Source organism: Kitasatospora sp. NPDC051853 (assembly GCF_044452665.1).
GTDB lineage: Bacteria > Actinomycetota > Actinomycetes > Streptomycetales > Streptomycetaceae > Kitasatospora.
The window spans coordinates 425,015-478,977 of record NZ_JBITBY010000009.1 but is presented as its reverse complement, the minus strand read 5'-3'; the positions used below and the strand labels follow the sequence as shown (position 1 = coordinate 478,977).

General features: G+C 73.8%; 60 protein-coding genes and 3 pseudogenes (1 of these 63 cut by a window edge). 30 read left to right on the top strand and 33 right to left on the bottom strand.

What is annotated here, in order from left to right; genetic code table 11:
• The 3 genes from ACIA8O_RS27050 to ACIA8O_RS27040 form a co-directional block, all read right to left on the bottom strand.
• The coding region (locus ACIA8O_RS27050; protein ID WP_396296586.1) for a transglycosylase family protein at positions 1-135 on the bottom strand (135 nt) is incomplete at its 3' end.
• A gap of 788 nt (positions 136-923) precedes the next feature.
• Positions 924-2,018 carry a hypothetical protein gene (locus ACIA8O_RS27045; RefSeq protein ID WP_396296577.1) on the bottom strand — a complete coding sequence of 365 codons (1,095 nt, stop codon included), beginning with the start codon at positions 2,016-2,018 and terminating at the stop codon, positions 924-926.
• 32 nt (positions 2,019-2,050) lie between these two features.
• Positions 2,051-3,727 carry a M48 family metalloprotease gene (locus tag ACIA8O_RS27040; RefSeq protein WP_396296576.1) on the bottom strand — a complete coding sequence of 559 codons (1,677 nt, stop codon included), beginning with the start codon at positions 3,725-3,727 and terminating at the stop codon, positions 2,051-2,053.
• A 323-nt stretch (positions 3,728-4,050) separates the two neighbouring features.
• On the opposite strand from ACIA8O_RS27040, the gene ACIA8O_RS27035 reads away from it, so the two are divergent.
• Positions 4,051-5,502, top strand: a complete 1,452-nt coding sequence (locus ACIA8O_RS27035) for a hypothetical protein (RefSeq protein ID WP_396296575.1) — start codon at positions 4,051-4,053, stop codon at positions 5,500-5,502.
• Positions 5,503-5,595: 93 nt separating this feature from the next.
• On the opposite strand, the gene ACIA8O_RS27030 is transcribed toward ACIA8O_RS27035, so the two are convergent.
• A complete protein-coding gene (locus ACIA8O_RS27030; protein WP_396296574.1) occupies positions 5,596-6,039 on the bottom strand; it encodes an AbfB domain-containing protein in 444 nt (147 codons plus the stop codon).
• A 258-nt stretch (positions 6,040-6,297) separates the two neighbouring features.
• Positions 6,298-8,262: a hypothetical protein gene (locus ACIA8O_RS27025; protein ID WP_396296573.1), complete on the bottom strand. Its 1,965-nt coding sequence runs from the start codon at positions 8,260-8,262 to the stop codon at positions 6,298-6,300.
• A 225-nt stretch (positions 8,263-8,487) separates the two neighbouring features.
• Here ACIA8O_RS27025 and ACIA8O_RS27020 point away from each other — a divergent pair, with 225 nt between their 5' ends.
• Complete coding sequence (locus ACIA8O_RS27020) at positions 8,488-8,838, top strand: hypothetical protein (protein WP_396296572.1); 351 nt, start codon at positions 8,488-8,490, stop codon at positions 8,836-8,838.
• 214 nt (positions 8,839-9,052) lie between these two features.
• On the opposite strand, the gene ACIA8O_RS27015 is transcribed toward ACIA8O_RS27020, so the two are convergent.
• Both ACIA8O_RS27015 and ACIA8O_RS27010 read right to left on the bottom strand, forming a co-directional pair.
• Positions 9,053-10,000: a hypothetical protein gene (locus tag ACIA8O_RS27015; RefSeq protein ID WP_396296571.1), complete on the bottom strand. Its 948-nt coding sequence runs from the start codon at positions 9,998-10,000 to the stop codon at positions 9,053-9,055.
• A 151-nt stretch (positions 10,001-10,151) separates the two neighbouring features.
• Positions 10,152-10,709 (bottom strand): hypothetical protein, encoded by a 558-nt coding sequence (locus ACIA8O_RS27010; protein WP_396296570.1) that lies wholly within the window; start codon positions 10,707-10,709, stop codon positions 10,152-10,154.
• Between the two features lie 197 nt (positions 10,710-10,906).
• On the opposite strand from ACIA8O_RS27010, the gene ACIA8O_RS27005 reads away from it, so the two are divergent.
• From ACIA8O_RS27005 to ACIA8O_RS26990, 4 genes are all read left to right on the top strand, one after another.
• Positions 10,907-11,494: an SMI1/KNR4 family protein gene (locus ACIA8O_RS27005; protein ID WP_396296569.1), complete on the top strand. Its 588-nt coding sequence runs from the start codon at positions 10,907-10,909 to the stop codon at positions 11,492-11,494.
• A gap of 252 nt (positions 11,495-11,746) precedes the next feature.
• Positions 11,747-12,199 carry a hypothetical protein gene (locus ACIA8O_RS27000; protein ID WP_396296568.1) on the top strand — a complete coding sequence of 151 codons (453 nt, stop codon included), beginning with the start codon at positions 11,747-11,749 and terminating at the stop codon, positions 12,197-12,199.
• A gap of 450 nt (positions 12,200-12,649) precedes the next feature.
• Positions 12,650-13,231, top strand: a complete 582-nt coding sequence (locus ACIA8O_RS26995; protein ID WP_396296567.1) for a dihydrofolate reductase family protein — start codon at positions 12,650-12,652, stop codon at positions 13,229-13,231.
• 117 nt (positions 13,232-13,348) lie between these two features.
• Positions 13,349-13,660, top strand: a complete 312-nt coding sequence (locus tag ACIA8O_RS26990) for a DUF1232 domain-containing protein (RefSeq protein WP_396296566.1) — start codon at positions 13,349-13,351, stop codon at positions 13,658-13,660.
• Positions 13,661-13,742: 82 nt separating this feature from the next.
• On the opposite strand, the gene ACIA8O_RS26985 is transcribed toward ACIA8O_RS26990, so the two are convergent.
• From ACIA8O_RS26985 to tap, 3 genes are all read right to left on the bottom strand, one after another.
• Positions 13,743-14,180 carry an NUDIX domain-containing protein gene (locus ACIA8O_RS26985; RefSeq protein WP_396296565.1) on the bottom strand — a complete coding sequence of 146 codons (438 nt, stop codon included), beginning with the start codon at positions 14,178-14,180 and terminating at the stop codon, positions 13,743-13,745.
• A gap of 114 nt (positions 14,181-14,294) precedes the next feature.
• Entirely contained in the window at positions 14,295-14,840 is a 546-nt protein-coding gene (gene tpg / locus ACIA8O_RS26980; protein WP_396296564.1) for a telomere-protecting terminal protein Tpg, read from the bottom strand.
• Positions 14,841-14,906: 66 nt separating this feature from the next.
• Entirely contained in the window at positions 14,907-17,234 is a 2,328-nt protein-coding gene (gene tap, locus ACIA8O_RS26975; protein ID WP_396296563.1) for a telomere-associated protein Tap, read from the bottom strand.
• Positions 17,235-17,454: 220 nt separating this feature from the next.
• Here tap and ACIA8O_RS26970 point away from each other — a divergent pair, with 220 nt between their 5' ends.
• A complete protein-coding gene (locus ACIA8O_RS26970) occupies positions 17,455-18,006 on the top strand; it encodes a YrhB domain-containing protein (protein ID WP_396296562.1) in 552 nt (183 codons plus the stop codon).
• Between the two features lie 150 nt (positions 18,007-18,156).
• Here ACIA8O_RS26970 and ACIA8O_RS26965 read toward each other — a convergent pair whose 3' ends face one another.
• From ACIA8O_RS26965 to ACIA8O_RS26940, 6 genes are all read right to left on the bottom strand, one after another.
• Entirely contained in the window at positions 18,157-18,417 is a 261-nt protein-coding gene (locus ACIA8O_RS26965; protein WP_345284639.1) for a hypothetical protein, read from the bottom strand.
• Positions 18,418-18,620: 203 nt separating this feature from the next.
• Complete coding sequence (locus ACIA8O_RS26960; protein WP_396296561.1) at positions 18,621-19,238, bottom strand: DUF402 domain-containing protein; 618 nt, start codon at positions 19,236-19,238, stop codon at positions 18,621-18,623.
• A 430-nt stretch (positions 19,239-19,668) separates the two neighbouring features.
• Entirely contained in the window at positions 19,669-20,535 is an 867-nt protein-coding gene (locus ACIA8O_RS26955; protein WP_396296560.1) for an NmrA family NAD(P)-binding protein, read from the bottom strand.
• The gene (locus tag ACIA8O_RS26950) at positions 20,532-21,038 is read right to left on the bottom strand and encodes a hypothetical protein (protein WP_396296559.1); all 507 of its coding nucleotides are present in this window, start codon (positions 21,036-21,038) and stop codon (positions 20,532-20,534) included. Before ACIA8O_RS26950 ends, ACIA8O_RS26955 begins: the two co-directional genes overlap by 4 nt.
• Before the next feature lie 108 nt (positions 21,039-21,146).
• Positions 21,147-21,668: a MarR family winged helix-turn-helix transcriptional regulator gene (locus ACIA8O_RS26945; RefSeq protein ID WP_396296558.1), complete on the bottom strand. Its 522-nt coding sequence runs from the start codon at positions 21,666-21,668 to the stop codon at positions 21,147-21,149.
• Positions 21,669-21,817: 149 nt separating this feature from the next.
• Positions 21,818-22,729 carry an O-methyltransferase gene (locus ACIA8O_RS26940; protein ID WP_396296557.1) on the bottom strand — a complete coding sequence of 304 codons (912 nt, stop codon included), beginning with the start codon at positions 22,727-22,729 and terminating at the stop codon, positions 21,818-21,820.
• A 118-nt stretch (positions 22,730-22,847) separates the two neighbouring features.
• Here ACIA8O_RS26940 and ACIA8O_RS26935 point away from each other — a divergent pair, with 118 nt between their 5' ends.
• The 4 genes from ACIA8O_RS26935 (at position 22,848) to ACIA8O_RS26920 (ending at position 25,458) form a co-directional block, all read left to right on the top strand.
• The gene (locus tag ACIA8O_RS26935; RefSeq protein WP_396296556.1) at positions 22,848-23,384 is read left to right on the top strand and encodes an ArsR/SmtB family transcription factor; all 537 of its coding nucleotides are present in this window, start codon (positions 22,848-22,850) and stop codon (positions 23,382-23,384) included.
• A 111-nt stretch (positions 23,385-23,495) separates the two neighbouring features.
• Positions 23,496-24,200, top strand: coding sequence for a hypothetical protein (locus ACIA8O_RS26930; protein WP_396296555.1), 705 nt, complete (start codon positions 23,496-23,498; stop codon positions 24,198-24,200).
• Positions 24,201-24,422: 222 nt separating this feature from the next.
• Positions 24,423-24,608 carry a hypothetical protein gene (locus ACIA8O_RS26925; RefSeq protein ID WP_396296554.1) on the top strand — a complete coding sequence of 62 codons (186 nt, stop codon included), beginning with the start codon at positions 24,423-24,425 and terminating at the stop codon, positions 24,606-24,608.
• Positions 24,609-24,654: 46 nt separating this feature from the next.
• Positions 24,655-25,458, top strand: a complete 804-nt coding sequence (locus ACIA8O_RS26920) for a GNAT family N-acetyltransferase (RefSeq protein WP_396296553.1) — start codon at positions 24,655-24,657, stop codon at positions 25,456-25,458.
• 4 nt (positions 25,459-25,462) lie between these two features.
• Here the strand turns inward: ACIA8O_RS26920 and yidD are convergent, their stop codons facing one another.
• Positions 25,463-26,032, bottom strand: a complete 570-nt coding sequence (gene yidD, locus ACIA8O_RS26915) for a membrane protein insertion efficiency factor YidD (RefSeq protein WP_396296552.1) — start codon at positions 26,030-26,032, stop codon at positions 25,463-25,465.
• 144 nt (positions 26,033-26,176) lie between these two features.
• On the opposite strand from yidD, the gene ACIA8O_RS26910 reads away from it, so the two are divergent.
• On the top strand, positions 26,177-26,791 hold the full coding sequence (locus ACIA8O_RS26910; protein WP_396296551.1) for a DUF4865 family protein: 615 nt from the start codon (positions 26,177-26,179) through the stop codon (positions 26,789-26,791).
• 53 nt (positions 26,792-26,844) lie between these two features.
• Here the strand turns inward: ACIA8O_RS26910 and ACIA8O_RS26905 are convergent, their stop codons facing one another.
• Positions 26,845-27,432, bottom strand: coding sequence for an HAD family hydrolase (locus tag ACIA8O_RS26905; RefSeq protein ID WP_396296550.1), 588 nt, complete (start codon positions 27,430-27,432; stop codon positions 26,845-26,847).
• Between the two features lie 50 nt (positions 27,433-27,482).
• On the opposite strand from ACIA8O_RS26905, the gene ACIA8O_RS26900 reads away from it, so the two are divergent.
• The 8 genes and pseudogenes from ACIA8O_RS26900 (at position 27,483) to ACIA8O_RS26865 (ending at position 35,426) form a co-directional block, all read left to right on the top strand.
• Positions 27,483-28,601: a hypothetical protein gene (locus ACIA8O_RS26900; RefSeq protein ID WP_396296549.1), complete on the top strand. Its 1,119-nt coding sequence runs from the start codon at positions 27,483-27,485 to the stop codon at positions 28,599-28,601.
• Positions 28,602-28,697: 96 nt separating this feature from the next.
• Positions 28,698-30,203, top strand: coding sequence for a M1 family metallopeptidase (locus ACIA8O_RS26895; RefSeq protein WP_396296548.1), 1,506 nt, complete (start codon positions 28,698-28,700; stop codon positions 30,201-30,203).
• A gap of 114 nt (positions 30,204-30,317) precedes the next feature.
• The gene (locus ACIA8O_RS26890) at positions 30,318-31,430 is read left to right on the top strand and encodes a calcium:proton antiporter (protein WP_396296547.1); all 1,113 of its coding nucleotides are present in this window, start codon (positions 30,318-30,320) and stop codon (positions 31,428-31,430) included.
• 142 nt (positions 31,431-31,572) lie between these two features.
• Positions 31,573-32,013 (top strand): GNAT family N-acetyltransferase, encoded by a 441-nt coding sequence (locus ACIA8O_RS26885; RefSeq protein ID WP_396296546.1) that lies wholly within the window; start codon positions 31,573-31,575, stop codon positions 32,011-32,013.
• Positions 32,014-32,189: 176 nt separating this feature from the next.
• Positions 32,190-32,579: a hypothetical protein gene (locus ACIA8O_RS26880; RefSeq protein WP_396296545.1), complete on the top strand. Its 390-nt coding sequence runs from the start codon at positions 32,190-32,192 to the stop codon at positions 32,577-32,579.
• Positions 32,580-32,708: 129 nt separating this feature from the next.
• Positions 32,709-33,689, top strand: coding sequence for a helix-turn-helix domain-containing protein (locus tag ACIA8O_RS26875; RefSeq protein ID WP_396296544.1), 981 nt, complete (start codon positions 32,709-32,711; stop codon positions 33,687-33,689).
• 131 nt (positions 33,690-33,820) lie between these two features.
• Positions 33,821-34,594, top strand: a pseudogene (locus ACIA8O_RS26870) (IS982 family transposase).
• Positions 34,595-34,991: 397 nt separating this feature from the next.
• Entirely contained in the window at positions 34,992-35,426 is a 435-nt protein-coding gene (locus ACIA8O_RS26865; RefSeq protein WP_396296543.1) for a hypothetical protein, read from the top strand.
• Between the two features lie 714 nt (positions 35,427-36,140).
• Here the strand turns inward: ACIA8O_RS26865 and ACIA8O_RS26860 are convergent.
• Positions 36,141-36,719 (bottom strand): hypothetical protein, encoded by a 579-nt coding sequence (locus tag ACIA8O_RS26860; RefSeq protein ID WP_396296542.1) that lies wholly within the window; start codon positions 36,717-36,719, stop codon positions 36,141-36,143.
• A 223-nt stretch (positions 36,720-36,942) separates the two neighbouring features.
• Here ACIA8O_RS26860 and ACIA8O_RS26855 point away from each other — a divergent pair, with 223 nt between their 5' ends.
• Both ACIA8O_RS26855 and ACIA8O_RS26850 read left to right on the top strand, forming a co-directional pair.
• Positions 36,943-37,122 (top strand): hypothetical protein, encoded by a 180-nt coding sequence (locus ACIA8O_RS26855; protein ID WP_396296541.1) that lies wholly within the window; start codon positions 36,943-36,945, stop codon positions 37,120-37,122.
• Positions 37,123-37,338: 216 nt separating this feature from the next.
• On the top strand, positions 37,339-38,061 hold the full coding sequence (locus tag ACIA8O_RS26850) for a hypothetical protein (protein ID WP_396296540.1): 723 nt from the start codon (positions 37,339-37,341) through the stop codon (positions 38,059-38,061).
• A gap of 229 nt (positions 38,062-38,290) precedes the next feature.
• On the opposite strand, the gene ACIA8O_RS26845 is transcribed toward ACIA8O_RS26850, so the two are convergent.
• Entirely contained in the window at positions 38,291-38,866 is a 576-nt protein-coding gene (locus tag ACIA8O_RS26845; RefSeq protein ID WP_396296539.1) for a hypothetical protein, read from the bottom strand.
• A gap of 188 nt (positions 38,867-39,054) precedes the next feature.
• On the opposite strand from ACIA8O_RS26845, the gene ACIA8O_RS26840 reads away from it, so the two are divergent.
• On the top strand, positions 39,055-39,297 hold the full coding sequence (locus ACIA8O_RS26840; protein WP_396296538.1) for a hypothetical protein: 243 nt from the start codon (positions 39,055-39,057) through the stop codon (positions 39,295-39,297).
• Positions 39,294-39,665: a fic family toxin-antitoxin system, toxin component gene (locus ACIA8O_RS26835; RefSeq protein ID WP_396296537.1), complete on the top strand. Its 372-nt coding sequence runs from the start codon at positions 39,294-39,296 to the stop codon at positions 39,663-39,665. Before ACIA8O_RS26840 ends, ACIA8O_RS26835 begins: the two co-directional genes overlap by 4 nt.
• A 46-nt stretch (positions 39,666-39,711) precedes the next feature.
• Here the strand turns inward: ACIA8O_RS26835 and ACIA8O_RS26830 are convergent, their stop codons facing one another.
• Positions 39,712-40,215: a PH domain-containing protein gene (locus tag ACIA8O_RS26830; RefSeq protein ID WP_396296536.1), complete on the bottom strand. Its 504-nt coding sequence runs from the start codon at positions 40,213-40,215 to the stop codon at positions 39,712-39,714.
• Positions 40,216-40,843: 628 nt separating this feature from the next.
• Positions 40,844-41,119, bottom strand: a complete 276-nt coding sequence (locus tag ACIA8O_RS26825) for a winged helix-turn-helix transcriptional regulator (RefSeq protein WP_396296535.1) — start codon at positions 41,117-41,119, stop codon at positions 40,844-40,846.
• A gap of 115 nt (positions 41,120-41,234) precedes the next feature.
• On the opposite strand from ACIA8O_RS26825, the gene ACIA8O_RS26820 reads away from it, so the two are divergent.
• A complete protein-coding gene (locus tag ACIA8O_RS26820; RefSeq protein WP_396296534.1) occupies positions 41,235-41,798 on the top strand; it encodes a carboxymuconolactone decarboxylase family protein in 564 nt (187 codons plus the stop codon).
• 240 nt (positions 41,799-42,038) lie between these two features.
• On the opposite strand, the gene ACIA8O_RS26815 is transcribed toward ACIA8O_RS26820, so the two are convergent.
• The 3 genes from ACIA8O_RS26815 to ACIA8O_RS26805 all read right to left on the bottom strand — a co-directional run bounded on the left by ACIA8O_RS26815 (position 42,039) and on the right by ACIA8O_RS26805 (position 43,528).
• Positions 42,039-42,926 (bottom strand): patatin-like phospholipase family protein, encoded by an 888-nt coding sequence (locus ACIA8O_RS26815; protein ID WP_396296533.1) that lies wholly within the window; start codon positions 42,924-42,926, stop codon positions 42,039-42,041.
• A 94-nt stretch (positions 42,927-43,020) separates the two neighbouring features.
• Positions 43,021-43,329 carry a hypothetical protein gene (locus ACIA8O_RS26810; RefSeq protein ID WP_396296532.1) on the bottom strand — a complete coding sequence of 103 codons (309 nt, stop codon included), beginning with the start codon at positions 43,327-43,329 and terminating at the stop codon, positions 43,021-43,023.
• A 67-nt stretch (positions 43,330-43,396) separates the two neighbouring features.
• Positions 43,397-43,528 carry a hypothetical protein gene (locus ACIA8O_RS26805; RefSeq protein ID WP_396296531.1) on the bottom strand — a complete coding sequence of 44 codons (132 nt, stop codon included), beginning with the start codon at positions 43,526-43,528 and terminating at the stop codon, positions 43,397-43,399.
• A gap of 240 nt (positions 43,529-43,768) precedes the next feature.
• On the opposite strand from ACIA8O_RS26805, the gene ACIA8O_RS26800 reads away from it, so the two are divergent.
• The 3 genes and pseudogenes from ACIA8O_RS26800 to ACIA8O_RS26790 form a co-directional block, all read left to right on the top strand.
• Positions 43,769-43,981: a hypothetical protein gene (locus tag ACIA8O_RS26800; RefSeq protein ID WP_396296530.1), complete on the top strand. Its 213-nt coding sequence runs from the start codon at positions 43,769-43,771 to the stop codon at positions 43,979-43,981.
• A gap of 176 nt (positions 43,982-44,157) precedes the next feature.
• Complete coding sequence (locus tag ACIA8O_RS26795) at positions 44,158-44,769, top strand: hypothetical protein (protein ID WP_396296587.1); 612 nt, start codon at positions 44,158-44,160, stop codon at positions 44,767-44,769.
• Positions 44,717-44,908, top strand: a pseudogene (locus ACIA8O_RS26790) (IS110 family transposase); the annotation flags it as partial. The gene ACIA8O_RS26795 and the pseudogene ACIA8O_RS26790, both read left to right, overlap by 53 nt.
• Positions 44,909-44,932: 24 nt before the next feature.
• On the opposite strand, the gene ACIA8O_RS26785 reads toward ACIA8O_RS26790, so the two are convergent.
• Entirely contained in the window at positions 44,933-45,574 is a 642-nt protein-coding gene (locus tag ACIA8O_RS26785) for a hypothetical protein (RefSeq protein WP_396296529.1), read from the bottom strand.
• A gap of 126 nt (positions 45,575-45,700) precedes the next feature.
• Here ACIA8O_RS26785 and ACIA8O_RS26780 point away from each other — a divergent pair.
• Positions 45,701-46,156: pseudogene (locus ACIA8O_RS26780) on the top strand (transposase); the annotation flags it as partial.
• Positions 46,157-46,164: 8 nt separating this feature from the next.
• On the opposite strand, the gene ACIA8O_RS26775 reads toward ACIA8O_RS26780, so the two are convergent.
• The 7 genes from ACIA8O_RS26775 to ACIA8O_RS26745 all read right to left on the bottom strand — a co-directional run bounded on the left by ACIA8O_RS26775 (position 46,165) and on the right by ACIA8O_RS26745 (position 52,489).
• Positions 46,165-46,554 (bottom strand): hypothetical protein, encoded by a 390-nt coding sequence (locus ACIA8O_RS26775; protein ID WP_396296528.1) that lies wholly within the window; start codon positions 46,552-46,554, stop codon positions 46,165-46,167.
• 121 nt (positions 46,555-46,675) lie between these two features.
• The gene (locus tag ACIA8O_RS26770; protein ID WP_396296527.1) at positions 46,676-48,319 is read right to left on the bottom strand and encodes a hypothetical protein; all 1,644 of its coding nucleotides are present in this window, start codon (positions 48,317-48,319) and stop codon (positions 46,676-46,678) included.
• A gap of 84 nt (positions 48,320-48,403) precedes the next feature.
• Positions 48,404-48,997: an NADPH-dependent F420 reductase gene (locus ACIA8O_RS26765; RefSeq protein ID WP_396296526.1), complete on the bottom strand. Its 594-nt coding sequence runs from the start codon at positions 48,995-48,997 to the stop codon at positions 48,404-48,406.
• A gap of 142 nt (positions 48,998-49,139) precedes the next feature.
• Positions 49,140-50,441 (bottom strand): NAD(P)/FAD-dependent oxidoreductase, encoded by a 1,302-nt coding sequence (locus ACIA8O_RS26760; RefSeq protein WP_396296525.1) that lies wholly within the window; start codon positions 50,439-50,441, stop codon positions 49,140-49,142.
• Positions 50,442-50,524: 83 nt separating this feature from the next.
• Positions 50,525-51,292 carry a class I SAM-dependent methyltransferase gene (locus tag ACIA8O_RS26755; RefSeq protein WP_396296524.1) on the bottom strand — a complete coding sequence of 256 codons (768 nt, stop codon included), beginning with the start codon at positions 51,290-51,292 and terminating at the stop codon, positions 50,525-50,527.
• Between the two features lie 53 nt (positions 51,293-51,345).
• On the bottom strand, positions 51,346-51,756 hold the full coding sequence (locus ACIA8O_RS26750; protein ID WP_396296523.1) for a DUF4267 domain-containing protein: 411 nt from the start codon (positions 51,754-51,756) through the stop codon (positions 51,346-51,348).
• Positions 51,757-51,796: 40 nt separating this feature from the next.
• The gene (locus tag ACIA8O_RS26745) at positions 51,797-52,489 is read right to left on the bottom strand and encodes a hemerythrin domain-containing protein (RefSeq protein WP_396296522.1); all 693 of its coding nucleotides are present in this window, start codon (positions 52,487-52,489) and stop codon (positions 51,797-51,799) included.
• A 121-nt stretch (positions 52,490-52,610) separates the two neighbouring features.
• On the opposite strand from ACIA8O_RS26745, the gene ACIA8O_RS26740 reads away from it, so the two are divergent.
• Positions 52,611-53,963, top strand: the start of a protein-coding gene (locus tag ACIA8O_RS26740; RefSeq protein WP_396296521.1) for a BTAD domain-containing putative transcriptional regulator. 2,010 nt of this gene lie beyond the right edge of the window; the window shows 1,353 of its 3,363 coding nt (coding positions 1-1,353); it begins with the start codon at positions 52,611-52,613; its stop codon lies beyond the right edge, outside the window.

Below are 53,963 nucleotides of genomic sequence, written 5' to 3'. Positions count from 1 at the left end.
GTTGATGTTCCAGTTGCCGGTGCTCTCGCACTGGGCGACGGAGTCCCAGGTGGAGCTGGAGGCGGCGGAGGCCGAGGTGGCCGTGACGAGGCCCGTCACCGGGAGAGCGGCCACAGCGCCGCCCACAAGGACCATCCGCAGGCGGTTGCGCTTGGCGGCGGTGGAGGTGGTGGTGGCGGTGGTCTCGTTACGGAAGGTCATGCAGATCCTCTCGGAAGCCCCGGGGCTGACAGCACGAAGCAGGCCCCGAACAGTGGGCTGTACTCCGAGATGCCGCACGCGGCGGGCGGCCGCTCACGTGTTGGACGTGGTGGGCCGCCCCGGTCACCTTCACCGCGTGTGCCCGGCCGCCTGGTGGGGCGGGGGCCGCGGGTGGTGGACCCGGGAAGTGCGCTGTGCACTGGTTACGAAGCTACGAGCCACCGGACGCGCGGACAAGCATTTCGGCGAAATCCCAGCTCAGAGCGGTGTTACCGAAGGTACGGGCGAGGCCGGGCCCCCGATTCCAAGGGCCGGACGAGCCCTCCGGAAGATCGCTAAGGGCCCCGGTGTGCCCGCCGTCACCCCTGCGGGGCGGTGACGGCGGCCACATCGTCGACCCAGCGCCAGGACACGGACACGCAAGGTCGGATCCGGCACCACCCGCAGGTGGCCGCGGTCACAACCGCCTCACCTGAGCCGGCCGGCACGGCAGGAACGAGAAGAAGAACAGCGCGAGCTCGCCGCCAGGCCCGGCGGCCACCCAAAGATCGGCGGCCCCGTCCCGCACCGCCCACGGGCACCGGCCCAGCCCGTCAGCGGGCAGCCGCACCGCCACCCGACCGGCACACGGTCCTCCGTCTTGTTCGGTCCCCCCACGAACCCGACGCGCACGGCCGCCCCCGGGAGCGGGGGCGGCCGTGCGGTGGAGCGGTGGGTGCGGGTCAGGAAGCCTGCTGCTCCTGCGCGGCGTAGCGGGCGGCGATGGCCCGGATACGGCAGTAGACCGCCGCCGGCTCCTCGGTGTAGCGCCAGGGCAGCGCGTCGACGTAGCCGTCGACCAGCTTGAACTGGGCCAGCGCCTCGGCCGGCCGGTCGGTCATGGTGTAGCACCAGGCGAGCAGGTGGCGGATCTCCGCGGCCCGGGGGTGGTCGGCCGGGGCCGCGTCGACGGCGCGGCGGGCCGCGTCCACGGCCGACCGCGCGTACGGGGTGGACCAGTACGCGCTCTCGTTGTCGTCGGGCTCGTGCTCGAAGAGTGCGATCAGCCGCATGCCGGCGAGCAGGCTCGCCTCCGGGGCGTCGGTGGCGGCGCGGTCGGCGAAGGCGTTGGCCTCCTCCTCGGAGCCGTGCCACTTGGCGGACTTGTACTGCACGGCGGCGTAGTGCGCCGGGTAGAGGTGCGGGTCGCGGGCGGTGAGCCCGGCCCAGACCCGGTCGAACTCCGCCGGCGGGTAGGTGAGGCCGAGGGCGATCCACAGCTCGGTGGCCCACGGCAGCGGGTCCTCCGGGGCGAGCTCCTGCGCCTCGTGGGCGGCGGCGCGGGCCTCGGTGAGCGTGCGGTGGAAGCCGTTGGCCTGCTCGTCGCTGGTGTACTCGGCGTACGCGGCGCCGCGCAGGCGCCAGGCCAGCTTCACCAGGGCTTCGGCGTGGACGAGCGCGGCGTCCGGGTCGCCCGGGCGTTCGGCCCGCCAGGCCCGGAGCCAGTCGTCCTCCTCGGCGGCGACGTCGGCCAGTTCCTCGACGATGCGGTAGCGCCGGTCCCAGTCGCGGCCGGCTTCGGCGAGCCGGTCGGCGCAGGCCTGCCAGTCGCCGCGGGTGGCGGTGGCGCGCAGGGCTTCGAGCTCGGGCGAGGCGCAGGCCCGCTCGGTGTTCTGCCGGTCCTCGGGCAGCATGCCGTGCTCGGTGACGACGAGTTCGTACCAGGTGTCGAGTTCGGCCTGCTTCCTGGCCGTGTAGCGGTTGAGGACCCAGGTGAACAGCTTGAGCGCGCCGACGACGACGGCGCTGACGAGGAGGACGATGACGGGGGCTGGCATGGGGGAACCTTGTGGATCTCGGAGGGGGTGGGTCAGGGGGAGGTGACGGTGGCCGTGGTGACGGGGAGTCCGGCCTCGGCGAGCAGGGCGCGGACGGCGGCGGTGTCCGGGGTGTCGGCGCAGGCCGCGTCGAGGGAGGTGGTGAGACGGTCGCCCAGGCCGTCGGGCAGCCGCAGGTGGGCCGGGCCGGACCAGGACAGCTCCCACTGGGTCAGGCCGGCGTCGACGAGAGCGAGGACGGCCTGCCGGGAGAGGACGCCGCGCAGGACCGGGCGGGCCAGTTCGCGGGCGGCCCGGCCGGTCGCGGCGCGGGCCTCGTCGCTGAGGGGCAGCCGCTCGACGAGCTCCCGGGTGCGGCCGGCGTCGATCGCGTCCAGCGCCCCACCGATGGTGGGCGGCAGTCCGAGGGCGGTCAGGGCCGCGGTCAGCGGGCGGGTGGACTCGCGGCAGTCGGCGAGCAGCGAGCGGTGCACCAGCTCCGGCCAGTCGACGCGCTCCTTGCCCGCCGCCTCGGGGACGAGGCTGACGACCTCCAGCGCGGCGAGGACCTGCTCGGCGTCGCGCAGCAGGCCGAGGGCGGAGGCGGTGCTGCCGGCGCCGCGGCCGTCGTCGGGCAGCGCTTCGACGGCGGCGACCCGGCGCTCGATCGGCGGGTGCGAGTCGTACGGGTCGTGCTCGGTCTCGGGCAGTTCGAGGGCCAGCGCGTCGAGCTCCTTGCGGCGCTCGGGGTCGGCCAGCAGGTGGGCGAGGCCGCCGTACAGCTGCCCGGGCGGCGGCAGGAGGCCGGCCTCCCAGCCGAGGGTGGCGTAGTTGCCGAGGTAGAAGTCCTGCGCGGCGTCGAGCGCGGGGATGCGTCGCAGCGCGGACGCGGTGGCGTCGCGGCCGGCCAGCCGGGCGGCGACCAGGTCGGCGGCGTACTCCTGGCGGCGGCCGACCGCCTCGGAGACGCGGAGGTAGAGCTTGCCGTACTGGGTGAAGACCTTGGCGAGCACGCGGTCGACACCGCCGGTGGCCTCCGCGGAGGAGGGCTTGCGACCCTTGGCGAGCCGCTTGTCGGCCTTGGCCCGGAGCTTGGCGGCCTCCTTGGCCTTGTGGGCGTCGGCGCGCTCGTGCAGGCCGCCGACGGTGCGCAGGATGGCGGTACGGCCGGCCATGGTGACGCTGCCCAGGCGGACGTCCTGGTTGCTGTAGTGCCCGAACTCGTGGGCCAGGACGGACTCCAGCTCGGCCTCGGTGAGGCCGATCAGCAGGGGGACGCCGATGACCAGGTGCCGCTTGCCGGGCAGCAGGCCGAGGAGCCGGGTCTCCTCCCACACGCCGGCGTTGACCTCGGGGATCAGCCGGATCTCGGCCGGGCCGCGGACGCCGGTGCGCTCGGAGATGCGGTCGACGACGGCCCACAGTGCGGGCTGCTCCTCGCGGGTGACCGGCAGTCCGGGCAACTCGCCGTCCTCCTCCCGGTGGCGGGTGAGGAAGACCACCCGGACCACGGGGTAGGCGATGACGGCGCTGACGCCCCAGATCTTCGCCAGCGCCGGGCGCAGCTCACCGGAGCTCAGGTAGAGGCTGATGTCGACGGCGATCAGGGCGGCGACGATGCCGAGGGCGAGCAGGTAGAAGCCGGCGAGCATGGCGACGGCCGTCAGGGCCCTGACGGATGTGCTCAGGCCGGAGGAGGGCCTGCCGACGGCAGGCTGGGACGCGCCCATGCGGGTTCCTTCGTCGTGGGAGCGCCGCGGAGGGGGCGCCGGGGAAACGGGGAGTGTGGCTGAACGTGTGTTCGGCGTGAGCATGGTAGCTGCCGAGGGGCGACGCTCCCTCATCCGTTTCACGCCCGTGACCTGCGGCTTTCTTCCCGCAGCGCCGTCGCGGACGGAGCGCGGACGGCCGGGACGGCGGCGTGCAACGACGCCGTCCCGGTGTCAGGTGGGAGGCGTCAGCGCTGCGGGCCCGGCGGATCGGCACGGGCTCGGATGCTGACGGGGCGTCAGGAGTCGGTGCCGGTCTCGGTGTCGGTGCCGTCGAAGGAGAGGTGGTCGTCGACGACGGCCGCGCGGAGGTGGGGGCCTTCCGCTCTCCCGGGGCGGGTTGGTCCTTTCGGCTCAGTGGCTGGTGGCCTTCCGGTGCTCGTCGCGGTCGTACGGATACGATCGGGCGGAGCCGGCAGCCTGGCCGAAGGGCAGCGACTGTGAACGATTTCCGCCGTGGCGCCACCCGCAGCTCCTGGCGCGGGCTGATCCTGACGAGGCTGCAGTTGGTGAGGTCTGCCGTGCAGGCCGCGGCTGCGGAGCATGGGTTCAAGATCGACAAGCAACGGAGGCTGCTGGACCGGCCCGACCGGCCTGACGGGCCCGAGCAGGAGCGTTTCCGGACCCTGTACGACTCGGTGGACAAGGGCATCGAGGACGCCAAGGACTACACGAGGCGTTGGTGGTCGTCGGCCGATGTGGCGTTCCTCAGCTACCACCGCGCCGATGTCGAGTCGGTCGAGCTCCTGACCGACCGACAGCTGCTCGGCAGGGTGCCGGAGTTGCTCTGGCTCGGGAACGCCTACCTGTACCCCGACGACCCGCGGCGCGTTGCCTTCGAGCAGCGATGGGCCCCGGGCGCGGCGGTCGGCGGGGATGCCGCCGGCGACACGACCGTCGCCGGGGGTGCCACCGGCGACACGACGGCCGGCGGGAACGGCACCGGCGACACGACGAGGGAGGCGGACCGGCAGACCGCGAGCTCGGCATCGCTGTCGGCTGAGACACGCAGCCTGTTCGCCTCGACGCTGCGGGCCGCGTACCTGTTCCAGGACCTGGCGCTGCGCCGCGTGCGGCAGTTGAGGGACTTGATGGCGATCGCCGTGTTCGGCGGCATGGTGCTGCTCGGGGGGCTCAGCACGGTGGGGGTCCTCAGCCCCTCCGCCGTCCCGATGTGCGTACCGCAGCAGAGTCCCTCTCCCGTGCCGTCACCAAGCGCCAGCACCAGTGCCAGTGCGAGCACCAGCGCCAGCGCCGGCGCGGGCTCCGGTGCCACGACCCAGGCGGCGGCGCTCCCACCGGGCGCCACCGTCGCCGGGCGGTGCGCGACCGGCCGCGACCGGCCGACCCGGCCGGACGTGGCTCTGATCGAGCTGTTCGGCGCAGCGGGCGGCGCCCTCGCCGCGAGCCATGCCCTGGCGACGCAACGGATCGAGGCCGGCACCTACAAGCTCTGGGCGTGGCAGGCGGCCATCAAGATCGTCTTCGGTGGGATCACCGCGACGCTCGGCGTCCTCTTCCTGCAGACCGCCCTGGCGCCGGAGATCCTGCGGGACAGCGATCACACCCTGCTGCTCGCCTACGCGGTGGCCTTCGGCTACGCCCAGCAGCTGCTCACCCGCCTGATCGACAAGGTCGCCGTCACCGCGTCACAGGAGGCCTCGCCCGTCACCTCGGTCCATCCGCCGAGGCCGGACGACCGGCGTGCCGACGCCGGGTCCGGCGAGGCCGGCTGACGGCGAATCAGCAGGCCGTACGGCCTGCCGCCGGCTCGGCCCGGGCACCCGCACCTGCTCGGCGCGCGCGTCCGGGCCACGACTGACGGCGGGTCAGTCGATCGGAACGGTCGTGCGGAAGGTCGCGTCGGCTGCCAGGTTGGCGTCCTTGGGGTCCAGCCAGAGCTCGAAGTTCTTGTGGCGGAGGTACCGGTCCGGGAAGTTGCTGGAGCGGAAGGAGATCAGGCCGGGGTCCGATCCGTCCGCGAGGCCGCCCTCCTGGTGGAACGTGGCGTCCTTCAGGAAGAGCTCGTCCAGCGGGCCCGGGGGCGCTTCGAGGACGATCCTGAAGTTCTTGTGCCGCAGGAAGTGGTTGGGGAAGTTGACGGAGCGCAGGGCCACCAGGGGGCCGCCCTTCCCGTCCTGGCCGACGTGCTCCACCTCGAAGGAGAAGTCACCCTCCTCGCCGACTGCCTGCTCGGTCAGGAAGCCCTCGAAGCTCTTGTGGCGGATGTAGCGGTCGGGGAAATTGAACGACTGGAACTGGAAGACGGGCATAGTGGACCTCCGATCACCGCAGGGCACACCGCGATTACCTGACGGTCACTCACGGTGCATGCGCCGGTGAATCTACGTACACGACCGGTGGTGCCACAACCGCCGTTCGAGCGAAGTCGAGGCCGGCGCCCGGACATGCGAAGAACCCCGAAGACCTGCCGGCAGACCTCGAACGTCGGCCGGTGACAGCGCAGGTGAAGGACCGTCATGGCGATGGAGGTGGTGGTCTTCCTGCCGCTCCTCGGGTCGCCGGGCACCTCAGCCTGTCTCGCCGGACTCGGTGGTCACACACATGAGGGCCTGCTCCGCCAGGTCGAGGAGTTCCTCGTCGTGGAGAACCATCGGGTATCCCCCGTCGGTGGGAAGTCGGCGGTCCGACTGGCGGAACGCCACCAGTGCGGCACGGATCGCCGGGCTGATCTCGCCCATTCGGATCAGGGCCTGGAGAGCGTCCCGGTGGAACTGGAATCCGATACCGCCGTCGGCGAGCGGCAGCACGAACTCCTCGATGACCGGCATGCTCGGTTCGGCCCGGCCCGTGATCGACCAGAGGGTGACCGCCGCGGTGAGGCGCGGCCAGTGCGTGGTGTGCTCCATCACGAACCGGACCCGCTCCGCGTAGGGCGCGGCTTCGGGGCCGAAGCCGGCCAGGTCACCGATCGGCCCGAACCAGGGTGCCTCGGCCGCCATGACCGCATCGCCGAAGAACGCGAGCGCCGCCGTACGGTCGTGCCCGATGCGCATGGCGGCCGCGTCGGCCGCCCAGTGGGCGCGGGGGCTGTCGAGGACCACGCCTGCGCGCAGGGCCGGCACGGCCGGGGCAGCGGCCGGGCCGATCGCCTCCAGGACCCGGACCACGTCCCACGAGGTCCGGGTGTCGGCCAGCAACGGCAGGAGGTCCGGCAGCGCCGGCCCCGCGTTCTCGCCCCATGCTTTCAGCACCTCCAGAAAGCTCTGGGTTGCGCCACCACGGGCTCCGCCCTGCCGGATCGCCTCCGCGATGCCGGGGAGCAGGACGTCCGCGTGCGCCCGCAGTGGGACCAGCACGTCCATGATGTCCGGCCGCCTCGGATCGCCGGTGCCGTAGCTGCGGCCCTGCTCCTCGCCTTGCGCACGGAGTTGCTCGACCAGGCCCGGCCAGGCACGCGGGTCACCGATCCGGGCCAGTGCCCACCGGGCGACTTCCCGCACCGTCCCGTCGAGGTCTGCATCCGCCCCGTCGTCGTCGAGCAGTTCCGCCAGCCGGTCGGCGTAGGGGGCCGCCGCCGGGCCCAGCGCTGCGAGGATGTTCACGGCTCGCAGCCGCACGGCACCGTCCGGATGGTCCAGCAGTCCTCCCGCGAGCGGCAGCAGGGCGGCGCCGACGGAGCGGTACTCGGTGAGGAGCTGCCACGCGAGGTCCAGTGCCTTCCGGCACAGCGCGCTGTCCCCGGTACGGTGCGCCCGCCCGGCCAGCCGGAGGGCGAAGGAGAGGGCGGCATCGGCGTCGTGCTCGAACCGGCCCGCGATCCAGTCGACCACGTCCTCGCGGGTGGAGGGGGTGTCGAAGAGCGGCTGGTACCAGACTTCCTCGAACCGCGGGCGCAGCGCGGGGTCGGAGAACACCTCCACCAGCCGGTCGACCTGACGGACCGCCGGCTCCCGGTCGAGGCCCGCCGAAGCGTGGACGGCCGCCACCCACAGCACCGGATCGTCCTCGCCCAGCGCGGCCGCCAGCACCGCCCGCGCGTCGGCGACCGCCGATCCGCCCTCCCCGGCCACGGCCGTGGCCTCACCGAGGGCGATCAGCACCGGCAGGCGAACTGCGGGGTCCGTCTCCACCCGCCACCGCTCCAGCAGTCGGGGCACACCGCCCGAGAGACCGATCGCCGCCCGGCGTACTTCCGGGTCCGGGTCGGCGAGCAGCGTCCGGGCGTCGGCCCACTGCTCGTCCGCCGGGCCCTCCTCGTACATCGCCGTCAGGGCCGCGACGAGATGGATCCGCGCACCCATCGTCGGGTCGGTTGCGAGACCTATGACGAACGGCAGCGCGGCCGCCGCCCCGGAGGACATCCGCCCGCTCCTCGTGGCGAGGCGCCAGAGCGGGTGGCAGTCGGACTCCGTCGCCTCCGCGCCCTTTCGGGCGAGCAGGCGAAGCATCCCGGGGATGTCCTCGGCCCGGTCTGCCGGGTGTTCCATGTCGAGCTGGTCCCACGCCACGGCGTCCAGTCCGTCCAGCGACATCCCCGCCACTGTCATCTCCGGCAACCACCCCATCGTCCGGCCTGCCACTGGCCGTCATCGTTCCCGAAACCCGTCGTCATGTCGCCCGAATTCGCTCGGCACGCGGTGCCCCACAACCGTGTCCCGCCCACAATGAAGAAGGATCCGCGCCGTCGACAGGCAGGCGGCGTGTCGCGACGTGCACCCATGGGGTCGCCCTGGGCTGCTCGGGATGGCAGGTGCCCCGTGGCTGACTTGTTGGGCACGGCCGAGCTGCCCGATGGATTCGTCTACCCGTCGGAGTTCCTCCGGGTGGTCGAGCTGGGACTGACGGATCTCGAACCGTGGTGGATCTTCGACGGAGATCTGCTGCGCCGGCGGTCCACCGTCCTGGCCCGAAGGTATCCACAGCGGAGACTGGTCCCGTTCGCGCGGCGCCAGGACAACGACGACGTGGCGTGCTGGGACCTCGGCACGGGAAAGGTCGTCGTGATCCATGGCATGGCCGGCCCCGGCTGGGAACAGCGGGCGGAGCACCTGGACTTCGTGGCCTGGTTCCGGAGCGCAGTCGACGACATGTTCGAGCACGGAGGCTGACGGCAGGCAGGTGGGGTGATTCCGGGAGGTCGCCCCGGAGCGTGCGGGCCGACCTTCGTCCTCAGGAGCGGTCCCGTCCGTCGGGCCCTGGCGCGCTCCCACATCAACAGCCTCCCGCCACAACCGACAAGACGACCCGTCACACAGGCGGGGGTCGCGGGCCCGGCTGCCGAGGCGTCGGTCGGGGGCGTGGCGGAGGCGGCCGCCCCGGTGGTCAGCCGCCGAAGAGGGTGGTGCCGAGTGAGATGGCGCCCTCGAGGGCCTGTTGCGTTCCCGGGGCGGCTCCGGCCGCCAGGGCGGTGGGCAGCATCCGCCGGATCGCCCGCCAGGAGCGGCCGGCCGCGGGTTGGTCGGTGCCGGTGCGCTCCAGTGTGCCGACCTCGTGGTCGAAGTCGTCGGCCGTGTCCGGGTCGAGGTCGAGGCCGGGCCGCAGGGCGCGCAGCAGTCCGACCAGGTGGGCCACGTCGGTGCCGGTGCGGTTCCCGGTCGCGGTGGCCGTGTTGCGGGTGCCGACCGCCACCGCCGAGGCGGTCACCGGTCCGCTGAAGATGGCCGCGTTCTCGATGGTCATGCTGCTCGCTCCCGGGGGTTGACGGGCCGTCAGGAAGTCGTCCAGGGAGCGGTCGGAGAACGCGAAGTCCCGGCCGGTCGCCGTCAGAGTGAGTTCCACGCGGTCGGTTTCGAGGGCCGTGCCGGTGCGTGGAGGAGCCACCGTGAGCAGCTCGCGCTCGGCCAGGTCGAGGTAGGCCATCTCCACCACCGCCCAGTCCACCTTCGGGCCGAAGGGCCGCCTGCTCGTGCCCTTGGGGCCGCCCTCCACCCACAGGCGGCCGACGGCGACGGCGCCCGCCCGGTCCTGGTCGGCCAGCCAGCGCAGCAGCACCTCCCGGAACTCCCAGGCCCGGCGGCTCCTCGGCTTCGCGGCCTCCTCCAACCGCAGCGCCCGCAACCGGCCGCCGCGCGTCAGCGCCACGGTGCCGGGCCCGCGCCCGTTCACCGGCGCCACGTGGCGACGCTCGTGGCAGCGTGCCAAGGCCGAGGCGAACCGCTCGTCGGACATGCCCAGCCCTCCCCTGACCTCGGAGAGCACGACGACCGGTGAACCGGAACCGGCGGCTCGCGACGCCACGGCACGCAGCAGTTGGTCGGCGCCCTTGGACATGGCGGCAGGCTAGCAGCGGCGCCCACCGGCCCGTGCCCGATCGCACAACCCCGGCACCGGACGGGGCACGGCCGCCGGGCGGAGGCAGTTGAGGGGACGTCAGGACTCCGGAGCGGCCGGCACACGGCCCCACACCGGGCCCGCACCGGCCTCAGCCGGTGCCCGCTCCCCCGTCCTCCACCTGCCACGGCCGGGGCCAGTTGCCGGAGGGCGGGGGCGGCCCCGCGATCCCGAGGTCGCGCCGCGCCCGTGCGTAGAACGCGTCCCGCGCCCGGCTCATCGCCTGCTCCGCCGCCGCCCAGCCGTCCGGGTCGGTCCGCAACCCCCGTGCGTACAACTCGACGTTCCACACCGCCTCGTGCCACGTCCGGGCGGCCGCGACGGTCTCCGCGTCCCCCACCAGCAGCACCGACTCCCACTCCGCCGCCCGCCGCGACTCCGCCTCGGCCAGCAGCACCAGCCCTTGCACCGGCTCCAACGGGTCGACCACGTTGGCGAACCCGCGGGCCGCCCCGATCCGCTGCGCGATCCGGATCTGCGCCTTCAGCGCGTTCGCGTACCCCACGTAGATCTGGAACCGCTTCTCGTCCCACCGCTCCGCCCGCGCCCGCCGCCACCGGCTCTTCTCCGCCGCACCCGCCGCGGCGATCGACCCCACGGCCCCCACCACCACCCCGACCAAGGCCGGCACCTGCTCCCACAGCCCCACCGCTCCCCCTTCCACCCCGGACACTCCCCGGCACACTGCCACGTACCGGCACCACGTGGCACCCGCCGGACGGCCTCCGGAGCGCCCCGCACCGGCGACGGCGGCAGGTCCCGAACGGCCGTCAGGCCGCGCTCCCGCCCGGTGGCCTGGAGAAACCCCGCTGCGGTGTGACGGGCCGTCGGCTAACCTCGGCCCCCATGAACGGTCCCGCTGTGCCGCCTCCCCTGACCGAGGCCGAGGCCGGCCTCGGTGTCACCTTCCCCGAGGAGTACCGCCGTTACCTGCTCGAAGTGAGTTCGGGCGGAGCCGTCGCACGGCTGGAGAGGACGGAGGACGGCTGGTGGTGGGCGGACAACGAGGTGTGGCGCCGCGCCCTGCTGACCGTGCCCTTCCCGCACCCGGACTCCTACCTGGAGGCCGAGGAGGAGCTGGACCGGCGCGAGCCCACGGCCGGGGCCTTCTCCACCGAGGACGCGTTCGCGCGGGCTTGGAAGGCCTGGGACGCCGAGTACGAGGACTTCCAGGACCGCAAGACGGCGGGGTCTGTCGTCGTGCAGGAGCACGGCTGCGGATTCGCCACGCTCCTGGCCGTCACGGGCCCGCTCGCCGGCACGGTGTGGTGGGACGGACGGGCGACCTGCGAGCTGATCGTGCCGCTCTCCCCCGACCATGCCGGCGGCGCCCGGCCCGCGACCTTCGGCGAATGGCTCGGCCGCGGCTCCCAAGACCTGCTTCCGCCCGGCTGGGGCCGACGCCCGGCTTCCCCGGACCCCGCCACCGCGTGAAAGTCCTTCGCGGCGCCCAGGACGGACACGTGGACGCCTGCTGTCCCGAGCGCGCCGGGCGCCGGAGCAGGCGGCGGCCCGGTGCCGGACAGAGGTGGGTACGCCTCGGCCGAGGTCACGTGACCGCCGGCTCGGCGATCTTCGACCCGTGCCGGTCGCCCTGACGGCCCGTCCACCCACGACGCGGGTCCTCTTCGGTGGCGGAGGAGGAAGAACGAGGCACAAGGTGGCCGGGACAGAGGGGAGTTCAGCGTGAAGCTCAGCGGACGGGCCGCCGTGGTGGCCGTACTGGTGGTGGCGGTCGCGGCCGTCGTGGCGGTCGCGGGCGTGGTCATCGCCGCGGTGTCCGGCCAGGACGGGCCGCCCGACCCGAGGGGTCGGTGGGCGGGCGGGGGCGAGGTGGTGGAGCTGCTCGGTGACGGGACGCTGGGCGAGGTCGCCGTCAGTCCGTCCATCTGCTCGTCGTCGGCCGGCCCCGCCGACGGCCCCCCGCGCAGCGTCCGCGGGACCTGGCGCGCGGGAAGCTTCAGCGACGCCGGCACCGGGGTCTACGTCACCTTCGACGATCTCCGCGGTGACGGGCGCTCCTGCACGACCTACCTGCAGTTCGTGAAGGTGGGGGCCGCGTACCGCCTCGGCGCCAACGCCCGGGACGAGCCCGCCCGGTTCGTGCGGTCCACCCCTGCCGGTGTGCCGGCCGGGTAGAGGTGGGTGTCGGGCGGGATCGTCGTGGCGTGGGCCCAGGCGTCGAAGAAGCCCTTGAGGTCCTTGCCGGAGACCTTCGCGGCCAGGGTCTCGAACTGCGGAAAGGAGGCGTTGCGGTGGACGTGCTCGGCGGTACAGCGCTTGAGAGTGGCGAAGAAGGCGTCGTCCCCTCCGACGGCGCCCCGACGGCGTCGCTGCTGGCGGAGGCCCTACTGCCCCACCACCTGATCGACGACCTGCAGGACCTCGCGGTCGCCGACGCTGGTGAAATCGCCCTGCACCGTCGGCCCTGGCCCCGCCGGGCCCGCGTCCCGCCAAGAGGTGCTCGCCGACCCGGTACGGCTGCGCCGGCTGGTGGACAACCACGCACCGGCCCCGCCCGGACTGGCACCCATCGCCGCAGGCGTCCGCGCGCTACTTTGGGGTGACCCCGAAGCAGAGGAGAGCCCCGTGGGCAAGGTGGTCATGAACAGCACGGTGTCGCTGGACGGCTTCGTTGCGGACGAGGACGACCGACCCGGGGCGCTGTTCGAGTGGCTGACCAACGGTGACGTCCCGTTGGACGGGAGCGGTGCGCTGAAGGTGTCGCGGACCTCCTACGACCACACCCGGCCGTACTGGGACCGGATCGGGGTGACGATCGTCGGCCGCCGCGTCTTCGACCTGACGGACGGCTGGGGCGGGCAGCCGCCGGGCGGGATCCCGCACATGGTCGTGGTGACGCACCGGCCGGCGCCCGAGGGCTGGGACCCCGGGGCGCCGTTCCACTTCGTGGAGGGCGTCGAGGCGGCCGTGGCCAAGGCGCAGGAGCTCGCGGGTGGCCGTGTGGTCGAGGTCGCCGCCGGCGACGTCGGGGGCCAGGTGTTCGCCGCGGGTCTGGTCGACGAGGTGCGCATGGACGTCGCGCCCGTCGTCCTCGGGTCCGGCAGGCGCTACTTCGGATCGGTCCGGGCGCAGCACCTGCTGGAGGACCCCGACGTGGTGATCCAGGGCGACCGGGTGCTCCACCTGCTGTACCGGGTACGCCGCTGACCGGGCCGTCCGACGACGACAACGACGCCGGCCGATGTGTACGGTCTACGGAGGGCCGGGAAGGAACCCGGACGTCGGCCGGAACGGACGCAGGACACAGGGCGGAGGGCAGGGGACGTGGACCGAGGCAGCGGTGTGTTCTGGTGGCTGGCCGGTGCGGTGGTGGTGGCCAGTATGGTGGCGGCGGCCGTCCTGGTGGTGAAGCTGGTCCGGGCGCGCAAGCTCCTGACGGCCTCCGGCATCCCCATGTCGAACAAGGTCCTCTTCTGGGCGTCGATCGCCTACCTGATCAGCCCCGTCGACCTGCTCCCCGACCCGATCCTCCTCGACGACATCGGCCTCCTCCTGATCGCCCTGCGCTCACTGACCAAGGCCGCGACCCACCTGGGCCCGGGCCGCCCGCTCGGCAGCGACCGCGACGCGGCCTGAGAGCCCGTGCCCCGGCACCGGGGATCACCGCCGCCCCCGCGCTCCGTCGTGCACGGTCAGCGCCTCTCCTCCACCGGCCCGGCTAGGCCGTGGCGACCGACAGGTCACCGGCCGCGACCGCGGCGACCAGCCGGTCCTTGACCTGGGGCGGCATCAGGTTGAGGGCGCCGACGGCCTCGACCGTGAGGGGGACCTCCTCGAGGAGGTACTCGCCGCGGTCGTCGTGGGAGAACTCGGGACCGGTGCGGTCGGCGAAGTTCCAGTCCTCGATGCCGACGACGTAGAAGTGCTCGACCTCGCCCTTGTCGTTGGTCAGCTCGGCGAACGGCCGCTCGATCCGGCCGACGCCGGCGATCTCCTCGCGGATCTCGCGGAGGAGGGCTTCTTCGAGGGTGGCATCGGTGTCCTCCACGCCGCCGCCGACGAGGACCGCGTACGGGTTGACGCCGGGCCGGATGCGCTTGATCAGGAGCATCGTGCCGGCCGGCGTGACGAGCACGGCGCGAACCCGCTGCTTCATGGTGGACTCCAAAGTGGTCGACAAGGCGGTCAGTTGGGCATCCAGCCGGCATTGATGTGCACCGACTGGGCGCGGAATGAGGGATGCGTTCGGATTGGCGAGGACCGGGTGACGCTACAGGCGTTCGATGTCGATCCACTCGAGGTCGGTCAGCTCCACGCCGAGGCTGGCGGCGCGGTGGCCGCCGTCCTTGAAGTAGTGCTCCCCGAGCGCGTCGGCGAGGATCTGCTCCTGTTCGGCCGCCCCGGCCCCGGCGTCGCGGGCGGCGTAGAGACGGGTGGCGACCTCGCCGGGCATCAGCTGGGTGAGGGTGCGCGGCCGGGGGTCGTCGGTGGAGCCGGCGGAGGAGGTGAAGCCGAAGCGGGCCTGGAGGTGGAGCATGAAGCCGCGTTTCTCCGCGTCCCGCCGCACCCGCTGACGGACCCTCGGCTGCCACTTCGCCCGCACCCGCTGCTCGACCTGGGCCGCCGCCGCGGGCTTGGGGGTGGAGGTGCCCTTGAGCCAGCGTTGGACCGTGCGCTGGGAGACGCCGAGTTCGGCGGCCAGGGCCTTGGTCGAGCCCTTGTGGCCCTTGAGCAGGAACCGCAGCCGCGCGGGCAGGGACTGCGGGATCGGCCGGGTGCGTTCCACGCGGTCCAGGCCTTCGTCGATCTCCCCCACGGCTCGGGCTCCTCCTTGTCAGGGTGCTGACGGTGTGTGGGGCGGGTGGTGCCCCGGGGATGCCGGTTACTCGTCGGCGGAGACCGCGCCGCCGGTCTTGATGTACCGGGCCGGGTTGGCGCCGTCGGCCATCAGCGCCGTGATCTCGGCCATCGGCCGGGTGCCCTCGTGCTTGACGTGGCCGGGGCTGATCCCGAGGCGCAGCGCGGTGCCGAGGGTCCCGTCGGGCCGGGTGAGGACGTCGAGCGCGCCCGGGCCGGCCGAGGCGAAGACGGCGCAGTCGGAGAGCACCGCGAAGGCGTGGCGGCCCTCGGCGGCGGCCTTGCGGAGTTTGCGGTGCAGGTTGACGGTGGCGGTGTCGATGACCAGGGCGCGCATCAGCGGGTCCCAGGTGGGCCGTTCCAGTGCGGGCCAGCGCTCGCCGGGGCGGTAGCCGTGGCCGCGCGGGCGTTCGCGGAACTTGCCGATGGTGCCCTTGGCGGTCTGCTTGATGGCGGTCAGCACGGCGAGTTCGGCCGGGTCGCCGGTGTCCCGCAGTCCCGCCATGGCGTCCAGGAACGCGACGGGGTCGGTGTCGGCCAGGTCGAGCGGGACGCCGAGCGCGGCCATGGTGTCGACGTAGGCCTGCCGCAGGTGCTTGTGCCACGGGTCGAGGTAGGGGCCGGACTCGTGCCGCAGCCAGCCCTCGGCGGGCTGGACGGGGTGGCCGAGTTCGGCGGCGTAGGCGAGCTTGGCGGTGCTGTACCAGGCCGGCCCGGTGGGGCGACTGCCGTCCGGGGTGAAGGGGTTGGGCAGCAGCGGGTCGACGGGGACCTGGGAGAGGTCGGCCAGCCAGCTGCCCGGGATGCGCTTGTCGAAGGCCGGGGCGATCTCGTGCACCGGCTCGGAGAGGGGGAGGGTGAGGCGGCCGGCGGCGGCGAGGAAGGCCATGTTGACGTCGAGTCCGACCGCGAACGGCGCGGCGCTCTCGGCCGGGGTGAGCGGGCGGTGCCAGTCCCAGGCCTCGGTGACCAACTCGCCGTGCTCGTCCCGTTCCCGGGCGAGCGGGTGCACGTCGGGGACCTCCGGCGGCGCGGCGTCGAAGGCGTGCGTCCGGGAGCCCTCCACCGGGCCCGAGGTCCAGCCGCTCTCGGTGCGCACCGCGCGGGTCGGCGGGCGCAGGGAGGTGACCAGTTCGAGACCGCTGACGGCCGTCGAACCGCGCGGGGTCAGCACCCGGGTGGCGTACGTGCCGAGCAGGCGCGCGAGGCCGGGGGCGTCGACGCCGTCGGGCCCGTCCGGTACGGCCCAGCCGCCGGAGGCGAGGGCGCCCCACGCGGGCACGCAGAGCTGGACGCACTGACGGCGGCCGTCCTCCGGCGTGCGGTAGATCCGGGCCCACGGGCCGAGACCGCGCTGGGTGAGCAGCCAGCCGGCCTTCTCCAGTGCCTTCACCGCCCGGTGGTTCTTGGGGAGTTGGCCCAGACGGGGGACGAAGTCCTGCTTCTCGTCCCGGCCCGCGCGGGGCAGGCCGAGCTCCGCGAGCGCGGTGTCGGTGAGGACCAGCAGCGGATCGCCGTCGCGGCCGTGGCGGTGCAGCCGCCCCTGGCCGAACCCGGCCTCCAGCGCCCACTCGACGGCGGCGGCCAACGTACGGGCGGACGGCGCGGTCGCGGCCGGGGTCCCGTCGGCGAGGTACGCCACCAGGCTCCGGCCGTCGGCGGCGACGTCGAGCACCGCGAGCGGGCCGGCGGGGAAGCGGGCGGCCGCCGCCTGCTCCCAATCCGCTTGCGCCGCAGCCGACTTGGCGGGCGCCTTCTTGGGAGCGGAGGCACGGGACGGCGTGCGGGGACGTACGGGAGCAGGAGCGGGGGCGGTGGCAGTGGCGACGGGAGCCGCCGGGGCCTGGGGAGCGCCGTCCGGGGCCGGGGTGCACCAACCGCCCATGTGCACCGGACGCCCCTGGGCGCGGTACGGGGTCGGACGGCCGCAACGCACGCACGCCTGGGGCTCCGCGACCACCAACTCCCCTGCCGCCGTGCGGTCCAACTCCACCACGACCTCACCGGCCGCAGCCGGAACGGGACTTGCCGGAGCGACGGGCGGAGCGGGAACCGGCACGGGCGGAGCCGGAGCCGGGGCGAGGCGGGCCGCCATGCCCTCCAGCAGACGGGCGTACGCCGCCCGCCCCTCCCCCTGCGGTTCGCGCTGTCCCGACTCCCAGGCGGTGAGCGTGCCGGCGCTGACGTCCAGGGCCGCGGCGGTCTCGGCCTTGGTCAGCCCGTACTCGGTGCGCAGGCGCTTGCGTTCGGCCGGTTCGGGCAGCGGGACGGCGCGGCGCGGACCGGCGCCGAGCAGCGCGTCGATCGCGTCCGGTGTCTGCTGTGGGGTCTGCTGCGGCGAGGCACCGGTCATGTCCGTCTCCTGATCCCTCTCTGATGCCGTCTCAGACCGCACGGGACCGACCTCCCGAGCGCTTCCCGTCCTCCCCTCCGGTCCCTTGACCGGCGGGAAGTCAGGATCAGACCCTAGCAAGCGATCTCCCGCCTTCCCCCGAAGCGTCAGCCCCGGAGGACCGTCTCCTCGGGCCGCGCCCGGAAATCCGGTTGTGCCGCGGTGAAGGATGGGGGACGTGGTGACCAAAGAACGCGCGGTGGAGTTGGTCGAGGCGTTGTTGTCGAGGCAGCGGCAGGAGTCGCCGTGGATGGCGCTGTCGCCCGCGCCGGCCGTGGCCGACGCCTACGAGCACGCCTTCGGGTGGCTGGTCTCCGTGCAGTCGGTGGAGTACCTCCGCAGCCGCGACCCCGGGGACGTGCTCATCGGCCAGGGGCCGTACCTCGTCGACCGGCAGGACGGGAGCATCCACCACATCCCGGTCACCACCTTCGTCAGTGACCGCTGGGAGGAGCTCTACCTTCGGCAGGTCAAGGGCGTACGACCCCCGGACGAGCCGGATCCCCTGGTCGCGGCCGTCCGGGCGCTCGTCCGTTCCGACGGGCGACTGGCCGCGATACGCCACCTGCGCAAGCAGGCGCCGCTGCTCGGCCCCCACCAGGCGAAGGCGTACGTCGAGGCCGTCGGCGAGGGCGGGGAGCCTCCGGCGGAACTGGCCGACCTCCTGCCGAGGCCGAGGCGGGAGAGCTACCCTCTGCTGCCCATCGACACCGTGGCCGGTCCGGCTCGGTGACGCTCCGGCAGCGGCGACGCGGTCCCCGACGTCGAGGCCGGGTCGTGCCAGGGCGGCAACTGAGGGGCCGTCAGGACGTGACGGAGGGTCCCGGCCGTAGCGCTACGGCCGGGACCCTCGGGTGGTCTCAGGTGGGGCGGGCGTCGGGCCTCAGTGGCCGGTGGGGACGACCAGGACCGCGCCGGGCCAGAGGTCGAGGTTGTTGCCGACGTTGGAGCCGGTGGCGGTCACCGAGGTGACGTTCGCGTAGTTGGAGGAGACGCCACCGCCGTCGGCGCCCGAGCCCTGGCCGATGGCGACGTTGCCGCTGCCGGACTGACCGGCGGCGTTGTCCGCGAAGGCGGTGGTGGGGAGGGCCGAAAGAGCGCATGCCGCAATGAAGGCGCCGAACGCCTTGCCGAAGGTTCGCATGAGTCCGATCATGGCAAACGGGTCAGCGGAAAGTCACGCTCCGTAACTCGTTCAGCCGAACCCCGGGCCGCACGAGCCGCAAACCCACCCGGTCGGCCGAATACCGCCACCGCCCACGCTCGTTCCGCTGACGGTTCGTCACCGGCTCAGGCAGGACGGCCGGTGTGCCCCACCCTCCCCGGCGTCGTGCACCGACGCGGCGGTCACGCCCGGCCGGCGCCCTCCGGCAGGAGCGGGTCCGGCCAGGACGGGTCGGGGGCCCACGCCCGCCAGGGCTCCGCGAACGGGCCGACGCGGTCCTGGAGCATGCCGAGGGCCCGCTCCCTCGCCCGCTCCACCTCCGCGTGCAGGTGGTCGTCCACCACGCCGAGGCGCCGTACCTGGGCGTACTCCTCCTCGTCCTTCCAGTGGTGGGCCGAGAGGTCGGGGGTGGCGACCAGGTCCACGGCCAGGTCCATGGTGTCGATCCCCGACGCGGTGCGGCGGAAGGGGAGTTCGAAGTTGACGTACCAGCGGACGGGCTCGCCCGAGGCCGCGTTCTGGAAGCGGTGGACGGAGAAGTGCTCGCCCTCCAGGAAGGTGCTGCGCAGTGCGGTGCCGGTCCAGCGGTGGGGGTCGAGGGTCCAGGTGCCGGCTGCCAGGTCGGCCAGGCACTGCCGGCGGTTGGCCTCGGCGTCGGTCGTCAGCGAGGCGATCCAGGCGGTCGGGGCGAGGCTGGTGATGCCGGGCCAGTAGGCCAGGTCGAGGGTGTCCCCGCCGTCGGCCAGTACGCGGTGCGGCATCGCCGTCCACACCCGTTCCCGGTACACGTCCCGGCGCACCGCCGTGCTCCCCACCGCGAACCGCGCGGCCGGGCCCCGGCGGTCCGAGGGGCCCGTCACCTGCGGCCCCGCGTCGTGGCCGTGCAGGCCGGCTCGTGCCAGGTGGTGCGCACCACTTGGCCGCCCCGCTCGCGGTGCTCGCTGGACCAGGTGCGGCAGCACCCGCCGCGGCCGGCGGGCCGGGGCGGCGCCGGGACGCGGTGGGCCTGGCCGCCGCCGGCGGCGGGCCGCGCCGGGCGGCGGTGGCGCGACCGGCGACCGGCCGACGAGGCGGAGGAGGCGGGCGAGGATGCGGAGGAGTTCGTCATGGAACGGGCTCTGCCCGCCACACCTCCCGTCGAACCCCGGCCCACCCGAAGGGAGGACCGCGTCACCACGGGGACCGGCCCCGGGCGCCGTGCCGTCGGCCACCGGCACGGCGCCCCCGTGGTCAGCGGAACCGGTGGAGGTTCTCGGCGAGGAAGGCCTCCAGGGTGCGCGGGTCCCGCCCGGTGACCCGCCGGAAGGTGTCGTCCGGCCGCTCCTCCCGGACCACCGCGAGCTGCTGGATCTCCACCACGTGGGCGGCCAGCCACTCCGGCATCCCGGCCCGTTCGACCAGGTGGGCCCGGAGACCGTCCGGTCCGAGGTCCACGTAGCGGACCGTCCGGCCGAGCAACCCGCCGAGCAGGTCGGTGAGTTCGGGGTAGCTGTAGGCCCGGCCGCCGGTCAGCGGGTAGGTGCCGCCGGCCAGCTCGGGGCGGGTGAGGGTCTCGGCGGCGAGCTCGCCGATGTCGCGGACGTCCACGTAGTTGCAGCGCGCCACGCCCATCGCGCCGGTGACCACTCCGGCGGCGGCGACGCCGGGCGCCAGCAGCAGCAGCTTCTGCATGAAGGCGTACGGCCGCAGGACGGTGGTGGTGATGCCGGTCGCGCGCAGCCGTTCCTCGATGAGGTGGTGGCCCCGGGAGATCTCGACCGGCGAGTCCGCTTCGGCGGCCGGGGCCGAGATCTTGACGATGTGTCCGATCCCACTGTCGAGCGCGGCCTCGACGGCGTCGAGCTCGTACCGCACCTGCTGCGGGCTGTTGGCCATGGTGAGGAAGAGCTGGTCGGCGCCCTTGAAGGCGGCCCGGAGGGAGTCCGGGTCGGCGGCGTCGGCGGCGAGGACCTCGGTGGTGGCGCGGGCGGGCCCGTCGAGGGTGCCGGCGAGTGCGGCCGGGTCGCGGGTGAGGGAGCGGGTCGGTACTCCGCGGGCGGCGAGCGCCTGGAGGGTGGCACTGCCGGTGGCGCCGGAGGCGCCCATGACGACGATCACGAGGGCTGCCGTTCGAAGTGGGGAGCCGGGGCGGGCTCGGAGGCGGGAGAGGCGGGGGAAGGAGCGGAGGCGGAGGTGCGGCTGCCGCGCCAGCGGAAGGTGGCGATGGTGCTCGCTATCGCCGAGGAGATGGCGAGGTCGGCGGGCAGCCGGCCGGGCCACGGGCTGCCGTCGAGCGCGGGGATCAGCGGCAGCAGCTGGGAGGCGGCGAGCCCGACGGCCAGGCCGGCCGCGGCGCCGGCCAGGCCCGCGGCGAGGGCCGCGAGCAGCCGTGGGGTCCTCGGCGGGCGGGCCGGGAGGGGGCGGCGGTGCAGGGCGACGGTGAGGGTGCCGGCCACCAGGGCGGAGGTGCCGCCGATGGTGGTGAGGGCCGCGACCACCAACTGCGGCTGGCCGGAGGCGAGGCCGCCGGCGCCCGCCATCACGGCGGGCATGACGTAGGCGGGCAGCACTTCCTTCCACAGGACGTACGGCGCCGGAGCGTCCGAACTTCTCTTGCTCATGAACGGTCCCTTTCCATTGGTCGACGGGAGACCCAAGACTTGTACTTAGGTCCCTAACTAATAGGGTCGAAGGAAGGCGGGCCGCGGTACGGCCCGCCTGAGGGGGTATCAGTCCCCGGTGAGTGCGTCGATGCCCGCCACCACCCGGGAGAGCAGGTCGAGGAAGGTGGCACGCTCCTCGTCGGAGAGCCCGCCGACCATCGCCTGCATCCGGGCGAAGTGCTCCGGCGCCAGGGCGCGGAGCCGATCGGCTCCGCGCGCGGTGAGGATCACCACGTTCCCCCGCCCGTCCTCGGCGGACGGACGTCTGGCCACCAGCCCCTCCCGCTCCAGCCCGTCGACCAGGCCGGTCACGGTCGCCCGGGAGACACCGAGGCTCGCCGCGAGCTGGGACGGCGACTTCTCGCCGCCGTGGTCCTCCAGGTCGGCGAGCAGCCGGTACCGGCCGGTGGAGAGGCCGAAGCGGCCGAAGTGGACCTCACCGGCCTGGCCGATCCGGGTGCCGGCCGCCATCAGCCGGGCCGCGACCAGCACCGCCTGCGGGTCGGCCGCGAGGCCGTAGCGGGCGATCTGGCGGCGCGCCTGGTCGAGACTGGGGGCACCGGGGTCGAACTCGGGCTGCGGGGTCACGAGAAGTAATATGGTGCCTAATCACTGCTCTGGTCAAGTGCTTCCAGAAGTTCGACGCCACCGAAGTCGCGCGCGTCGGCGACCACCTGACGACGCCTCACCCCGACCGTGGCGGACGGACGTTCGCGCTCCCCGCCCATGGACGGCCGTCACCGCCTGCGGGCGACCGTCACCCCGTCGCGCAGCGGCAGCATGACCGCCTCCACCCGGGGGTCGGCCGCGACGAAGGCGTTGAGCTCGCGGATCGCGCGGTGATCCGGGCCGTCGAAGGCCGGGTCCAGGACGCGGCCGCCGAGGAAGACGTTGTCCAGCACGATCAGGCCCCCGGGGCGCAGCCGGGGGACGAGCTCCTCGTAGTAGGCGGGGTAGCCGGTCTTGTCGGCGTCGACGAAGGCGAGGTCGAGCTCGGGCTCGGCCGGGAGGGCGCGCAGGGTGTCCAGGGCGGGGGCGATCACCAGGTCGATCCGCTCCGCGACGCCGGCCCGCTCCCAGTGGCCGCGGGCGATCGAGGCCCACTCCTCGTTGACGTCGCAGGCGAGCAGGCGGCCGCCGTCGGCCAGGCCTCGGGCGATGCAGAGCGAGGAGTAGCCGGTGAAGACCCCGACCTCCACGGCGCGGCGGGCGCCGACCAGCCGGGTCAGCATGGTCAGGAAGGCACCTTCGTCGTGCGAGACCTGCATCCGGGCGGCCCCGCCGGTGCGGGTGCGGGTCTCCACCTCCAGCTCGTGTAGCACCGGATCGGCGGGGGTGCAGTGGGCGAGCGCGTACGCGGCGGCGACCGGGTGGGTGGTCTCCAGGTCGTCCCCGTCGTACGGGCCGCTCCACTCTGCGGCGGGGGCCTCGGCGAGCAGCCGGGTGACGGTGCGTCGGATGCCCGCCAGCGCGGCGGCGTCCGGGGCGGTGGCGGTCAGTTCCAGGGCGTCCGCCGTGACGGCGAAGGTGCAGATGCCGCCGTCGGGCCGGGCGAGGCGATGTCCGCCGTCCAGCGGGGCGGCGGAGCGGAGGAGGTGGAGGAGGTGGTCGGCCTGGGCGGTGGCGATGCGGGCGGTGGAGACGGGCACGGTGGTTCCCCCTGAGAACGGGAAAGCGTCGAGAAATGTGGACGCTTTCGGCTGGGCAGGAGTCTGGGGTGCGGCGGGGCCGATTGTCAAAGCGTCGAATTCCATGGACACTTTCCGCATGGAACCCCGGCCCACCGAGGACGACGAGCCCCTGGTGCTCGACTCCCCCGCGCACTTCAAGGCCCTCGGCCACCCCGTCCGCCACCGGATGGTCAACGCACTGCGCCAACGCCCGGCCACCCTGCGGCAGTTGGCGGAGGCGACCGGGCTGGCCAAGGGCACCGTCAGCCACCACGTCCGGGTCCTGCAGGACGCCGGGCTGGTCCGGGCCGGGGGGACCCGGCAGGTGCGGGGCGGCACCGAGCAGTACTTCGAGCTGGTCAGCCGCGGTTTCCGGCTGCCCGAGGACGAGGGCGGCGGCGCGCGGTTCCTGGTGGAGGCCGCGCTCGGCGAGATGCTGCCCGAGCGGGACGACACCACCCACACCCGCCTCAGCCACCTCTGGCTCACCCCCGCGCAGGCCCGCGCACTCGCCCGCTCCATCGAGACCGCGGCCGCCCACCCCGATCAGGACCCGGAGCGCGGCGAGGCGTTCGGGCTGCTGGTCAGCCTCTACCGGGCGGACGTCCCCCGCCTCCCCGCCGACGGCACCTGACGGAGCGCCGTCAGAAAATCCGGCCGCGGACGCAACCGAACGCCGCACCCGGGACGTACAGAGTGTGGGCCCGTCCGTGCAGCGGGCCGTTCACCGTCCTGGGAGCCCTCCTTGAAGAACCGTCACCTCACCGCCGCCACCGCCCTGGCCTGCGCGGTCCTCGCGCTCAGTGCCTGCAGCTCCTCGGGGACCCCGGTGGCGGCCGGTGACGCCAAGAGCCCGGCCGCCACCACCCCCTCACCCTCTCCCTCGGCCGGCACCGGCGGCAGCGCCTCCCCGAAGGACACCGCCACCCCGAGCTCCACCGGCCGGCCCGACGCCGCGCCCTGCGGCGGCTCGGAGAAGGAGACCGACGTCACCGGCGTGCTGACCGGGCTGGACAAGAGCGCCGCCCCGCGCTGGTCCGGCGTCGTCAAGCTCACCAACGTCTCCGCCAAGCCCTGCAAGCTCTACGGCCCGGCCGACGTCCGCACCGACGGGGCCGGCACCTTCCAGAAGCTGGTCACCGGCGTGATCGGTGACGTCAAGTTCGTCACCGACCGGGCGAACGCGACGATCCTCGGCCCCGGCGAGTCGCTCTTCCAGGCCGTCAGCTGGCTCTCCTCCCCGCCCACCGCGCCCAACGCCGCCTGCACCACCGGCAACCAGCTGGTCCTGGTCCGCAACGAGGAGGCGCTGTTCATCTCGGTCCCGGTCAAGGACGCCCGCTTCTGCCCGTCCAAGGAGATCGGCTCCCCGCAGGTGATGATCGGCGCCCAACTCGCCGTCGAGGCCCAGGCCAAGGGCCAGCTGGAGACCTTCGCCACCAAGCGGTGACCCTCCGTCGGCCCTCCGCCTCCGCCGCGGCGGCGCGCTCGCGCAACGGTGCGGCGGCGGCCCGGCGGGACCGTGCGGGCGGAGGGCCGACGGGTGGCGTACGGGCCGACGGAACCACCTGGCTCAGGTTTCGCTCAACTCCCTTCCACGGGAGCGCCGGAGGCGCCTAGCGTGATCACCGAGGGAGTGGAACGACTCCCCCGGACCACCGGAGGTGGACACGTGAAGCACATCGTCGCGACCGTCAAGTCCGTCCTGCACAGGATCAACCAGGTCGGCAACCGCCGGAACCACCACACCGAGCTGCACCGCCCCGGCCCGCTCCCGGTCGAGGCGACCACCGCGCAGTACCTCCCCTCCACCGCCTTCTTCGCCGGCTCGGCCGGGGCGTCCGGCTACTACGGCTGACCCACCGCGGGGCGGGCGGCCCGGGCCGCGCGGGTAGGGTGACGGGATGTCCCCGAACAGCCTGCACGGCCTGCACGACCGGGCCGCCCTCGCCGCCCGCCTGCTCCGCGACCCCGCGCCGCACCTGCTCGAACTCGGCGACCTGGACGACCTGTTGTGGCCGCACACCAGCTGGTACGCGACCGGCGACGAGGGCCCGGTGGCGCTGCTGTACGCGGTCGGGGACACCCCGACGGTGCTGGTGTCGGCGCGGCCGGAGCGGGCGGCCGGGGCGGAGGAACTGGCCGCCGCGCTGCTGCCGGTGCTGCCGCGGCGGTTCATCGGGCACCTGCCGGACGGGGCCGCCAAGGTGCTGGAGGGTTCGTACCGGCTCAGCGGGCGCGACACGCTCCTGCGGATGGTCCTCACCGATCCCGCGCCCACCGCCGGCCACCGGCCCGGCCGTTGGGAGCCCACGGTGCTCGGGCGGGACGAACTCCCGGAGCTGCTGGGGCTGTTCGCCGCCGCCTACCCCGGCAACTGGTTCGACGACCGGATGCTCGACACCGGCCAGTACGTCGGGGTCCGGCACGAGGGGCGGCTGGCCGCGGTGGCCGGGGTGCACGCGTGGTCACCGGCGCAGCGGGTGGCGGTGCTGGGGAACGTCACCACGCTGCCCGAGCTGCGGGGCCGGGGCGCGGCGGCGGCCTGCGTGGCCGCCCTCTGCCGCCGGCTGGCGGAGACGGCCGACCACATCGGGCTCAACGTCCGGGCCGACAACGCCACCGCCGTCCGCCTCTACGAGCGCCTCGGCTTCACCGGGGTGACCACGTTCACCGAGGCGCTCTTCACCGCGCTGCCGCTGGACTGACGTCCTACTCCGGCACCGGGTCGCTGCCGCCCCGGGTGCCCGGGCGGCAGCGCCGCAGCCGACCGGCCGTCAGGCGGACGGCGCGCAGCGCGCCGTGGCGCTGCAGGGCCTGCACGGCGTAGGTCGAGCAGCTCGGCGTGTACGGGCAGCAGGCGGGGCGGGTGGGGCTGATCCGGGTGCGGTAGTGCTCCACCGAGCCGTGCAGGAAGGCGGAGGCGCGGCCGCCGGGGAGCCGGGGCGCGCGGTGGGCGTTCAGCACGGCGCGCAGGCCGGAGGTGAAGACCACCGGGATCATCGCGATCAGGCAGACGTCGCAGCCGTCGCCACCGCAGCCGCCACCGCCCCCACCTCCGCCGCCACCCCTGCCGCCACCGCCACCGCCGCCGCAGAACCCGCCGCTGCCACCACCGTTGCCGGTGCAGCAGTCCGCTATGTCGGACGGGTCGTTGTCCTTCCGCTGGGCCTTGTAGCGCTCCCAGGCACGGCGCTGCTCACGTCGGCGCCGCCGCTCCTCCTCGGGCAGCCACCACCAGGCCCGTTCGAAGTACGGTGGCCTGGGCGGGGGTGGGTACATGGAGTACCGCCTCTCTTCGCTTCTCCGTGCGGGGTGACACATCTGCCGGGACATCCTGCCGTACGACCGTCCGGCGGTACGAAGAGCATCTAGGGTGACCGCCTGACGTCCCGTCACACCGCCCGCCGCCGGAGAGGTCCCACCGTGTACGCCAAGCAGTACGAGCTCACCCTGCCCGCCGACTACGACATGGGGATCATCCGCAAGCGGGTGGCCGTCGGCGGGCACGTCCTGGACGACCGGGCCGGGCTCGGGCTGAAGGCGTACCTGGTCCGCGAGCGCGGTGAGCAGGGTTCGCCGGTGAACCAGTACGCCCCGTTCTACCTCTGGAACGACACCGGGGAGATGGCCCGCTTCCTGGTCGGGGGCGGCGGCTTCCAGAACATCCTGCGGGACTTCGGCCGCCCGGCCGCGCTGCACTGGACCGGGCTGGCCTGCCACGCCGGGCCGGCCCGCGCGACCGTGCCGCGGGCCGCCTCCCGCCGGCTGACCGCGGTGCCGGTCGACCCCGACCCGGAGCGCGACGGCCTCGGCCTCTCCGCGCTGATCGCCCGGGAGACCGAGGAGCTCGCCGACCTGGCCCGGCAGGAGGACGTCCACACCGCCGCACTGGCCCTGGACCCGCACCACTGGCAGCTGCTCCGCTTCGTCCTGCTGGCCGAGGCCCGCCCCGACGGCGCCGCGGACGAGGAGCGCTACGAGGTCCTGCACCTCTCCGCTCCCGGTCTCGCCGGTCTCCCGGAGGGCCGCACCTGGTAGCCGCCTGACGCATGGTCAGCCCCGGCCGGCCCCGGTGCTCCGGCCGGCCCCGGTCAGCCGCGCGGCGCGAGCACGTCCACGGCGGCCATCCCGGCGGCGGCCGCCGCCGCCAGGCCGAGCGGGGAGTCCTCGAAGACCAGGCAGTGCCGCGGCTCGACGCCCAGCCGGCGGGCGGCCAGCAGGAAGCCCTCCGGGTCGGGCTTGGGCCGGGTGACGTCCTCGGCGCAGACCAGCGTTTCGAACGACTCCGCCACGCCGAGCGCCGTCAGCGAGGCGAGGACCGAGTCGCGGGTGCTGCCGGAGACCACGGCCGAGCGCCGGTGCCGGTGGGCCTCCTCGATGTGCGGCAGGATGCCGGGCAGCAGGGTGACCTCCGGGAGCAGCTCGCGGTAGAGCTCCTCGCGGCGGCGGGCCACCTCGGCGACCGGCATGGCCAGGCCCTGACGCCCGTTCAGGTCCGCGACGATGTCGGCGACCGGGCGACCGCCCCAGGCGTAGAAGAGGTCCTCGGGGAACTCGCCGCCCCACTCGCCGACGGCCCGGCTCCAGGCCCGGTGGTGGACGGGCATGGAGTCGGCGACGGTCCCGTCGCAGTCGAACAGGTAGGCCCGGAAGTCGCCGTGCGGCAGCGGAATGATCACCGCCCCACCCTACCGACCGGGCCGTCGGTGCCCCGGTGCATACTTCAGCCGTGCCGACAGCCGAAGATCCAGAACCGCGCCACCCGGGCCCGCGCCACCCCGACCTGCCCTGCTCCGACCCGCACTGCCCCGAGCACGACGCCTCCGGGCCGGCCCCCTTCGACGGTGTCCGCCTCGACGAGGACTTCGTCAGGGGCGCCTCCGCGCAGGAGGGTTCGGCCCGGGCCCGGATGCTCGCGGCCAGGTGGCGGGAGGAGGCGCCGGTCGATCCGGGCGGCCGCCGCTGGTCGCCGTCCGATCCGCTGTCGGCCCGGGCCTCGCGCTGGCTCGACCGCCGGGGTCGGCTCGCGCTCGCCGTGCTCTGCGGGCTGCTGGTCACGGCGGGGGCGGTCCAGTACGCGGACTTCTCCCCCGCCCACCGTGGCGACCGCGGCGGACGGGGTGCCCGCACCCCGGTCGTGGGCCCGGCCAGGGACGTGGCGCTCCCCGGCGGCGGCACCTCGATGGGGAGCAGGTGCGGCGCCAAGGGCGTGCACCGGTACGCCCTCCCGCCGTACGAGTCCGCCTCGCAGGGCAAGGGACCGCAGCTCGTGCTCACCCACTACGGCTCGATGCGACTCTCCGGCGACGACCCGGGGGCGTTCGAGATCGGCCTCGGCGTCGCCCCCGGCCGGGTGCCGCTGACCCTCCCCGCCTCCCTGGGCACCGAGGGCGTGACCGTCGAGATCGAGGGCCCCGACGGGCTGGTGGCCGGTGGCCACCACCTCCCGGTGACCCTCGTCGAGGGCACCCCGCGCACCCCGGACGGCGGGATCGACGCCCCGGCCGGCGCCTCCGTCCGGCTGGAGGCACTGGCGATCTGCCCCGGCCAGGACCTCACCCGGATCGGGCGGGGGCTCTCCCATCCCATCGACAGCCACAACTCCATCACCGGCCCGCCCCCGTACATCCTGACCGTCTCCTTCTCCCACCCGGCCGTCGCCGCCGCGCGGGCCGCCGCCGGTTCGCCGCTGCGCAGCGAGGTGCTCGCCGCCGACAACGAGTTCCGCCCGTACGACGGACCGTCACACGACGAACCGCCGTACGACGGACCGTCAGACGAACCGCTGTACGACGAACCGTCACCAAAGTTGTCCGTCCGGCCCGTTGCGGTGGATGTACTGGCGTGAACATTTCATAACGGCGGCGCCGATCCCCGCCCCCGCCCGCCCCGCACCCTCTAGCGTCGAACGACCCCGTCCGAACTCGACGCACCGGAGGACCCCGTGCGCACCAGGCTGACCCTCGCCGCCGCCGCAGCAGCCGTCCTGCTCCTGGCCCAACCCGCCACCGCGGGCACGGCCCCGTTCGGCTCCGCGGGGGTGGGCGACCCGTACTACCCGGACTACGGCAACGGCGGCTACGACGTCTCCCACTACGACCTGCGCCTGACCTACCAGCCGGCCACCGACCAGCTCTCCGGGACGGCCACCATCCTGGCCACCACCACCGAGGCGCTGGCCCGCTTCAACCTGGACTTCGCCCTCGCCGTCCAGGACGTGCAGGTGAACGGCCGTCAGGCGAAGTTCGCCGCGACCGGTGACCACGAGCTGGAGATCACCCCGGCCGTCCCGCTGGCCAAGGGCAAGAAGGTGACCGTCGTCGTCCGGTACGCCGACGTGCCCTCCAGCAGGAAGGTGTACGGCTGGACCGGCTGGCAGCGCACCCCCGACGGCGGGGTCGCGGCCAACGAGCCCGAGGGCTCCTGGTGGTGGTACCCGAGCAACGACCACCCCACCGACAAGGCCACCTTCGACGTCTCGGTGGCCGTGCCGGACGGCACCCAGGCGATCAGCAACGGCGCGCTGGTCGGCCAGTCCTCCAAGCTCGGCTGGACCAGGTACAGCTGGCGCCAGACCAAGCCGCAGGCCACCTACCTGGCCACCCTCGCCGTCGGCCGCTTCGACCTGGACACCACGACCACCACCACGGCCGCCGGCGTGCCGGTCATCACCGCCTACAGCCGCGACCTCGGCGAGTACGAGGGCGCCGCCCGCGCCAGCCTGGAGCGCACCGGCGAGATCACCGACTGGCTGGCCACCCAGTTCGGCCCGTACCCCTTCGCCACCGTCGGCGGCTACGTCCCCAACGTGCCCACCCGGTACGCCCTGGAGACGCAGGGTCAGGTCTTCTACAGCCCCAAGGTCTTCGCCGCCGGCTCCAACACCTCCGTGGTCGCCCACGAGCTGGCCCACCAGTGGTACGGCGACAGCGTCTCGCTGGAGCGCTGGAGCGACATCTGGCTGAACGAGGGCTTCGCCCGCTACGCCCAGTGGCTCTGGTCCGAGCACGAGGGCGAGGGCACCGCCCAGGAGCTGGCCGACTGGACGTACGCCTCCCGTCCGGCCGAGGACCCGTGGTGGCAGGTGCTGCCGGGCGACCCCGGCCCGGACAACCAGTTCCACAGCGCCGTCTACGACCGCGGCGCGCTGGCCGTCCAGGCGCTGCGCAACGCCGTCGGCGAGCAGGCCTTCTTCGCCATCCTGCGCGGCTGGCCCGCCGAGCACCGGCTCGGCAACGCGAGCCTGGCCGACTTCCGCGCGTACGCCGAGCGGATCTCCGGCAAGCCGCTGAACGCCCTGCTCGACAGCTGGCTGCTCACCCCCGGCAAGCCGGCCCCCGGCACCGCCACCACCCCCGCCCCGGCGGGCCTCGCCAAGGCCGCCACCCCGCAGGAGCCCCGGTCCTGGAAGCAGATCAAGGCCACCGACTCGCTGCACGCCGGACACTGACGCGCCGTCACCCGCGGCGGCCCCCGCCCCACCGGGCCGGGGCCGCCGCGGGCGACACGCCGAGGGCGGCGGGGCCTTCGTGCCAGGACCTCCACGGCTGGAAAACTCGAGGTCATGAACGCCCAGGCCCGTCGTGAAGCTGTGAAATGGACCACCCTCGTACCCGTACTCGCCTTCGTGCTGCTCGCCTGCACCTGGGGCAGATCACTGTCCGGTCCGGTGGTCGTGGTGGTGGCGCTGTTCCTGGCGGGCGCCGTGCTGGCCGCGGTGCACCACGCGGAGGTGATCGCCCACCGGGTCGGTGAACCGTTCGGCTCGCTGGTGCTGGCCGTGGCGGTCACCATCATCGAGGTGGCCCTGATCGTCACGCTGATGGCCGACGGCAGCGAGAAGAACGCCACCCTGGCCCGGGACACCGTCTTCGCCGCCGTGATGATCACCTGCAACGGGATCGTCGGCCTCTCGATCCTGGTGACCGCGCTGCGCCACCGGGTCGCGGTGTTCAACGCCGAGGGGACCGGTGCCGCGTTCAGCGCGATCGCCACCCTGGCCACGCTCAGCCTGGTGCTGCCGACCTTCACCACCAGCAAGCCCGGGCCGCAGTTCTCCACCACCCAGCTGGTCTTCGCGGCGACCGCCTCACTGCTCGTCTACGGCCTGTTCGTCGGCACCCTGACGGTGCGCCACCGCGACTACTTCCTGCCGGTCACCGCCACCGGCAAGGTCCTGGAGGACGGCGGCCACGACGACGACCACGCCGAGCCGCCGACCAGGCAGCAGGCCTGGATCAGCCTGGCGCTGCTCGGCCTCGCCCTGGTCGCGGTGGTCGGCCTCGGCAAGGGCGTCTCCCCCACCATCGAGCGCACCGTGGCCGACGCCGGACTGCCCTCCTCGGTGGTCGGCGTGGTGATCGCCATGCTGGTGCTCGCCCCCGAGACCATCGCCGCCGTCCGGGCGGCCGGGCGCAACCGCATGCAGACCAGCCTCAACCTGGCCCACGGCTCCGCCCTCGCCTCCATCGGCCTCACCATCCCCGCCGTGGCCGTCGCCTCGGTCTGGCTGAGCGGGCCGCTGGTGCTCGGGCTCGACTCCACCCACATGGTGCTGCTCGCCCTGACCATCGCGGTCGGCACCCTCACCGTCATGCCGGGCCGCGCCACCCCGCTCCAGGGCGGCGTCCACCTCGCCGTGATGGGCGCCTACCTGGTGCTGGCCGTCAGCCCCTGACGGCACGTCGGTTCCGGACGGGCCCCGCCACCGCCCCGCGGTGCCGGGGCCCGTCCGCGTCCTCCCCGTCTCCTCCCCGCCTCCCCGCCTCCCCGCCGAAACCGATTGACGGCCCGGCCGCCCGCCCGCTTCGCTACCGCCCATGAGCGATCTTCAGATCAGCGTCGTGGACGGCGAGTCCGACCTCCTCGACTGGCAGCGCGTCCACAACACGGTCATCCCCACCCACCTCCTCACCCTGGACGAGATCCGCGAACGCGCCACCCGCAACCGCCTCACCCTGGCCCGCCTCGACGGCGAGCCGATCGGCTGCGCCACCGTCCGCCCGCCCGCGGAGGACGAACCCGCCACCACCGTGATCGCCCGCATCCTCCCCGCCCACCGCCGCCGGGGCCACGGCACCGCCCTGTACCGCCACGAGCTCGCACACGCCCGCGGCGCCGGCGCCACCGGCATCCTCACCGTCGTCCTGGAGTCCAACCACGACGGCCTCCTCTTCGCCCTCCGCCACGGCTTCACCGAGACCGACCGCTACACCCTCCCCGGCGACACCGTCCCCTACGTCGACCTGCGCCTCGCCTGACCGTCCGTCAGCCGTCCCGGACGGAACGGGACTGCGCAGGTCGGCCGTGTCCCGGCGGCGGACGGTGTCCCGGACGTCCGGCCGGCCTTGACCCGCTCCACGGCCGGTCCGCAGGCTCGTGCCGCCCCACCCCGGACGTCCTGCCGGGGCCACGGGGCCCGAGCCGAGGAGCAGTCATGAACAAGCACCTGAGCCGCACGCTCGTCACGGCCGCCACGGCCGTGGCAGCGGTGTCCCTGGCCGTGGCACCCGCCACCGCCAAGACCACCGCACTACGCACCCCCAACAACCTCGCGGGCGTCGAGTACATCAGCGAGACCGACACCTTCCGCCTCTGGGACAACCGGGCCGACGACACGAACGCCACCCGGGTGGTCTGGAAGAAGGTCAACAGCAGCCTCACCGGCACGCTCTGGCACCGCTGGCAGAGCGGCAACAACGGCCAGTCCTCCAACCAGAAGCCCAGCACCGGCATGAAGTCGGGCGATCAGTTCACCTTCCAGGTCTGCTCGCTGAACGGCAGCCAGGTCCTGGAGTGCTCCGGCTGGGGCACCGCCTGGTACTGAGCCCGACCCGGTCCCCGCCGGTTCGGCCGCACCACGGGGGGGCGGCCGAACCAGCGGGAGCCTCTTTTTGGTCATGAACGGCTCAAATCTGCATGGCTCCGCCGCACACCACCCGGCGAGAATCGCGGCATGAGCCCCTCCCCGCCGCCCCCGGAGCCCTCCCGGGCCAAGGACGCGGCCGAGTTCGTCGCACTCCTGCGACACCTGCGGGAACGGTCCGGCCTGACCTACCGCGCCCTGGAACAGCGCGCCGCCGAGCACGGTGAGGTGCTCCCGCGCAGCACCCTGGCCACCGTCCTGCGCCACGACCAGCTGCCGCGGCCCGAGTTGCTGAGCGCCTTCCTGCTGGCCTGCGGCCACCAGGGAGACGCCACCGCCTGGTTCGAGGCCCGCGCCCGCATCGCGGCCGGCGGGGACGGCCCCGAGCCGACCCCCGAGACAACCGCACCACCCGCCTCGCCCCTTGGTCGCCCGCCCCGCCCCCGGCGCCTCCTCCGCCGCGCCGCCCTGCTGGGGACCGCCGTGGCCGTCCTCGGGGGCCTGGTCGGCGGCTCCCAGCTCCTGGACGACCCGCCCCCACCCCCGCCCCCACCCCGGGACAGCGCAGCCCCCTCCCGCCCGGCACTCCCCCTCGTCCCGGGCGCGTACCGGATCCGGCCGACCGGCTCCGGCCTCTGCCTGGGCGAGTCCACCACCGAGGACAGCGGCGGCCGCGTCACCCAAGTCGCCTGCCCCGGCGCCGTCCCCACCTACGTCCTGGAACCGTCCGGCGGGGACCGCTACCTGCTCCGCTCCCTCCACCCGGTCTTCGGCCACGGCTGCCTGGGCGTCGACTCCGGCCTCCTCGTCGAGGGAGCCCACCTGATGAACGACTACTGCGGCCGCCGGGGCACCGCCGAGCACTTCACCCTCCGCCCCGCCCCCGGCACCCCCGGCACCTTCCTCCTCCAGCCGTCCCACACCGACGCCTGCGTCACCGTCCCCGGCGGCATCGCCACCCCCGGCGCCTCCGTCCTCCAACTCCCCTGCGCCACCCCGCCCACGGGCCAGACCTTCACCTTCGAACCCGTCCCGGCCCCGACCGGGATCCCGGACATCACCAGCAACTAGACGAGTAGTTCCGAAGTCGGTCGGGGTTGCCGGTTTTTGGTCCGGACGCGCGGGGAGGGTGTCCAGCATCGGGTTGTGACGACCGATGAGCTGGACACCCTCCCGACCGCACTCCATGTGCAGGTCGATATGTGCAGGTCGATGATCATCTGCTTCGAACACGTTGGCTGGGACGTCCACCTGCGCTGGCGGATTCCGAGCTGGTCTGCCCGGCCGTGGCCCAGGCCCTTCTCGGCTTCCACTCCGAGGCCCGGTGGATCCGCTTCGCCCACGCCCACCTGCGCGACATGTTCCCGAACCTGCCCGAACGGCCCGCCCACAACAAGCGTCTGCGGGCCGCCCGGTCGAATGCGGCCGCTCCCACGACACGGTCCGCCGCTCCGCGCTGGCCGGATGGGCCGGCTACGACTATGGCTCCGGCCGCTCCCACCCACGCTGGTTCCGGGGCCTGAAACTCCACCCGGTCTGCACCCCGGCCGGACTGCCGGTCACCTCGGCCCCGGCCGCCCCCGAGGTCGACGAACGCGAGGTGCTGGCCGCGCTCGTCGAGACCGAACCCCACCTCGTGCGCGAACGGCCCGGCCTGCTGATCCTCGCGGACAAGGGCTACGTCCCCGCCGAACTCGACCGGCCGCTCGGCCACTACGGCGTCCAGCTGCTGCGGCCGTCCTACCGCAACCACACTCCCCGCCCCGGCGAAGAACTCCTGGAGTCGGTCCGACAGCTGATAGTCCGTCAACGACACGCTCAAGGGGCAGCTCGGCCTCGAACAGCACGGCGGCCGGACCATCGAGGGCGTCGGAGCCCGGGTCGGCCGGCGGCTGTCGGCGATGACCTGCGCGATCCGGCACAACCGCACCACCGGCCAGCCCGTCACCCGTTCACTCATCACCTACGACCACTGACCGACTTCGGAACTGCTCGTCCAGGAGCAGCGGGCCGCCTCGGCTCCAGAGCAGCGGCGCCCACTCGGCCGAGGAGCACCAGCGCTTCCGGCCCCCGGGAGGCCGCCACCGAGTAGGTCGGCAGTCCGCGCGGTGGCCCGTGCCCGATCCGCCGGGGCGGCAGACGCGTCACCATGCCTCAACCCGTTCGGCCGCCCGGGCGGGCAGGGCGGGCCGGGGGGGGTTGTGCGATCACCGACAGACCATTCAGGTCATTCGGTGGCCGATACCCGCGAAAGATCCTCTTCTTCCCGGATGCCGCACCCCCAGGTCCGGGGGACTGCCATGCTGACGTCAGCGGAATGTGAAATGTCACATTCCGTCAATCGTCCTATCCCCTGCCCGAGGAGAGACACCCATGAAGACGACCGTCATCGCCGTCGCCACCGCCGCGGCCCTGACCACCCTGGCCGGCGTCCAGGGGGCCGCCGCCGCGCCGACCGGGCCGGTCGGCGCGGTCGTGACCTGCGGCACCCCTGGCGCGCCCGGTCCGCTGCTCACCCGAGCCTGCGTCGAGGTGACCGGCAACCAGGTCCGCTTCTACGGGGTGACCACGGCCGGCGACCCGTCCTGGCAGCCCCAGTACGTCAGCTTCACCGTCTCCGGCACGGTCGCCGGCAACGCCCCCCTCGCCCCCCTCAACCCGACCGTCCTCGTCCAGGCCGGCGCGAACCAGGTCGGCAGCGTCTTCTCCAGCGCCCCGTGCGGCGCAACCGTCACCAGCACCATCTCGGTGAACCAGCCCGGCTGGCCCGCCTCGACCGCCGGCGTCTCCACAGTGGTGGCCTGCTGACGCCGGACTCCCCGCAGGTGTGCCCCGGTCCGCCCGGGGCACACCCCGCCGCCACCCCTCAGGCAGCCCGCCGAGCACGGGATGAGGTGGGCGGCGGTGGGGGCGTGAGTGGTGGCGTGGTCCTGGTCACGGCGGTCGCGCCGGCTTCACTGCCGGGGCTGGACGAGGGAGGGCCGCCCGGCGGAACTCGCGGCCGGCATGCCCGCCTCGGTGCGGATCACCGCGAGGTCCTCGAAGGGCCCAGCCAGCTCCCCGCGGACTTCTTCCACACCCGCAGCTCGACTGCCGCCTCACTCAGCGCCTGGGTCAAGTCGGCAACCTGGGCTTCGAGTTGCTCACGGGTGCTTGGGCCGGACCCCAGGAACTGGCGCCTCACCATGATCGATCAGACTCCTGAAGCAGCAGGACCCGCAAGCAACGAGCCCTGCCACGAAGTCTGACGCGGGACATCGCCCTCACCGGTGAGAGCGACTGACCTGTCCGGGGGCTGTCGGCCAGCCGCGCGACGATCGCCACCGGCACCCGAACTCCATTGTCCGCAGGTGCCGACCGGCCCAGTTGGTCACCGGCCTGCTTGCACCAGGTCCCGGTGGCCGGCCGGACGGTGCCCCGCCCAGAGGCGAGGGTGTGCAGGCCGGTCCCGTCGGCGTTGCCGCACCGGGGCTGCCGCCGCTTTCACACCACCTGGCACATTGTTCCTACTTGGGGGGGGTTCTAGGGGGTCCTGGTCGGGTTCGGCGTCGGTGCCTTCGTGGTCCTGGTCGGGTTCGGCGTCGGTGCCTTCGTGGTCCTGGTCGGGTTCGGCGTCGGTGCCTTCGTGGTCCTGGTCGGGTTCGGCGTCGGTGCCTTCGTGGTCCTGGTCGGGTTCGGCGTCGGCGCCTTCGTGGTCCCGCCGGGCGTGGGCTTGGAGTCCGTGAAGTGCCAACTCACGCCGGAGAGCGCGTTCTGGCTCTTGCCGGCGAAGTGCTTGAACAGCGCCGGAGACATGTCGAGGTCGTTGATGCCCGCGCCCGGCGCCCGATCGGTCACCTTCGCGGTCGCGGTGCGGCCCTTGTAGGTGATGCGGACCGTCGAGAAGCACACCGAGCCGTTGCTGAACATCTGCGGGCTGACCGCCACGATGAAGTCCCCGGCGGAATCCACCGTCCCGCACGCGTTGAGCCCGGGCGAGTAGGAGGTGGCCCTGCCCTTGTACGTGGCCGCAGAGGCCGGGATGGCCGCCGCCACGAACACGGCCGCGAAGGCCAGCATTCCCACGCCTGCGGTGACGGTGTTCCTCGTCGAACTCTTCATGCTCCCTCTCAGGTGTTCTCTCATTGGAGTCGCCACACCGGGCCGTGCCCGGAGCGAAGCAACTCTTGTGTCCGGCTCGTCGACAGGTCCCGCCAAGCCGGGCGCCGCGAGCTGGGGTGCACAGGTGTCACCCCGGCAACGGTCACCGCACCGGACGGCCGGCACGACGCCGGCACGCTGCATCCAACCGGCCGGGCAGTGGGGTTCGACGGAATCCACTCTCATGGTCCTGACGACGCCGCGAGCCCGGGGCCAACTCGGCCGTCCGTGCCCGAAGGCGGGTGACCTGACCCTGTTCCCGGCCGGCACCACCGCCATCGCAGCGGTCGTCAGCTTTGCGGTGTGGGGGCTGCTCGGCTACCGGGGCCGCCTGTACGAGACCATGGCGGGAGCTCCTCCGTAGTGCCGACCTCCCCCTCAAAATGAAGATCGCGAACCTGGCGACACCCGAACGCTAGCCACACGAACAACCCTGCGTCCATTCCGCGACGCACGAACTGCCCTTTCGGGCAACGCTTCTGGCCCTCCGTCGACCAGACGGGGGCCGTCACCGCCCAGGGGAGCGCCCTCCTGAGGCGACCTCCGGGTCCGGGCGGCAGCCGCCCCATCACGGGCAACCGTGACGGCCCGGCCACGGAACGCCGACACCCTGCCCGGCCATCTCGAGCAGCAGGCCAAGGCGAGCCTCGCCGAGCTGCGGGCACACCGCGACCAGCCGCTGGGCGTCATCAACCAGGAGCAGACCGAGTCCGCCCGCTACCACCGCAAGCCGCCGACCCAGCAGAAACGGATCGAGGTGCTGCTCGGCGAACTCTCCGAGCCCAGGCTCCAGATGGCCGCCACCGGCGGCGCCCCGGCCGCCCCCGCCCCCGAGCGTCGGCTCCTGGGCGGCACTGCCGACCTGATCCCGCCCGCCTTCGCCTGGTCCGCCCACGTGACCATCCTGCGCAAGGCCGCAGCCGTCCACACCCCGACCGCGGAGTGCAACCCCCACACCTGGGAGTTCCTCACCGGCCAGGTCACCATCACCGACGGCCCGGACGCACACTTCACCACCCCCGACGACCGCCTGCGCGGGCGCGAGCGGGAACGCCCCGCCCCCGAGAAACCCTTCACCACCGAGCTGCCCGGACGCTCCGCCGTCGCCCTCCTCAACGCCCTCCACCGCGTCGCCCACCGCGGCGTCGACCAGCCCCACGACATCGAGACCTGGCCCCTGGCCATCACCGCCTACGAGCGGATCGCCGCCGTGGTGGCCACCGCCGCACCCCGCGACGGCAACAGCCAGCCCGGCTTCGACAACAACCCCCACGCCGTCCTCGACGACCGCACCACCAACTGACCCGCCCTCAGGCCCACCCCACAGCCGGCCGGCACCGGGGGGCGCAGCTCCCGTCCCACTCCCTCCGTCACCGCAGGGGTCCGGCAGTTCAGATGACGCAGCGTCAGCGGCGAGCCGGGCCTGGGTGGACGTCGATCTGCGGGCCGCTGCCCTTCGCGGAGGCGAGGACGTCGTCGAAGTGCAGCTCGTAGACCGTGGTGCAGTCGGCGGCACGTCGGGATGGAAAGTCCTAGATGCTCTGCGGCGCACCGTAGTTGACGGTCAGCTCCGCGGCATAGGCGTCCGGGACAGCCCGATCGCGGAAGACCTGCGGCAGCCAGGACGCCAGTGCGCCGACCACGTCGACGCACGGCCCGTACCGGAGGCGCCAATCACGCCGAGCGGTCTCGTCCGGGAAACCTCGGACGACGGTGACCTCCGGGTCCCGTTCGCCCCAACAGCCCCAACGGCCGGAGGGCCCGGTCAGCGCGACGGTCCGCGCCGCGATGGTGATCGACTCCAGGGGCTCCCGGCCCGAGTCGAACCCGACCTCCGCCCAGTAGTCGTCCGGAGTGGCCTCGACGGACAACGACCGTACCGGTCCGGCGATGCCGTCCGCCTCGACCACGAGCAGGTCGATCCGCCGGTCGCCGTGCAACCTGGCCAGCGCGGCGAGCGCCGGCCAGGCGTCCGGTGTGAGCAGCAGGTCGAACTCGCAGAACACCGCCTCGTCGGCGAGTTCCCGGAAGACCTGCGCGGGCAACCTGGCGTCGAGGTCGAAGACGGCGGCGGCGTGGGCGCGGACATCGTCCGGGGTCGAGGCCATGAAGCGGGGTCCTGGTCCCCGGTCCGGTCCGGGGGCGGCGTGAACGGTCACCGTGCGAGCGTACTCACGCCGTGGCGCCACCGTCCTGCTTCCCTCCCCGAGGCCCTGACCGCACTCCACCGCCGCTCCGGTCCCCGTGAAACCCCGGGCGCCTTGTAGCAAGGGGTACCGTTCGCTACGTTGGGAGCATGAAGCAACTCAACGTGCGGCTGGACGACGGGGTGCACGAGGCACTGGAGCAGCGGGCCGAGGCGGCGGGGATGACCCTCCCCGACTACGCCCGCAAGGTGCTGGCCGAGGAGGCGGACGAGCGGCGGGAGCGCTTCCTCACCGCCGCCGCGCACTTCGCCCAGGCCTGGGGCCCGGCCTTCGAGGCCGAGTTCGGACCGTACCCGGCGGGGAAGCGGACCGGGACGGCGGACGCGGCGTGATCCTCCGCGTGGACCGGGCGTGGCTGCTCGACATCGCCCACCAGTTCCTGCCCACCGATCCCGACGTCACCGACTACGGCACCCTCGCCGCCGCCGTCGCCCGCCACGTGGACGAGGTGATGGACGTCCCGGTCTACGGCGCCGCCAACCAGCGCGCCGCCGCCCTGATGCACCAACTGATCCGCGTCCCCGCCCTGGAGTTCGCCAACGAGCACTTCGCCGCCGTGGTCGCCGCCTCCTACCTCGCCGCCTCCGGCGTGATCGTCACCGCCGAACCCAAGCAGGCCGTCGAACTCGCCGCCCGCATCCGCGACGGCCAGGCCGACGTCCGCGAGACCGCCACCGCCATCCGGACCTGGTACCGCTAGGTCTGGCGGTCCCCGTGGCCGACCTGGCCCGGCCCGTCACGGTGCGTCAGTCGGTCGGTCCCAGCCGGACCAGCACGCCTTCCGTCCGGCCGGTCGCCTGCTGCCAGTGCCGCAGCAGGACGCCGAGACGGTCCTGGAACTCCTGCTTGGTGTGGCCGCCCGGGGCCTCCAGCAGACCCGGCAGCCGCACGGGGGCCGCATCCGCGAGCAGGATCCGGGCCTCCACCCAACTGCCGCCGTACCGCCGGGCCCTGCGGCGGACCTCGATCCGGGTGATCCGCTCCCAGGGCACCGTCCGACGCCCCGTCAGCGAGGTCAGCACCAGCCCGGCGGGGGTGAGGGTGGTGCTGCCCCAGCCCTGCTCGACGTGCGTCGCGAGCACGACCAGGAGCAGCACGCCGACGGCGGCACCGACCACTGCGCCGTTCCCGCCCGCGTCGCGCAGCACCGCCATGGTGGCGACGCCGCCGAAGAGCAGCACCATCCCCGCCATCCGCCGCTTCGTCCTGCCCCTGCCCGCCGGGCCGATCTCGATCCGTGTCTCTTCCACGGGCGGGATCGTAATGCCACCCCACCGCTCGGAGCCGACCGGGCGGCCAGCCCCTCGGCCCCACAGGCGAACGGCCAGGAGACGAAGCTTCCCCGCTCCACCGGATCGAGCCCGCCGCCGCTGTGTCGGCGAAGGTGAACGGGGACCCTTCGAGACGTCAGCTCCGGCGGGTGCTCGGGCCGTTGAGCCGTCCGACGGAGCGGTTCCGGCCTCGGCGCGGAAGTACTCGCTGTCCCACTGGGCGGGCGTCTCCCGGTCCAGGAGGTCCGACCGGGGCGTGGCGCGGAAGCGCCGCAGGCAGATCGCTTGGGGCCTCAGGGGCCCGGCGCTGGTGGTGTGGTCGGAGGACGACGGCCGCGGCTGGTACCAGGGCGCGGGCCAGCCGGGCGCGGGCCGGACCGGACCGGACCGCGGTGACCTCCGAGACGGAGGTCTCGGTCTTCACTCTCGACCCGGCCACCGGCCGCCCCGGCACTCCGGTGGTGACGCGCGGCTCCTGACTCCTCCGCCCGGCCTGCGGGGCTTGCACCGGCGCCGCAGGCCGGGCCCCGCGTTGGCGCTCCGCTCCGGATCGGCCGTGGCCGGACGGCACCGGTCCGGGATTCCCGGCCGGGGTCAGGGATGGCCGTCAGTCCTCGGCCCTGGGCCGCCAGTCGGCGGCCCACGCGTCGAGCTGGGCGAGACGTTCGAGAAGGGTCCGGCCCTGTCCGGTGAGCAGGTAGCCTTCGCCGGCGTGCTCGACGAGGTCGGCCTGTCCGAGATCACGAAGCCGGTCCGCCAGGACGCTTGAGGAGATGCCGTCGCATCGCTGCTGGAGCTGCCGGAACGTCGGCGTCGAGTCGTCCCGCAGCTCCCACAGGACGCGCAGCACCCAGCGCCGGCCCAGGAGGTCGAGCAGCGCCATGATCGGGCGCCCCGTCTGTGAGCCGCGGACCCGTCGGCCCGGAAGAGGTGTCGGTCGCGCCATCTGCATCCCCTGATTGCTTCTTTTTCCGAAGCACCGATGTTAGCGTGCCGCCATGCCTCTGAAATCGAAGCGCCCGCGGATCGAACCCCTCTCGCCGCCGTACGACGAGGAAGCCGGCGCAGCCCTCGGGCTCCTCGGGCATCAGCCCATCCAGCTGTTCCGGGTGTGGGCGCGGCGGCCCGAGCTCGCCCGCTCCATCGCGGGCTGGGGAAGCTACTACTTCTCCCGGCGCTCCGCTCTCACCCTCCGTCAGCGCGAGCTGGTCATCGACCGGACGACCGCGCTCTGCGGCGCCGACTACGAGTGGGCCATGCACGTCGCGGGCTTCGCCGAGAAGGCGGGATTCGACGCCGCGCAGCTCGCGTCCCTCGCGGCCGGAAGGCCGGCGGACGACTGCTGGGACGCAACCGACCGCGCGGTGCTCGAAGCTGTCGACGAGCTCCACACGACCTTCGACCTCTCCGACGACACCTGGGCGAACCTGGTCGCCGTCGCCGATGAGGACGCCGCCCTCGAGCTGGTCCTGGTCTGCGGTTGGTACCACGCCGTCTCGTTCGCCGTCAGGGCGCTCCGCCTGCCTCTCGAACCCGGCACCAAGCCGATCGCCGCACTGTGATCCGGCGCCGGCCTTGAAGCCGTCGAGGGCGGGCGAGCGGGCGGGGAGCAGGATCGGCGCCTTGACGAACCGGTGGACGCCGTCGACCAGGGCATGGCGATCGGTCCGCCCCCATCCGCGTACGGACACCGCGCCAGACCCGTCAGGAACTTCGCAAAGGTTCACCCTGACGGGCCGAAGCCAGTGGGCGTCGATCGGAACTCACCACGCCGGCGGCAAGCCGGAGTGCGTGCCGACGGTTCACCGGAGCGCGGTGCCGAGGTTCGCCGGGGCAGGTGCGTCCGCCCGTGCCCGCCCCCAGACCTCCGCTGCCGTCTCGGCCCAGGCCGTCGCCTGGGCACGGCCCGCGCGGGCCGCGGCGGCGCGGCGGGTGTGGTCGAGCATGTTGCGGCCGAAGGCCTTGCGGGCGGCGCGGTCCGGTGTCAGAACGGCCACCAGGGCGCCGGCCGCCGCGAGTTCGGCTCCCTGGTCGCGGGCGTCCGGGTGCGGGCCGACGGCCTTGGGGATCGGGGCGAGGGCGATGACCCGGTGGTGGCCGCGGGCGAGGTGGACGTTGGCCGTGGAGCGGCTTCCACCGTCCATCCACTGACGTCCCGTCAACGGCAGCGGCGGCCAGACCACCGGCACCGCGCAGCTCGCCGCGACCGCCTCGGGCAGCGTCACGCCGGACGCGGCGTCGAAGACCTCCAGGTCACCGCTGTGCGCGTCGACCGCGGTCAGCCGCAGGTCCCGTTCGGGCCAGGCGGCCGTCCCTTCGAGGAGGGTGCCGACCGCTTCGAGGACCGCGGCCGGGGGCACCGTGCGGGAGGCGAGTGCGGCGCGGCCCAGGCGTCGGACCGAGCGCCGGGGGTCCCGCGAGCCGAGCGCGGCCCACAGGAACCGGGCCGTCTGACCCGCCGTCACCTTGACGTCGAGGACCGGGGCGCCGTCCAACTGGCCTTCGTACAGCTCCTCGACGCTCACCCCGGAGGCGAGCCGGGCCCCGATGATCGACCCGGCGGAGGTGCCGATGACCGTGTCGGCGGCCGTGAGATCGATGCCCGCCTCCACCAGGCCCGCGAGCATGCCGATCTCCCAGGCACCGCCGATGATGCCGCCACCGCCCAGCACGAGAGCGCGCTCCGCCATGACCGTTCCCCCTCGGACTCCGCGAACCCTGAAACGGGGACAGATCCCCGATATGCGGGAACCCTACCAGTGATACCGGGGATTGCTCCCCGCTTCAGCTCACCGAGGCACCCTGGGCCAGTGCCAGACCCGCTGCCGCGAGGAAGTCCTCCAGGCCGATGACACCGCCGTCGCTCCCGTCGTCCCATGCGACCAGGAGCCCCGAGCGGCCCTCGCTCCAGGACTCCGGGGTGTCGTCGTCGAGGTCCGGTCCGGGATGCCATTCGACCGTGCCCTCACCGTGCCGGTAGCGGAGGTACAGGTACTGGCCGGCGGCCGTCCAGGCATCCCACTGCGACGGGAAGGCGGCAGACGTCTGCACGACCCGCACCAGCTTCCGGTCCTCGTCCGCATCCGTATCCATCCGAGGATGGTGGCGCAGTACCGGACCCCCGGCAAACGACTTCCGGCCGCCGCCACCGGACGGTGCGTCAGGCGTCCTCGCCGGTCGAGCAGAGCAGGACCCGCCCGTCCACCGTGCCGAGGACCGGCTCCCCGTCGACGGAGACCACCAGCGAGAGGACGACGGTCGGCGTCCCGTCCACCGCGTCGAGGGCGGCCAACTCGCCGGAGGTGAAGGCCGCGTAGACCGTGCGGCCGTCGGTGTCGAGGACAGTGACCGTGATCGCCTACGCCGTAGTACAGTCCCGCGCATGATCAACCAGGGGCGGATGACGGTGAAGCGCCGTAGACGGATCACATGGGGGGCTCAGGGGTCTGGCACTGATGGCGCCGCTGGTGATCGAGTTCGAGGTCCACACCGTGTGGTCACAAGTCGGCTGCGCGGCGGGCCTGGTGACCAGGTGGAGGTACTGACCGGCAGCGGCTGGTACGACGGCACCGTCTGGTCCGGGCCGGACCGGACCACGGTGACCACGGACCGCGAGGTCTCGGTGGTCACCCTCGACCCGGCCACCGGCCGCCCCTCGGGACCGGTGGTGACGCGCCGTCAGGGCGTGTTCAGGTCCGTGGACGCAGGTTTCATGTCGTGGGGATGGAGTGAGGAGGCGCGGTGACCGGCTTCGTTTTCATCGATCAGGAGGCCCCTGACCACCTTCGGGAGGCGGGGCCCGGGTCCCGGGTGACACTGCCGTCGTTCGAGCCCCCGTGGCTCGTGGTGGATCACTCCCTGGAGCGTGTACTGGTGACCCGCTGGCCGGGGCGTCTGTTCCGGGCGGAGGTCGTACCCCCGGTGACGGACGAGGAACGGGCCGCGGTGGCACGGGCCGCCGAGAACCTGCGCCCCGACGCCGGATACACCCGCGCCGTCTCCATCGACCTCCTGGAGGAACTCCCTCCCTCGCTGCTCTTCGGCCCGCACGGGGATGCCGTGTGCCGGGTGCTCGAGGCCGGATGCGCCCTGGGCACGGAGGACGCGCACCGGCTCGCGTCCGCCCGCCGTCCTGCGGCCGACCGCACCTACAGCACAGCGTGGGACCGCTGGCTCGTCGACCAGCCCGCAGGTGCCTCCTACCAGGGCCAGGGGCACGCGCGGGTGGTGGCGGTTCCCGGAGCGGGGCCGTCCCCGTCGCCGATCGGACGCGGGTTCTCCGTGCTGGCCGGCGCGGTCCGCAGGAGCGCCCGGCTCCGGGGCGGCGCAGGCGCGTACGGCACCGACGAGGACGGCGACGAGGTGCTGCTGGCGCCGTGGCCCACGGCCCTCGGCGCCCTCCTCGACGCGGCGATGGCCTTCGGCGCGCCGCATCTGGTGGACGGTCAGGCCGCAGCGGTGCTCACCACTGCCTGGAAGGCGGTGTTCGGATCCCCGACGGACCCACTATCGAGCACGCCGCGAACACGGTGACTGGCACGCCGTCGCCCAACGCCACCTCTTCAACCAGCTGCTCGGACAACTCCACCGCTGCCTCCAGCACCACGAGCGGTTCAACGAGAACACCGCCTTCCCCACAGCCACCCCGGCGGAAGACGCCGTTGCCGCTTGACCTGGCGAATCCGGCTCTGGACGCTTAGTCCCGTACGGAGAGCGGACCGCGCAGCTCGACCCGCAGGCGGATCGAAAGGTCGAGCGGGAGTCCCAATTGGGCGTATCGAAGGTCCTCGGCCCGGTCGGCGATCAGGTCGAGGTCGCGCAGCTGGCGGCGGAGTTCCGCGAGCAGGTCCGGGACCACTGCGTCCTCCATGTCCGGAAGCGGCGCACCGTCGTAGATGTGTGCCGCGAGCTGCTCGGTCGTGGGCGACTCGATACGCCGGTGAACGACGTCCACCGCGCGGCGGCTGGCCCAGACGGCGAACTCCGCGATTCCGTACAGGTAGGTGTTCGCGGCGAACAGCACGCTCGCGGCTGCGTCCTCGTTGGCGTCGTCCGGACCGTCCTGGCCGTCGTTGTGGCAGTACTCGCTGAGCATGAACTCGGCCACCGCCCGGGTGACGCTCTCGAAGGCCGTCGTGTCGCCCAACGCGCCCTCCCAGACGGAGTTCAGCAGCGGACGCAGGCTCAAGGTGAAGGGCGCCTGCTCGTGCCCGGGCAGCTCCTCGTGCGCGCCCAGCAGCCGCTCCGCGACACCGGCCGCGAACACCGTGCACTCACTCGACGACGCGGCCGCCAGCCGCTTGGCCACCACCTCCGAGAGGTCCTGCCACGTTTCCATCCGAACCACCCGAGTCGAGGTACGGCGCACTCCTGCCCGCCGGGGCGATCATCACATTCACCACCGTCAAGGCGTCATCCGCACCCCGTACTCTCGCCCCGCTTGACGCCTGACCACGTGCGGTGTCTCGCAGCGGCGGACGCCGAGGACGACATCGGCTGGGCGGTCTCGGTGGACTCCACCATCTGCCGGGCCCACCGACACGCCGCCGGCGCTCGCAAAGGGTGACAGCGGCCGGAGCGAGCACGCCGACCATGCACTCGGGCGCTCACGCGGCGGCCTGGGCACGAAGGTGCACCTCGCCAGCGACTCCAACACCCGACCGCTGGCAATCGTGCTCACCGCGGGACAGGCCGGCGACGTGCCTGCGCTCACCGCGGTCGTGGCCACCATCCGCGTCCCACGCGCGATCCGCACCCACCTGAGGCAACGGCACGTCAGGGCGGTGATCCCACAACCCGCCGACCAGGCCTGACGCCGCCTCAGACGTGGCGCGGCCTGGCCATGCGGTGCGACGAACTCGCCATCGCCCACCAAGCCGCACTCCACCTCGCTGCCGTCCTCATCCGGGCCCGGCGGCGAAGCACCCACTACCGCAGGTCGGTACTGGGCCGACGGCGCCAGTCCCATCCCGGATGCTGGTCCAGCAGGGCGACGAACTCGTGCGCCGGCAGGATCTCGTGGTGGTTGGTATCGATGAGACCGTCGAAACCGTCGAGAACGCGACGGAGAAAGGCCCGGGCTGCCTCCATGGACTCGCACGAGACGTAGACCCCGTACGGCTCGCCGATCTGCGACCTCACCTCTTCGAGCTCGTCCGGTTCGTAGTCCGCCAGGACCCTGCCCGAGAGGTCGAGGCGGTACGAGTACCCGTGCCAGTGGAGCCGCTCGCCACCCGTCGCGGCGTTCGGCACGAGATCGAAGGAACGGATCAGCTCCTCAAGCAACGGGCGTCGCTCCACAGGAGCAAGCACGATCACGGACGGCCAGGACACAAGGCTCCACCTCCGCAGTGACCATAGCCGAGCGGCTTCCTCCGGTCGCCTGACTTCCTGGCCGGCGGTGCTGCCGGGCACCGGCGCAGCACCGAAGAGGCACGCTCTAGCCGGCCTCGCCGACCGAGCAGTCGAGGATCCGGCCGTCCACCGTGCCGAGCAGCAGCCGTCCCGGGGCGGCCGCCGTGAGCGAGAGGGCGACGGTCGGGGTGCCGTCGACCTCCAGCGGGATCCGCCAGCGCACCGTACCGTCCACCGCGTCGAGGGCGGCCAACTCGCCGGAGGTGAAGGCGGCGTAGACCGTGCGGCCGTCGGTGTCGAGGGCGGTGACGGGGTGGTCGGCGGTGAGGAGCCACTGCGGCGCGCCGTCCGGGAAGCTGCGCCGGGCGACGAAGACGTGCCCCGGCATCAGGCCGTGACCGTGGTGGACCCGGCCGGCGTGGACGAGGGCCTCGCCGCCGGTGGAGAGGCGGACGGCGGGGCCGCCGAAGAGGTGGCCCTTGCGGTCGGTGTCCCACTCCAGGGGGAAGAGCTCGTGGACCTCGCCGCGGCCGGTTTCTGTGGCTGGGGTGAGGGAGACGAGCCGCTTGTCCTTCCAGGGCTTCTTCCGCTTGCCCTGGAGGAAGAGCAGCTCGGGGCTGCGCCGCACGTCGAGGTGGTGGTTGAAGGGGTCGTAGCCGCCGACGGTCGGACCGGTGACGACCCGCCCCTCCGGGGAGACCAGCACCAGCGCGGACTTGGACTTCTCGACCCGGGTGTCGCGCAGCGCCACCCACCCCCGGGTGTCGGCCGTCATCGAGGCCGGGAAGGGGACCTCCGCCGTTCCGACGAGGCTGCCGTCGGCCAGCGAGCGCAGCTCGACCGTGCCGGCGACGTCCTCCCACTCCGAGCCCGTCCAGCGGGTCGGCCGGGGCACGTGGACCCACGCGGCGGTCGCGTCGGGGAGGACGGACAGCTGCCGCCCGCCGTCCGCGTCCGGCAGCGACCAGCCGGGCTCGCCGTCGGGCAGCCAGCACTCCAGTGCGGTGCCCTCCAGTGCGGCCAGCACCCGCCCGTCGGCCAGCGCCTCGACCGCCCACACCTGGCGGCGCGGTGACCATCCGTCGGCGAGGCCGGCCAGCAGGGCCCGCGCGGCCTTCTTCGCCGCGCCCCGGCCGCGCTTCGCCTTGGCCGACGGCCCGGTCAGCTCGCGGGAGGTGACGCTCCGGCCGGTGACGGTGCGCCAGTCCTCCCGCTCGACCAGCACCTCGAACCCCCGGCTGAACGGCTTCTCCGCGGAGTCCTCGTCCGGCGGGGCCAGCAGCAGTCCGAGCGCGCGGCCGTCCTCGCGCCAGCTCACCTGCCGGACCTCGCGGTGGTGCTCCAGTGCGGAGACCACGGTGCCGTCCGTCAGGTCGACGAGCAGCAGCTCGCCCTCGAACATGTAGCCGCCGTCGTACGCGCCGGTGCCGACCGCCAGCAGCGGCAGGGTCGGGTGGAAGGCGAGCGAGCGCACCGGCCAGTGGCTGCTGACGAGGTGTCGGCAGCCCAGGTCCCCGGTCCCGTACACGGCGACGCGGTGGCCGTCCCAGCCCTGGACCTGGCGCCCGGGCCAGGACAGGTCGCCCAGGCTGCCGCCGACCGCGACCTCTCCCCGTGCCTCGTTCCGCACGGCCACCACGGGCTTGCCGATCTCGGCGAAGGGGTGGTCGCCGAGCACGCGGCGCACGGACAGGGGTGCGGGCAGGGGTGCGGACAGGGTGGTGGTCATCGGTCGGTCCTCCAGGCGGGTGAACCGGCATCCTCGCATCCCCTCCCACCTGCGGACCAACGGAAATCCGCCCCTGATCCGCCGTCAGGCGGGCCCGCCCGCGCGGAGGAGGGCGAGGCCGATCTCCGGGCCGAGGCCCTGGGCGTAGGCGAGGTGGATGAGCACCTCGGCCAGCGGCTCCAGGTAGCGGGCGGTGGCGAGCGGGCCGGCGTCGACCGCGTCGAAGCCCAGTTCGGTGCCGAGGGCGGCGACGGTCCTGACGGCCTCCCGGTCGTCCCCGGCGAGCAGCAGGAGCAGCGGGCGGCCCTCGTAGGCGCCGGCGGCCGTGGCGGCGGCCAGCACCGTGTTGAAGCCCTTGACCACCCGGGCGCCGGGCAGTGCACCGGCGACCAGTTCGCCGCCGGAGGTGCTGTGACCGACCGTCAGGGAGAGGAAGTCGGGGCTGAGCGGGTTGGTGGCGTCCACCACGATCCGCCCGGCCAGGGCGGCCCGGACCTCGGGGGCCAGGGTTGCGGTGAAGGGGACGGCCAGGAAGGTGACCTCGGCCTCGGCCGCCTGCCGGGCCGCGTCGGCGACGGGGGTGGCGGTGTTCGAGGTGGTGACCTGGTGCCCGGCGCCGGTGAGGCGTCCGGCCAGGGCGGAACCGGCGTTGCCGGTGCCGATGACGTTGATCCGCAAGACGGTCCCTCCTGAACGGTCGTGGACGCGGGGCGGCGCGGGTGGCTGCGCGAGCAGGTGCACGGCCCCGGCCCCGGTGCCGATCAAGCTACCGAGCACCGGGGCCGCAGGCCGTCCCGCGCCGCCCCCGTCCGCCGTACCGTCAGGTCCGGGCGGCGACTCGGGCAGGTGCGGTGCGGCGGTGCCTGAGGTTGACCGCGGCCGCCCGGGCCAGCACCGCCGGGTTGAGGAAGCGCAGCGGGCCGATCAGCCGGGAGGCGAAGAGGTGCATGTGCCGGGCGATCGCCGCGTCCCGGGCGGCGGCGGAGAAGACCAGCCGCTCCCCCGGGTTGAACGGGCGGGCCTTGGCGTAGTCGGCGGCCAGCTGCTGGTGGCCCGTCAGGCTGCGGCGGTGGCGCCGGGCGTAGGCGGCGAGCGGCTTCGCCAGGTCGCCGTGCCCGGCCAGCGCGGGGCCGACCGCTTCGGCCAGCCATTGGGCGGACTGCAGCGCCCAGGCGCAGCCGACGCCCCAGAGCGGGTCGGGGGTCAGGGCGGCGTCGCCGATGAGCGCGAGGCCGGGGGCGGCCGGGCGGCGGCTCTGCAGGGGGTAGTTGACGGTGCCGATGAGCTTGGAGATCCGCCGGGCGCCGTCGACGGGCGGGGCCTCGGGCAGGGCGCGGACGAACTCCAGGAAGCTGCCCTCCGGGTCCTCCCGGAAGGCGGCCAGGTGCTTCTTCTTCTCCACCAGCACGGCGAGCACCGTGACGCCGTCCTCGTTGGGGAAGGCGTAGGCCATGTCGGGCTCCAGGAACCAGGTCTGGCCGATCCCCCCGGCCAGCGGCAGGTCGCGGTACTGCGCGAGGTAGCCGAAGCGGCCGTTCTCGTACTGCTTGGTGGCGATGCCGGCCTGCTTGGCCACCGCCGAGTCTCGCCCGTCGGCACCGACCACGAGGCGGGCCCGCAGCTCCCGCTCCCCCTCGTGGGTGCCCACCCGGACGCCCACCGTCCGGCCGCCCTCCTGGAGCAGTCCGGTGACCTGGTGGCCGAGCAGCAGCTCCACCCCGGGGGTCGCGGCGGCCCGGGAGCGGATCAGCGGGTCGAGCTTGCTGCGCCGGATGTTGTAGGCGTACGGCAGGGCCGGGCCGCCGGGTGCGGGCTTCGGCTCGATCCAGCCCCAACGGGTCCACCAGCGCGCGTCGTTGTGCAGGGCGTCGGCCGCCTCGATGGCCTCCGTCAGGCCGAGCTCCACCAGCACCGGGTAGGCGCTGGCCACCAGCGAGTGGGTGCAGAGCACCTTGTACGCCTGCGGGTCGGAGCGGCGCTCCAGCAGCGCGACCCGGACGCCCTGGCGGGCGAGCAGGATCGCGGCGGCGCAGCCGGCCAGGCTGGCCCCGCTGATCACGACGTCGTACTGCTGCTTCTGCCGGTGCTGCCGGCCGTTCCCCGTGCTCCCGGACTGTGCCATGGCCGTCCGCCCCCTTCGGTGCCGCTCCTCCCACCGGTCGATTACCGGCGAGTACACATCAGCACCCCTGAGCTGACACCCTGTCAAGAGCGCCCCACGATCCCGGCACCGCCCTCCCCCGCCCGTGCCAGCACCAGCAGTTCCCCGTCCCCCGCCCCGACCGGCTCCCCGCCCCAACCCCCGTGCACCCGCTCGACGGTGAACCCCGCCGCCGCCAGCCCCTCCCGCAGTTCCCGCTCCTCCCGGAAGCGGAGGGTCGCGGTGCTCAGCAGCTCCCCGTGGTCAGGGAAGAGGTAGTGGTGGGTGAAGGCGACCACCCCGCCCCGCACCGAGGTCACTTCGGTCCAGGCGGTCACCACCCGGCCGTCCGGCAGCTCGGTGCGGCGGCGGGTCCCGGCCGGGTTCCACCGCTCCCAGCGCCGGTCCGCCGGGTCCCGGCTGTCGAAGAGCAGCCGGCCACCGGGCACCAGTGCCCGGCGCAGGTCGGCCAGGGTGCGCCGCCACGGCCCGTCCTCGACGAGGAACTGGGCGACGTGGCTGGTCATCAGGGCGAGGTCGAAGGCGGCCTCGGGCAGGTCGGCGGAGGTCCCCTCCACCCACTGCACCCGCTCCGCTCCCGGCTTGGCCCGGGCCGCGCCGAGCGAGGCGGCGGCCGGGTCGACGCCGGTGACGGAGTGTCCGGCGGCCGCCAGACCGAGGGCGAGGCGGCCGGTGCCGCAGCCGAGGTCCAGGACACGGGCGCCCGGGGTCTCGGCCGCGACGGCGGCGAAGTAGTCGTCCTCGCGCGTCCACGGGCACTCGGCGTCGTAGACGGGGACCAGACGGGGGTCGCGGAACTCTCCCTGCAGCACGGGCCGGATGCTAGCCACCCGCCCCCGGCCCGTTCCATCGAATTGACGGGTGCTCAACTCCGCTGCCTCGCCGGGGTGGTGACGGGGCGACGCTCGGTGAGGAGGAGGACGGCGGTGAGGAGCACGACGAGGGCGGTGAGGCCGTGGACGGTCAGGGCGGTGGTGGTGTCGCCGTGGCGGGCGAGGATCAGGGACATGTCGCCGACCGGGATGGTGGTGGTCACGAGCATCACCCATCCGAGGGCGCGGCGCTGGCCGGTGAGCAGGAGGGCCAGCAGGACCAGGGCGAGGGCGACGTCGCGGATGCCCTTGACCACGAGGAAGCCGGTGCCCTGGTCGGTGGGCCAGTCGGGCAGGCCGAAGCCCGAGGCCATGGTCTGGGAGCCGAGGACGAAGCCGGTGCCGAACCAGAGGACGAATCCGGCGCCGAGGAGGACGAGGACGGTGGCGAGGTGCTTCTTCATGACGGGGGTCTCCTTCGGTGGTGGTGAGGGGGAAGAGGGGTCAGCCGCGGACGCGGCGGGTGGTGCGGGCGTAGAGCGGGCGGCCGACGGTGTGCCACAGGAGGCGGCCGGGGAGCGGGAGGCCGGCCAGGACGGCGGAGCGTTCGGCGGGGTCGGCCTCCTCCAGGACCAGGCCGAGGAAGAGCAGCAGCTTCGGCTTGGGCGTCGCGGCCACGAAGTGCTCGCCGAGCCTGTTCCACTCGGCGACGGTGAGGTGCCGTGCGGCCAGCGGGAGGAGTTCCGCCTCCTCGTCGTCCAGGTGCTCCACCAGGACGGCCCGGTGCTCGGCGAGCACGGCCGCCAGCCGGTCGCGCTCGGCCTCGCCCGCCGTCGACTCCCAGGCGGGCAGGGCGGCTTCGGCCGCGGCCAGGGTGCCGGCCACCCGCTCGTGCTGGGCCTCCATCCGCAGGACCACCTCGGCCTCCAGGTCGACCCGGCCGAGCAGCACCGGCCACAGGTGCTCGTCCTCGCCGTGGTGGTGGTTGTGCAGGCCGAGCCGGTAGTCACGGAAGTGGGCGGCCAGCACGGCGGCCCGCGCGGTGTCGCCGGGGGCGACGGCGGCGACGAGTTCGGCGAGCAGCCGGGCCTCGCGGCGCAGGCCCCGGTGGATGACCACCATGCCGTGGGTGTCGGGGCGGGGACCGCCGTCGGTGTCGCTCGGGGCAGTGCTCGTGGTGTTGCTCTCGGTCTTCATGGTGGAGAGCTTGGCCGGGCCCTCCTGGAAGCGGTTTGGAGACGGCTTGGAACCCCTCCGGCCCGTGGGCGGGGCGGCACCTGACGGACCGTGAGGCGGCCCGCCTATGATGGCGCCCGACATGGTGCGGATATCGGTGCTCGGCTCCCTGACGGCCGAACGGGACGGCGGCCCCCTGGCTCTCGGCGGGCGGCGGCAGCGGTCGGTGCTGGCCCTGCTGGTGGCCTCGCGGGGCCGGGTGGTCTCGGTCGACCGGATGGTCGAGGAGCTCTGGCAGGACGCCGCCCCGGCCCAGGCGGTGACCTCCCTCCAGTCGTACGTCTCCAACCTGCGCCGCCTGCTGGAGCCCGGCCGTGCCCCGCGGACGCCCGCCCGGCTGCTGGTCAGCGCCGCCCCCGGCTACGCGCTGCGGCTGGACGGGGCGGCGGTGGACTCCTGGCGGTTCGAGCAGCTGGTGACCCTGGCCGCGTCCGCGCCGCCGGCCCGGGCCCTCCCCCTGCTCACCGAGGCGCTGGGCCTCTGGCAGGGCCCGGCCTACGCCGAGTTCGCGGACGAGCCGTGGGCCCGTGACGAGATCGCCCGCCTCGGCGAACTCCGCTTCCACGCACGGGAGTCGGCCGTCTCGGCCCGGCTCGGCACGGCCGGCCCGGCCACCGCCGTCCCGGAGGCCGAGCTGCTCACCCGGGACGCTCCGCTCCGCGAGGAGGGCTGGCGGCTGCACGCGCTGGCCCTCTGGGCGGCGGGCCGCCAGGCGGACGCCCTGGCCACCCTGCGGCGGGCGCGGGCGGTGCTGGCGGAGGAGACGGGCCTCGACCCGGGCCCGGCGCTCGCCTCGCTGGAGGCGGCCGTGCTGTCGGGCCGTACGGAGCTGCTCGCCGAACTCCTCGGCACCCGACCGCCCGCCGCCGCAAGCCCGTTGACGCATCCGCCGGCTCCCTCCGACCCCACCCCGTTCGTCGGCCGCGCCGCCGAACTGGAGCGGCTCGGCTCCGCCGCCGCACGGGCGGCCTCCACCGGGCCCGCCTTCGTCCTGGTCACCGGCGAGGCCGGGCTCGGCAAGTCCGCGCTGCTCGCCCGTTTCTCCGAGCGGCTCGGCGCCGAAGGGTGGTTGGTGGTCTCCGGGCAGGCCGAGGACTCCGCCGGGGCGCCGCCCGCCTGGGTGTGGGTACAGGCCCTGCGGGAGCTGGCGCGCACCGCACCGCCCCCGCCCGCGCAGGCCGCCGTCCTGGCACCGCTGCTCTCCGACGGCTCCCCCGCCACCGACGACGCCCCCACCGCGGACCGCCCCACTGCGGACGGCCTCACCACGGACGGCTCCCCCGCCGTGCCGGCCGATCCGGGTGACGGGGCCGCCGCCCGCTTCCGCCTGCACCGCGCCGTCCACGCCTGGCTGGCCGAAGCCCCGGCGGACGCCGGACGCCCAGTGGCCCTGGTCCTGGACGACCTGCACTGGGCCGACGGCGAGAGCGCCGCG

What these genes read in the sequence shown, in the direction of transcription:
- ACIA8O_RS26845 (WP_396296539.1), bottom strand. Translation starts at nt 38,866, where the DNA reads ATGGCCTCGACCCCGGACGATGTCCGCGCCCACGCCGCCGCCGTCTTC.
- ACIA8O_RS26820 (WP_396296534.1), top strand. Translation starts at nt 41,235, where the DNA reads ATGCCTCTGAAATCGAAGCGCCCGCGGATCGAACCCCTCTCGCCGCCG.
- yidD (WP_396296552.1), bottom strand. Translation starts at nt 26,032, where the DNA reads ATGTACCCACCCCCGCCCAGGCCACCGTACTTCGAACGGGCCTGGTGG.
- ACIA8O_RS27015 (WP_396296571.1), bottom strand. Translation starts at nt 10,000, where the DNA reads ATGTCCAAGGGCGCCGACCAACTGCTGCGTGCCGTGGCGTCGCGAGCC.
- ACIA8O_RS26810 (WP_396296532.1), bottom strand. Translation starts at nt 43,329, where the DNA reads ATGGATACGGATGCGGACGAGGACCGGAAGCTGGTGCGGGTCGTGCAG.
- ACIA8O_RS26880 (WP_396296545.1), top strand. Translation starts at nt 32,190, where the DNA reads ATGAACAAGCACCTGAGCCGCACGCTCGTCACGGCCGCCACGGCCGTG.
- ACIA8O_RS26745 (WP_396296522.1), bottom strand. Translation starts at nt 52,489, where the DNA reads ATGAAGACCGAGAGCAACACCACGAGCACTGCCCCGAGCGACACCGAC.
- ACIA8O_RS26935 (WP_396296556.1), top strand. Translation starts at nt 22,848, where the DNA reads ATGGAACCCCGGCCCACCGAGGACGACGAGCCCCTGGTGCTCGACTCC.
- ACIA8O_RS26815 (WP_396296533.1), bottom strand. Translation starts at nt 42,926, where the DNA reads ATGGCGGAGCGCGCTCTCGTGCTGGGCGGTGGCGGCATCATCGGCGGT.
- ACIA8O_RS26770 (WP_396296527.1), bottom strand. Translation starts at nt 48,319, where the DNA reads ATGACCACCACCCTGTCCGCACCCCTGCCCGCACCCCTGTCCGTGCGC.
- ACIA8O_RS27030 (WP_396296574.1), bottom strand. Translation starts at nt 6,039, where the DNA reads ATGCCCGTCTTCCAGTTCCAGTCGTTCAATTTCCCCGACCGCTACATC.
- ACIA8O_RS26840 (WP_396296538.1), top strand. Translation starts at nt 39,055, where the DNA reads ATGAAGCAACTCAACGTGCGGCTGGACGACGGGGTGCACGAGGCACTG.
- ACIA8O_RS26750 (WP_396296523.1), bottom strand. Translation starts at nt 51,756, where the DNA reads ATGAAGAAGCACCTCGCCACCGTCCTCGTCCTCCTCGGCGCCGGATTC.
- ACIA8O_RS26965 (WP_345284639.1), bottom strand. Translation starts at nt 18,417, where the DNA reads ATGCGAACCTTCGGCAAGGCGTTCGGCGCCTTCATTGCGGCATGCGCT.
- ACIA8O_RS27005 (WP_396296569.1), top strand. Translation starts at nt 10,907, where the DNA reads ATGAACGGTCCCGCTGTGCCGCCTCCCCTGACCGAGGCCGAGGCCGGC.
- ACIA8O_RS26785 (WP_396296529.1), bottom strand. Translation starts at nt 45,574, where the DNA reads ATGGAAACGTGGCAGGACCTCTCGGAGGTGGTGGCCAAGCGGCTGGCG.
- ACIA8O_RS27025 (WP_396296573.1), bottom strand. Translation starts at nt 8,262, where the DNA reads ATGTCGCTGGACGGACTGGACGCCGTGGCGTGGGACCAGCTCGACATG.
- ACIA8O_RS26875 (WP_396296544.1), top strand. Translation starts at nt 32,709, where the DNA reads ATGAGCCCCTCCCCGCCGCCCCCGGAGCCCTCCCGGGCCAAGGACGCG.
- ACIA8O_RS27040 (WP_396296576.1), bottom strand. Translation starts at nt 3,727, where the DNA reads ATGGGCGCGTCCCAGCCTGCCGTCGGCAGGCCCTCCTCCGGCCTGAGC.
- ACIA8O_RS26985 (WP_396296565.1), bottom strand. Translation starts at nt 14,180, where the DNA reads ATGAAGCAGCGGGTTCGCGCCGTGCTCGTCACGCCGGCCGGCACGATG.
- ACIA8O_RS26860 (WP_396296542.1), bottom strand. Translation starts at nt 36,719, where the DNA reads ATGAAGAGTTCGACGAGGAACACCGTCACCGCAGGCGTGGGAATGCTG.
- tap (WP_396296563.1), bottom strand. Translation starts at nt 17,234, where the DNA reads ATGACCGGTGCCTCGCCGCAGCAGACCCCACAGCAGACACCGGACGCG.
- ACIA8O_RS26885 (WP_396296546.1), top strand. Translation starts at nt 31,573, where the DNA reads ATGAGCGATCTTCAGATCAGCGTCGTGGACGGCGAGTCCGACCTCCTC.
- ACIA8O_RS26865 (WP_396296543.1), top strand. Translation starts at nt 34,992, where the DNA reads ATGAAGACGACCGTCATCGCCGTCGCCACCGCCGCGGCCCTGACCACC.
- ACIA8O_RS26890 (WP_396296547.1), top strand. Translation starts at nt 30,318, where the DNA reads ATGAACGCCCAGGCCCGTCGTGAAGCTGTGAAATGGACCACCCTCGTA.
- ACIA8O_RS27045 (WP_396296577.1), bottom strand. Translation starts at nt 2,018, where the DNA reads ATGCCAGCCCCCGTCATCGTCCTCCTCGTCAGCGCCGTCGTCGTCGGC.
- ACIA8O_RS26825 (WP_396296535.1), bottom strand. Translation starts at nt 41,119, where the DNA reads ATGGCGCTGCTCGACCTCCTGGGCCGGCGCTGGGTGCTGCGCGTCCTG.
- ACIA8O_RS26760 (WP_396296525.1), bottom strand. Translation starts at nt 50,441, where the DNA reads ATGGCACAGTCCGGGAGCACGGGGAACGGCCGGCAGCACCGGCAGAAG.
- ACIA8O_RS26950 (WP_396296559.1), bottom strand. Translation starts at nt 21,038, where the DNA reads ATGAGCAAGAGAAGTTCGGACGCTCCGGCGCCGTACGTCCTGTGGAAG.
- ACIA8O_RS26920 (WP_396296553.1), top strand. Translation starts at nt 24,655, where the DNA reads ATGTCCCCGAACAGCCTGCACGGCCTGCACGACCGGGCCGCCCTCGCC.
- ACIA8O_RS26855 (WP_396296541.1), top strand. Translation starts at nt 36,943, where the DNA reads ATGGTCCTGACGACGCCGCGAGCCCGGGGCCAACTCGGCCGTCCGTGC.